This window comes from Neobacillus muris (assembly GCF_943193175.1).
GTDB lineage: Bacteria > Bacillota > Bacilli > Bacillales > Cytobacillaceae > Neobacillus > Neobacillus muris.
The window spans coordinates 1-47,931 of sequence record NZ_CALPDF010000038.1 but is presented as its reverse complement, the minus strand read 5'-3'; the positions used below and the strand labels follow the sequence as shown (position 1 = coordinate 47,931).

Sequence of the window (47,931 nt, the reverse complement as noted above, 5' to 3'; positions counted from 1 at the left end):
AGGTAACTTTGTCAATTTATTTTCATTGTTTTTCGACGGCAATAGCCTTCTTATTATTTCTATTTCCTTTAAGAAAACTTATTATGTTCTAGCCTCCCCCAATTTTAAGGAGAGGCATTTGGCTAAAAACCTCACTTACTTATGGTACGGTTCTCCCCGATTAATCCGAAACGCACGATAAATCTGCTCTACTAAAATCAACCGCATCAACTGGTGCGGGAAAGTCATCCTTGAAAATGAAAGCTGTTCATTGGACCGTTTTACAACCTCATCACTTAACCCCAACGATCCGCCAATCACAAAAGCAAGCTTGCTCTTTCCATAAGTCGCCAGTTTATCCAACGTATCCGCTAATTCCTCGGAGGATGGCATTTTCCCCTGGATCGCCAGTGCTATCACATATGTATCCTGGCTAATTTTTGCCAGTATTCGTTCACCTTCTTTTTGCTTAACCTGCAGCATTTCCAATTCACTTAATTCCTCGGGTGCTTTTTCGTCAGCCACCTCAACAACCTCTACCTTGGCATAAGCCGATAATCTCTTCAAATACTCCTCAATACCCTGCTTCAAATATTTCTCTTTTAATTTTCCAACCGTAATAATCGAGATATTCACAATCCACAGCCCTTTACAACTTAATTACAAACAGTTTACAAACAAGATATCCACAGAAGTTATCCACATATTCACATTTTTTATCCACATTTTGTATGGAATCATTTGTTCGCCACCATATATACAGCTTGTTTTTGGCAGAATTCACAGTTTGTTGATAAGTTATCCACATCTATTTTTGTTAAAACTGGGAATGTTTCATACTCATTCACAACTACATCCAATGCAAGCTCCACATGCTCTTCACAGCAATTAATCATTTTAACCACCCTTACTTTTGTTTTAACCAATTATAGTTTTTACGTTTCTTTGATTGCCATTCAACACATTTCGAACGCGCACCTATTATCATACCATAAACAAAAAGCAGGAAAGTGGTTGTTTCACCTTCCTGCCATCCTCCTATTGCATATCCTCCGAAGCAAGCTTCACGGTTGCCTCCTGCTTATCTCCATTTCGGTAGAAGGTCACCTTCATTTGCTCGCCGACCTTCTTCTCCTGGTATAAATGCTTTCGCAGCTCAATTACATCGTTAATCTTGCTGCCATCCAGCTCCACGATCACATCCAATTCCTTTAACCCAGCCACATCTGCCGGTGACCCTGGTACAACTTGGCGGATTGCTGCCCCATAATTAATGTCATGAGGCAATTTCAAAGCCTGTTCCTGATAATAAGCTGGAATTTCATCCACCGACCTTAAGTCCACTCCCAGATACGGGCGTTTGACTGAACCATAGCTCTCCAGGTCATTAATAATTGGCTTCGCAGAATTAATCGGAATCGATAAGCCAATCCCTTCTACTGCCTCCTGGGAAATTTTCATCGAGTTAATCCCGACTACCTGGCCCGCCATATTAATTAACGCACCACCGCTGTTTCCTGGATTAATCGCTGCGTCCGTCTGCAGGACATCCGACTGCCAGTCAATCACCCCATCTTGGTTAATATCAACTGGGATCGTCCGCTTGAGACCGGAAATAATTCCTTGCGTCACCGAGCCTGAGAAGGTTGGACCGAGCGGATTCCCAATTGCCATCACTGGCTCCCCCATTTTGAGACTGTCTGAATTGCCGAATTCGGCCACCTTTTTCACATGTGTATCCTCAATAGATAGTACCGCCAAGTCCGTCCACATATCACTGCCAAGAAGCTTGGCCGGCACTTTGGTTCCATCTGTTAAGCTGACCTCCAGTTTGGAGGCTCCTTCAATAACGTGATGGTTGGTCACAACGAAGGCTTTCCCGCCCTCTTTTTTATAAATCACACCCGAGCCAGTCCCAGCCTCCTGCTCGGTCCCCGTGTCGTCCGACCAAAAGCCTGATGACTGGATATTGGTAATCCCGACAACCGCTTCGGCTGCCTTTTCCACAGCGGCCGTTGTATCGGTTTCAACATCGTAGGAAATCTGCCGCGTTTCCATGTTGGTATTGTCCTGACCTTGATCACGATCTTCTGTTTCCGCGCCATTTTGGCTGGTTTCTAGTTTATAAGGCAAAATGCCACGGTCGGATAAGGCAGGAAGTGAAATCATGACCAGCAGCGCCCCAAGAATGGCTCCAACTAAGCTGGCGATAAAGATCCCGCTTCGGCCGCCCCTTCGTTCTCGATATCGGTTCTGTGAATGATCATCATAATAGCCCATATTCACCATTCCTCTCTTTCGAAATGATTCATAACCTATAGTTTGGCCTTCTATTACCATTATACTCCGGAGAAAAGGTTTTTTAAAAATTTTGCTGTTTGTTCCACATAACAAACAGCATTTTCTTGCGATTCTTAGCGCAAAAAAAACCGTGAGGCTTGTCCTCACGGTTTTAAACTGCTGTTACTATGGTTGGAATCTTTGGATCTGTATCATACAGGTCAAACTGTTCGCCGACAATGAAGCCCTTCGTTTGCAATGTCTGGGCAACGGACATTCTGGCTAAGTCTTTCATATTATTATCCAAACTTAAATGCGCAAGATAGACACGCTTTGTCCGATCCCCGACAACATCCCCAATGGCCAGTGCGGCGTCTTCATTGGAAACATGTCCAACATCACTTAAAATTCTTCGCTTTATATTCCATGGATAGCGGCCCATCCGCAGCATCTGCACATCATGATTCGACTCAAAAATATACGTGTCGGCATTAGAGATAATCCCTTTCATCCGATCGCTTACATACCCTGTGTCCGTAATCAGAACCAGTTTTTTTCCGGATTGGTGGAAAACATAAAACATTGGCTCTGCAGCATCATGGGAAACGCCGAACGATTCAATATCGACGGAACCGAAACTTTTGACCGACTCCATATCAAAAATAAACTTTTGCTCTGCAGGGATGACCCCAACATTGCTTTCCATTGCCCGCCAGGTTTTTTCATTGGCATAGACCGGAAGCTTGTACTTGCGGGCGAGAATGCCGATTCCTTTTATATGGTCACTGTGTTCATGCGTAACAAAGATGGCAGACAGCTTACTGATATCACGGTCAATCTGCTGAAACAGGGCTTCCATCTGCTTTCCGCTAAAACCGGCATCCACAAGAAAGGAATGTTCGTCTGATTCCACATAGAGGGCGTTCCCCGTACTCCCGCTTGCTAGAATACTATATCGTAATGACATTCATACTCACTCCACAATCGTATTTTCATCGCTGTTAAAATCTATAATCTTACCCTCAAATGCATTGACATACAGACTTTCTTTATTATTGACGACAATGCGCCAAGTTGGTGCTAACACCTGAGAGGCGGCTAATTGGATTAGTGTAGAATAACCGATCTCCACCTTCGTTATTTCGCTTTTTGGTTTGAGGTCGCCCTTTTGATGCAGTGTTTCAAGCGCTTTTAGAGCTGAAAGAATTTCTTCTTCTTTTGCTGACATTTTCTGAATATCCCCTAGATATGTCTGCTCATAGGACACAATTTGATGTTCTGAATTAAGATCCAGGGTAATCATCCCGTTAATGTTATGATATAAGGGAGCATTGTCATACAGCTGATAGCAGGTAATGGTATTTGTTTTCTCATCCGTTTCCCAATACAAATAATCTTTCCCGTTAAGCACATTCTCCCTTAAAAAGTCATGAACTTCCGAAGGTGCCATTTTCTCGCTTAATTGAAATGGCTTATCCAGCAACGCCTGCAAGGTGGTGCCTGTCTCATTTAAGGATGCTGTTTGATTTTTTAATTTGGCAAGATCACTTTTTGCAAATTCCTTTGGTTTGGCACTAAGATATTGTGCCTTAATTTGGACGGTTGGCAGCTCCTTATAGGTGATCTGATCGTCTTTTAATTTTTGTTCCACGGTTGCTGGAGTGATAACTTCATAATTATTGGCATCTCGGCTTTTCATAAACTGAAACAGCAGGTAAACGTCCAAGATCAAGAAAGTAATGATAAATATGGTCTTAATTCTACTCCAATCCATACGCGGGACCTCCCAGCTGTTCCATCGTTATTTGGCCCCAGGTATTATTGTAGCGGTAAAACCACGCTGGCTCTAATAGGATTAAACGGTTTTCTTCATCTTCCCGTTCCATTGTATAGCCTAATACCAACTGTTCCAAAAGCTCTGGCTTGAAGTTGTTTTTATTTTGCAAATAGGTTAAAATCTCATGCCCGGACGGTTGTGTGACCATTTGCATTTCTGTTGTTAACGGCAGTTCAAGGGAAATATTTGGCCGGGTATAACTTGTAATTTCATTCCTGCCCCAAACCTCGGTAATTTCCGATAGGCCGCGTCCATTAAACACCGGGTATCCATCTGTCGTATACAGCCTGAAGGTCACCGAACGGTTAAACTCATCTTTAGATACGTACCGATAGGGGTCCGTCCACCCGCCGTGCCCATTGACAAAATCTATGCTCCGTTTGACCAAGTCATAGGGTGTTTCTACATACTTCTCCTCGGTAGTCGGGTTTACATAGGTAAGCATATTGGTAATAAGGTTAATACTCAGCTTGCTAGAGTTATCGGTATACTCTTCCCACGGAGCTACCGTGCTTTTTTGCACATAATCCGGATTGCTGAAAAGAGCTTCCTTTAACTCTTCGGAATCCAGTGTCACTGGCAAATACTTATAGGTATTCATCTTTGTTTCGTTCTCCGGCAGGTAAATGGTTCGGTTTTCTGAAGCATCGAAGGCAAAATAACGCGGAAGACTGGCTGAATTTTTGTAGAAATCCTTGTTAAAATCCTTTAGATTGGCGGGTGAAATATGACTGATATAGACCTGATTGGTTTCTGAGGAAACAAAATAAACATCCCCGTTATCCGTTTCGGAATTCTCCGCACTAATAATAATCCGGTCAAAGGTAAACACAGGTACCTTTTTTTCCTCAAGCTTTAACACATTGCGGTAAATCTCAATCGGCACATCATCAGGGAAAACGATTTCTGCCTTCCCTGTTCCAGTCGTAATTTCCTTCAAATTGCCTTCTTCTTTGACGGCATAGTTTTTTACATCAAAAAAGGACCAGCTGCTTAATTCCTTTATAATTTTATCAAGCTCTTCTGCACTATTGGTGCCGTAGAGACCGCCATCCGTATGGTATATCACCATATCAGGCTTAACAATCGTTTGTACCTCTTGTTTTTCACTTAATGTGACTTCTTTGACAGCGGCGTTGTCGCTGTTTTCCAGTTTTTCGAAATTGGGATGGTAGGTCCAAAGATTCCATGTCAAAAAAATACTAATGGAAACCAAAATAGCTAACATTACGGATTTACTATTTTCATAACTCATGACCATTCATCCTCTTCAGTCCACTCATAGGGCAGCAAAAAGGAAATCGTTGTTCCTTTCCCTTCTTGGCTTTTTGCCCATATATTTCCGCCATGCGCTTTGATAATTTCTTTGGCGATGGCAAGTCCTAAGCCGGTTCCCCCCATTTTACGGGTTCTTGCTTTATCCACCCGATAGAACCGGTCAAAGATTTTTCCAATGCTCTCTTTTGGTATCCCCATCCCTTGGTCAGAGACACTGACCGTAATTTGATCTTTGCCCTCTTTAATCGAGAACGTGACTTGTCCGCCATCCGGTGAATACTTTAACGCATTGGAGATAATATTGTATAAAACCTGGGTCATTTTATCTGCATCCACTTCAACCCATATGGCATGGTCCGGCAATAGCCGTTTAAAGCTGACATTTTGCTCCTTCGCCATTTCAAATCGATCAATGATTCGATTATAAAAATCTACAAAGTTAACCCATTCCATTTTCAAACGATAATCAGTACTGTCCATTTTCGACAATGTCAATAGGTCATTTACCAGACGGATCATTCGTTCTGTTTCCGTTCTGGTTACTTCCAAGAAATTCGGGGCAAGTTCTTGATCCTGCCAAGCCCCATCCGCTAAGGCCTCAAGATAGCTCCTCATCGTTGTTAAGGGCGTCCTTAATTCATGTGAAACGTTGGCGACAAACTCCCTGCGCTCAGCATCGATCTTTTCCTGCTCGGTAATATCGTGAAGAACACAGATTAGCCCGTTTACAAATCCTGTTTCTTTTTGGATCACTGAAAAACTGGCCCTTAGGATATACGCTTCCGATTTCGTACTGTAATCTAAAATTAACGACTCCGTTTCTTCCAATAAATCCTCAAAGGTATTGGTATCCTCCAAGTCCAGCAACGAGATAATCGATTGCGACATGACTGTTTCACGTGAAACATCCAACATCTCGGCTGCCGGCTCATTAATCAGCATGACCCGTCCCTTTCTGTCAGTGGCAATCACGCCATCGGTCATATTCGCCAGGACGGAAGATAATTTCCTCCGTTCCCCTTCGGTCATTGCCTGGGCTTCCTGCAATTTTTTCGTTAAATTGTTGAAGGTCAACGCCAGCGTCCCAATTTCATCATTTCCGTATACTTTAACCTTACGGGAGAAATTCCCTTTTGCCATCGCTAGAGCCTGTTTTCTCATATCGGAGATTGGCTTCGTAATAGTCTGGGCAAGCAGTGCCCCCAATACAGCTGTAATCGATAAGGCGATTGCCGTTCCTGTAGCAAAAATCTTATTGATGGTGTTCATTTGCTGAAACACGCTCTCAATTTTTGCATGCAGATAGATGGCCCCAATCACTTTACTGCCCGACTTTATGGGAGTGGCAAGAACCCATGTACGTTCTCCCGTTTTTGGGTTGATTTGAATGGTGCTTTGATCCTCTTCCAATACCATCGCTTGTTTAATCCGCAAGACAGTCGTTCTTTGTCCGACCATGTCCTGATTTCCTGGAAGCGAAGTGCCTAGGATTTTTAACGACCTGCTTTCAATCACCTGCACTTCAGAAATATCACCGGTATCAAAGTCTCTTAATAATTTGTTAATGTCTTCTTCCAACGGACTATCTTCAGGGGTCCTTTGCTTTTCCATTTCTTCACGGATATTGAAGCTCAAAAGATCTACCCGCTGCTTAATGGAGGTCTGGAAGTTGGTTCTTAACGTGTCCTCCAGCTGCCTGACAAAGTAAACCCCGATAATCTGCATGGCCACTAAAATAAGGAGGACATAGATGAGAACAAATTTTACTTTTATGGAACGGAAGAACCCAACTTTGTTCATTAAAATTACTCCTGTTCAGGATTGCGTAAATAATAGCCTACGCCCCGGCGTGTCACAATCCAAGCCGGATGGCTCGGGCTGTCCTCAATTTTTTCTCTAAGGCGCCTTACAGTCACGTCAACCGTTCTTACATCACCGTAATAATCATAGCCCCAAACGGTTTGCAATAAATGTTCTCGTGTCATTACCTGTCCGATATGTTTCGCCAAATAATGCAGCAGTTCAAATTCCCGATGGGTCAGTTCAATCGTCTCACCACGTTTAGACACAATATAGGCATCTGGATGAATGACAAGGGAGCCAATCACCAGTTCATTTGTTTCATTTTCTTCTTCACTTTGTACCGCAATCTGCTGATGCCGGCGCAGGTTAGCTTTGACACGAGCAATTAATTCCCTAGTACTGAAAGGCTTTGTTACATAATCATCCGCACCCAGCTCAAGGCCAAGGACTTTATCAATTTCCGAGTCTTTTGCTGTGAGCATAATGATGGGCATTTCATATTTTTTGCGGACTTCACGGCACACTTCCATCCCATCCCGCATCGGAAGCATAATATCTAAAAGAATTAAATCAGGCTGAACTTCATCTATAAGTTGAAGCGCCTCATTTCCATCATAAGCACAATAAACGTCATAACCTTCTTTTTTTAGGTTAAACTGTAAAATATCTGCAATCGGTTTTTCATCATCGACAACAAGAATTTTCTTTTCCATAACATTGCTCCTTTTCGCTTTTATTCTATTTTGCTCAAGTAAGGCACCATCAGCGGGATAACTTGCTGTCCTATATACGGAGTTGAAATAGTCATAACTATACTATTTTACTTTACCACTGTTTTTGCCTATTTTCATCTATTAGAAGTAATTGACAGTCGGATATTCAAAAAAAAAAAATCTCTAGGTAGACTAGAGATTAGTTATTTTAGATAGGACATTGGGTTTACCAAGCCGCCATTTTTATATACTTCAAAGTGGAGATGGACGCCGGTTGCATCGCCTGTTGCTCCCATCACACCGATGGCTGTCCCCTTTGAAACCGTCTGGCCTTGCTTTACATTAATCGATGCCATATGGGCATATAAAGTGCGCATTCCATTTTGATGGTCAATAATGACTTTATTGCCATAGCCGCCATTATCCCATCCAGCAGAAACAACTACCCCGTTATCTGCCGCTTTGATGGTTCTGTTGCTAGGCCTTGCGATATCAATTCCTTTATGTTTTTTGCCCCAGCGATAGCCCATTCGGCTGGAAACATACCCGCCTACTGTCGGCCAAGCCAAGCTGCCATCACCGCGGGAAGGAATGACCTTTGTCCCTTTTACCACAATTTTGTCAACTGGCTGCTGAAGGATTTGCTCACTTGTTTGTTCTTTTTTGACCGTTGCTCCATTTTGCTCAGAGATGGAATAGGTAACAGATCTAGCACCATTTTGTCCTTCTTGCTTTACCTTCGTTTCGCCTTTGTCCATCGAAGCATCTTCTTCGGTTTGCTGGGCAAATGGAATTTCTTCTCTTTGGTTTACCTCTTTATCGACGACTACTTCTACATATGGCTGTAATGCAGTAATATTCATTTCTTGGCCAATTTGTAAAAGCGAGTCTTGAGTCAGCCCTGGATTTAATGCTAATAGTTCTCCGGCCGTTAACCCATTCTGATGGGCGATGGTTTCAATGGCATCACCTGGCTGGACCGCATATTTCTTTTCCTCCAGGGTTCCCTTCTGAAGATAGGTAAGTGCCGCATCAGGGGTCATGATACTTTCAGGTGCTATTTTTCTGTCTTCAACTGAAACATTTTTTGACAAGCGAACGTCTAATAGACGAGTTTGATTTTCACCGAGCGGCGGCAATGGGTCAGCAGAGGCTTTTCTAGCTTCTAGTTCGCTTAATTGGTCTGCCGATACATATTGCAGCTTCAGGTTTTGGATGACCTCTTCAGCCGTCTCTTTATTGTCTAGGTAGACAACAGGCTGGCCATCGATCACAATGGCAGCGGCTTCTGCTTGGATTTGGAATGAACTGTTCAGATTTTGGATGGCTTCTGAATTATTCACAGCAGAAGAATGAAATACTTGTTCAGGGATGTATTGGATTTGTGAATCCAGATCAAAGTTTGCATGTTGAAAGGTTTGTTTTGCTGTATCCACCTTTTCGGCTACCAGCTTATCTAGTACTTCTTTATCAGTCACATTCCCTATGTAGGTACCATTGGCATAGACATGATAGATGGTTGTTAATTTAGCGGAAGTGGCAAATGCAACCGGTCCATTACTAAAGGCGATAACGGATGCAGCCATTGCAGAAACGATCGTTGATTTAACTATTAAGTGCTTTTTTGATTTTATTTTATTATTGAAAGAAAACATTCTTTCCCTCCTAAACCACGGTAAAACCCTATGAATCTAATAAAATGATTAAATCAGAGTTATCCAGAATTTTAGCTGTTATAAATTTACCATAATTTATTTGTAAAAGTTTAAGAATCTTTATAATGTAACAAAAATGTATAATAGCTGACATTTTTCTACTTTTGCTTGAAATAGAATAGTAATATTTTCCTGTTTTTTCGCGGTTTTTTTTCAGGAAAACCCTTTCATACCAAGGATTCGACTAGTTATTTTGACGTGAATAGGTTTTTTTACAAAATAGGACAAAACATACGGTGAAATGGAAAAAAATAGTTACATTGTTACAATAGTATTACAATGAATCCATAGGCGCATAAAAAAACAGAAGCCTGCATCATTGCAAGCTTCTGTTTTTAATGGCTCAGGACGGAATCGAACCGCCGACACAAGGATTTTCAGTCCTTTGCTCTACCGACTGAGCTACTGAGCCAAATATATATTTTTAGTGTCCTAAACTTTGTTAAGCTTAAGTCCTTCGTCCCCATCTCAGAAAGCTTATTCAAGCAGCAGCTCGATGGGTACGCTGATGCTATTTCTCAGAAGCTTATTCGATCGTGCTCTACCGACTGAGCTACTGAGCCATATCCTATATTAGTATGTATAAGTGGCGGTCTGGACGGGACTCGAACCCGCGACCTCCTGCGTGACAGGCAGGCATTCTAACCAGCTGAACTACCAGACCATATAAATTGATTGCCAGAAAGGAAACCGTCCTCGCCAGTCACTTGCTGACAATCAAATGCCGATGACCCCTACGGGATTCGAACCCGTGTTACCGCCGTGAAAGGGCGGTGTCTTAACCGCTTGACCAAGGGGCCATTATGAAATTTAAAATGGTGAGCCATGAAGGACTCGAACCTTCGACCCTCTGATTAAAAGTCAGATGCTCTACCGACTGAGCTAATGGCTCGTACTTATATATTTCATCGCATCTCAGCGACGTTTTTTATAATACCATGGGTACTATCCATTGTGCAATACTTTTTTTGAAAAAGTTTTAAAAACCATCATGCCCTCCCAAAAGAGGGCATGAATATAATTAGATTTGTCTCCATGGACTGCGGACGACATTGGTTTGATTGCGGTCCGGTCCAACAGAGAATGTTGTTAATGGAACACCCGTCAGCTGGGTTACGCGTTCCACATAATGGCGGGCATTGACAGGGAGCTCGTCTAAAGACTTGCAGCCAGTAATATCCTCATTCCATCCTGGCAGCTCCTCATAAATCGGCTCGCACTGGGACAGCACCTTTAAGCTGGCTGGATATTCCGTAATAATCTCATCCTTATAACGGTAAGCCGTACAAATTTTCAAAGTCTCAATTCCAGTCAGCACATCGATCGAATTGAGAGAAAGATCAGTCAAACCGCTGACACGGCGGGCATGGCGGACAACGACGCTGTCAAACCAGCCGACACGGCGCGGACGGCCTGTTGTAGTGCCATATTCGCGGCCTACTTCACGAATCTGATGTCCAATTTCATCGTGCAATTCTGTTGGGAACGGCCCGTCGCCAACGCGGGAAGTGTATGCCTTACAAACACCCACAACATGAGTAATTTTGGACGGCCCTACACCTGAACCGATCGTTACTCCCCCCGCTACAGGATTGGAAGATGTAACAAACGGGTAGGTACCTTGGTCAATATCAAGCATGACCCCTTGAGCTCCTTCAAAAAGCACCCGCTTTCCGTCATCCAATGCCTCATTTAATACAACGGAAGTGTCACAGACATATTGTGCAATCTGCTGTCCGTATTCATAATACTCATCTAAAATATCTTCTTTTTTGAAGCCTTCTGTTTCATAAATCCGTTCGAATAAACGATTCTTTTCAGCCAGGTTTTGCTCCAATTTTTCCTCGAACACTTCAAGGTCCAATAGGTCCGCAATCCGGATGCCGACACGGGCCGCCTTATCCATATAAGCGGGACCAATACCTTTTTTAGTGGTTCCGATTTTATTAGCGCCTTTGCGCGCTTCCTCAACCTCATCCAATTTTAAATGATAAGGGAGGATGACATGGGCGCGATTGCTAATACGGAGATTATCCGTTGAAATGCCTCTCTCATGCAGATATGCAAGTTCTTCCACCAATGCCTTTGGATCGACAACCATGCCATTTCCAATGACACTTATTTTTTCCTTATTGAAAATCCCCGAAGGAATCAAATGCAATTTGTAGGTTTCCCCGTTAAACTTAATCGTGTGGCCTGCATTGTTTCCCCCTTGATAACGGGCAATAACCTCTGCATTTTCAGAAAGAAAGTCCGTTATTTTCCCTTTTCCTTCGTCTCCCCATTGCGTACCGACAACCACAACTGATGACATAAAGGCACCTCCAAGTGTTTTACTTCCGATTAAATAATAATTAACACCACTTTAGTTTACCAATATCAGTATAAAAAATCAATTAAACACGAACATTTTATATAAATATATTTATCTACGTTCGTATAAATAGCAATCTATCACTATAGAAAAAGAGCCAGCCTATGCTGACTCTTTCTCTTAATCTATTAAGCCCCTGGAGGTGAATCATACCTTGTTTCCAGGTTCACGAATTTATTATATTCTTTTACAAATGCCAGCGATACGGTACCAACCGGACCATTACGCTGCTTGGCAATGATGATTTCAATAATATTCTTGTTCTCTGATTCTTTATCATAATAATCATCACGGTATAAAAAGGCAACAATATCAGCATCCTGCTCGATACTTCCTGATTCACGGATGTCTGACATCATCGGACGCTTATCCTGGCGCTGCTCGACACCACGAGACAGCTGTGATAATGCAATAACAGGCACTTTAAGTTCTCGGGCTAGCTGCTTTAGGGAACGGGAAATTTCCGATACTTCCTGCTGGCGGTTTTCCCCAGAACGGCCGCTGCCCAAAATCAACTGCAAATAGTCAATTAAAATCATTCCCAATCCGTGCTCTTGCGCTAAACGGCGGCATTTGGAACGAATATCACTGATTCTTACACCAGGTGTGTCATCAATATAGATCCCCGTGTTTGATAAAGTTCCCATTGCCATCGTCAGCTTGCCCCAGTCTTCGTCTGTCAGCGACCCTGTACGGAGCCTCTGGGCATCAATATTTCCTTCAGCACATAAAAGACGCATAACAAGCTGTTCTGCCCCCATCTCAAGACTGAAGATCGCCACATTTTCGCCTGTTTTTTTGGCAACATTTTGGGCAATATTCAAGGCGAATGCCGTTTTACCTACAGAAGGACGGGCACCTACAATGATTAAGTCATTGCGCTGGAATCCTGCTGTCATCCGGTCAAGCTCAACAAATCCTGTCTCAAGTCCGGTAATCTCCCCAACCCGTTTATGCATTTCCTCAATATTATCATAGGTACGGACAAGAACATCTTTTATGTCATGGAAGGCGCCGGCATTTTTTCGCTGGGCGACTTCCAGAATGCTTTTTTCCGCTTCACTTAACAGCGCATCTACTTCATCCTCACGCGTATATCCATCTGTAGCAATATTGGTGGCCGTACGGATCAGCCTGCGCAACAGCGACTTTTCTTCAACGATTCTGGCATAATACTCCAGGTTGGCAGCCGTCGGGACGGATGCTGCCAGTTCACTCAAATAACTGACACCTCCGACATCCTCCAGCAATTTCGCCGCTGCAAGCTCCTCTGTTACCGTTACAAGGTCTATTGCCTTCCCTTGGTCATTTAGTTTTAGCATCATGTGAAAGATCTTTTGGTGTGACGCCCGATAAAAATCTTCTGGAATCAATACCTCTGAAGCAAGTGTTAAAGAAGATGGCTCTAAAAAGATTGCTCCAAGCACAGCCTGTTCTGCCTCAATATTTTGGGGAGGCATGCGGTCTGCAAACAAATCACTCATCTATCAAAACCTCCTATTGAAGGAAAAATCTTTGGCTGTATCAAATCATATGCAAAGAATAGCGCGGCTGCACTACATGAATTTTTTATATGAAAACCTAATTTTATAATATAACCTGAAAAGGTGCTCGTCCAAAAAATGCATCAAAGAAAAAAGTGACCAGTTTCAACCGATCACATTTCCATATTGCTTCTATTCCATTTTATCATGATTGCCTTAAATTTGAACTGGCAATTTTTTTGTAATTCATGCAGCTGGAAAAACTATTTTACTTCTTTTACTGAAACCGTTAGTGTGGCCGTCACCTCATGGTGCAGCTTCACTGGAATCTTCGTATGTCCAAGCGTGCGAATGGCGTCATCCAGCTCCATTTTCCGCTTATCAATTTTAATACCGTGTTTTTTCTGTAATTCTTCCGCAACCTGCTTTGTTGTAATGGAACCAAACAAGCGGCCGCCTTCTCCTGCTTTCGCCGTCAATTCAACTGTAATTTTGTCCAAGACTTCCTTCAGTTTTTTTGCCTCAGCAAGTTCCTCTGCAGCAGCCTTTTCCTCTTTTTTCTTTTGAGCATCTAAGCTGCTGATATTGGCATTATTTGCTTCTACCGCCAATCCTTGTTTAATTAAAAAATTGTGGGCATAGCCATCCGCCACATTTTTAATTTCACCTTTTTTTCCTTTTCCTTTAACATCTTTTAGAAATATTACTTTCATTCTTGTTTGCTCCCTTCAAAATAATCATCAATGGCCTGTTTTAATCGTGATTCTGCTTCGTCAATGGTTATGCCAGTCAGCTGTGTGGCTGCATTCGTCAAATGGCCGCCGCCATCAAGGCTCTCCATAATAATTTGCACATTCACGCTTCCCAAGGACCTTGCACTGATACCGACCATATCCTCATTGCGCTTTGAGATAACAAACGACGCTGCTATTTTATCCATTGTCAGCAAAGTATCTGCTGCCTGTGCAATCGTCACCTGGTCATAAAACTCGGATTCATTGCCTCTGGCAATGGCAATTCCATCGCGGTAAAACTTGACCGATTCAATCAGCTTCGAACGCTTAATATACATATTAACATCCTGCTTTAAAAATTTCTGAACAAGAATCGTATCTGCGCCATGTGCCTTCAGGTAGGAGGCCGCATCAAATGTCCTGGAACCAGTTCGCAGCGTAAAACTTTTTGTGTCCACAATAATCCCCGCTAATAGGGCTGTTGCTTCAATCACTTCAATTTTACCCCGTTTTGGCTGATATTCAAGAAATTCGGTCACCAATTCAGATGTGGAGGAGGCATACGGCTCCATATAAACAAGCAGAGGGTTTGCGATAAAATCTTCCCCACGGCGGTGATGGTCAATGACGACAACATTGTCGATTTTCTTTAACAGCCGTTCATCCATCACAAGCGATGGTTTATGCGTATCCACTATGACAAGCAAAGTTTTATCCCCGGCTATTTCCAGTGCCGCTTCAGAATTAATGAACCTTGAATACAGCTTCTCTTGGCTGCGAATCTCATCCATCATCCTTGAAACGCCGGTATCCATTTCATTGGGATTCACCACCATATAGGCTTCCTTCTGGTTCATCTGGGCTACTTTATAGATTCCAATACTTGAACCAATGGAGTCCATATCAGGGTTCTTATGGCCCATGATTATTACCTTATCACTTGCTATAATTAAGTCTCTTAATGCGTGGGAAATCACCCTTGCCCTAACCCTTGTGCGTTTTTCAACCGGATTGGTTTTCCCGCCGTAAAATTTCACCTTGCCGCTTGGATGTTTAATGGCCACCTGATCCCCGCCCCTGCCCAAGGCTAAATCCAGGCTCGACTGGGCCAGCAATCCCAATTCAGGAAGCGATGAACCCCCTGACCCTATTCCGATACTTAAGGTAAAGGAGATGTTTTGCTGTAAAGTCTGTTCTCTCACTTCATCTAAAATGGTAAATTTGTTTTTTTCAAGGATGTTAAGAATTCGTTCATTAAAAACGGCGATAAATCGTTCAGATGAAATTCTTTTTAGAAACATTTCATTTTCATTGGCCCACTTATTTAGTATCGATGTCACCAAGTTATTGATGCTTCCTCGCATTTGGTCATCCATGCCCTGAGTTAAATCATCATAATTATCTAAAAAAATAATTGCAATAACAGTGCGGTCTTCATGATATTTTCTCTCAATTTCTGCCTGTTCCGTCACATCGAAAAAGTAAAGGAGCTTCTCTTCGCGTTTGTGGACTACACGGAATTTTCTGCTATTTAAGGTGATGATATGAGTCTCTGCTTCCTGTTTAAGCAGCTGAACCAAATTATCCGCAAGATCATAGAGGGACTTGCCCACCAATGTATCTTCCTCAAAATACGCAGACATATACGGATTGGTCCATTCAATATCATAATCATCATTAATGAGCATGATCCCAATCGGCATTTCAAGCAGCGCTTCTTCGCCCACTTTTTTTACCCGATATGAAAGGGTAGAGATATACTCCTCCACTTCTTCTCGTTGCCGCTGCTCAATGACAAACATAAAGTAAAGCGGAAAAAACATTAATAACAGACCAGCGAGACTTAAGACCCAATTATATAAGGATAGGACGATGATGAGTACGATTGTAACGCCTATTAACCCAAAGAATGGGTAACGAATGGATCGTTTTTCTAAAAATGCAGGCAAAATTTCTCAGCTCCTAAATCCAGTAGTCGTTAAAATTTATAAAATGTTTCTATATCTTATTCCAATCACCTATTAAGCAGTATATGTATACCGAAATGGACTTCCTGCAGACTATTTTTTCCTTAGCTTTTTCCGCCTATCAAACCCTAAATCAATTATACCTAATATCCCTATAATATAAAGAAAAATCGGAATAAAGAAGGAAGCAATAAGCAAAATCACTCCAATAGACTTGGATAATCCTTTTACATCTAAAAAGTAGAACAAAAAGGTGCACCCTTGAAACCACATTAAGGCTTGCAAAATAAAAGACAAATTAAATAATGCAGCATACAGATAAGTGCCTTGTTCGGGGTGCAGCAAGAGACTAGCCGTCAGAGTAATGAGCAAATACCATAATGTACTTTTTGGCAGACTAAGTTCTCTAAAAGGCTTCCATTTCTGAATTTCAATTCCAAACCTTTTTACAATTGGAAGCGATACTGATTGTGTGATGAAAGTCGTAACCACTGACCATATGACAATCATAGAAGGGAATAATGTTTTTACTAAAGATAACGCTTTTTTGATTTGTTCTATTGTTTGTTCTGCCTGTGCCTCCTGCCCCAAGCTCTTTAGCATATCCGCTGACTTGGTTAAGGAATCTTGCATGACATCATTTATTTCCTTAAAAATATCGATATTGAAAAGCGCAACACTGATTGCGTAAGATGCGATCATATTGACTAAAAATACAATGGTTCCTGCCAGTAAAATAATGATCCGGTCTTTTTTTCTTTGAATAAGATATCCAGTGACAACACCAGTTGTTCCATAGGCAAATGCAAGCGGCAGTGATGTCAGCGACCCTAGGATCAAGGAAATCAAAATGGAGGCAGCCAGAAACACAAGAGACATTTTCCATTCATTCTTGGCAGCAAACAGGATGAACGGAACTGCTAGAAAAAAGTTTGCCACCATTCCTAACAGCGGTACATAGATCGTAATTAATAATAGCACTGCAAAGATGGCCAAGAGCATGGCCCCTTCAGTCAGTATACGGGCATTCTTCACTTTTTCACCTCTAAACGTAATCGATACCTATCTCTTTATTTTATCTAGATAACCAAATGTATTCAACTAACAAAAGCAGACAGTTCAACAGCATGTAATAAAAAAGGCAGCCGGGTGAACACCCAAACTGCCTTTTTCTATTGATTACTCGCCTGCAACAAATGGCAATAATGCCATTTGACGTGCACGTTTGATCGCAACAGTTAATTTACGCTGATATTTAGCGCTTGTGCCTGTCACACGACGTGGTAAAATTTTACCGCGTTCTGAGATGAATTTTTTTAGCAAATCAACATCTTTATAGTCGATATGAGTGATGCCATTTGCAGTGAAATAGCAAACTTTGCGGCGTTTTGCGCGTCCGCCTTTACGTCCACCTGCCATGGAATTTCCCTCCTTTTATGTTTATAACCGAACCCTAAAGGCTTGCATTAGAATGGGAGATCATCGTCGGAAATGTCAATTTGACCGCTTCCGCCAAATGGATCATCATTCACTTTTGTATAGCCTTGGTTGTTATTAGGCCGTTGATTCTGATTGCCGAATGGTGCACCCTGCGGTTCTCTAGGAGGCGCGCCAAAGTGATCATTGTCGTTCCTGTTAGCAGAAGAGGCATTTTTCGGTTCCAAAAATTGGACACTTTCTGCTAACACTTCTGTTACATAAACACGACGTCCATCTTGTGCTTCATAGTTACGGGTTTGAATCCGTCCATCCACACCTGCCAAACTTCCCTTTTTCAAGAAGTTAGCAACATTTTCAGCTGGTTTGCGCCAAACCACACAGTTAATAAAGTCAGTTTCGCGTTCACCCTGCTGGTTTGAAAATGGCCGGTTTACTGCTAACGAAAAAGTAGCAACTGCAACTCCGCTTGGCGTATAACGCAATTCAGGATCCTTTGTTAAACGGCCAACTAGCACGACACGATTCATCATCAGAATCAACTCCTTTTTCCAGAATATGTTTCACGTGAAACATATTCAAAAATTAAATTTATCGTTAAATTATGCTTCTTCTTTAATTACGATATGGCGAATGATATCTTCGCTGATTTTGGCAAGACGGCCAAACTCTTGTACTGCTGCAGCAGGAGAAGTAGTTTTTACGATTTGGTAATATCCGTCACGGAAATCATTGATTTCGTATGCAAGACGGCGTTTGCCCCAATCTTTGCTTTCAGCAGTCTCCGCGCCATTTTCAAGAAGAATTTTGTTAAAGCGCTCTACAAGTGCTTTTTTAGCCTCATCTTCAATATTTGGACGGATGATGTACATGATTTCGTACTTATTCATCACAGTCACCTCCTTTTGGTCTAGACGGCCCACCACATTAGTGGGCAAGGAGCAATTATTCATTACTCACAAGTTGAAAGTATAACACAAAAAAACAGGAAAAGCAATGTCGCTTTCCTGTTTTTCAACTATTGAAAAAAAGTATAGAATTTTTGGCTGTGAGAATGGCCCTTCTTCAGGCCGCTTCCGTTTTTCTTATACATTAAATCGGAAGTGCATGACGTCTCCGTCTTTCACTTCGTAATCCTTGCCTTCCAAGCGGACCTTACCAGCTTCTTTTGCTGCCTGATAGCTTCCTGCCGCCACTAAATCATCAAATGATACAGTTTCTGCCCGGATAAATCCCCGTTCAAAATCGGAGTGGATAATGCCGGCACATTGTGGTGCTTTCATTCCTTTTTTGAAGGTCCAAGCCCGAACTTCCTGCACGCCTGCAGTGAAGTAAGTAGCAAGGCCCAGCAGGCTGTAAGCAGCCCGAATTAATTGATCGAGTCCAGATTCTTCGATCCCAAGCTCTTGAAGGAACATTTCCCTTTCTTCCCCTTCAAGCTCGGCAATTTCCTCTTCAATCTTGGCACAAATCACAATCACCTGTGCATTTTCTTTTGCCGCATACTCGCGGACCTGCTGTACATATTCATTCTCGGACGGATTTGCTACTTCCTCTTCACTGACATTTGCAACATAAAGAACTGGTTTAATGGTTAACAAATGCAAGTGTTTAGCAATTTTTAACTGGTCCTCTGTAAATTCAACGGACCGGGCAGGCTTTTCTGCTTCGAATGCTTCACGCAGTAATGAAAGCACTTCAAACTCTGCCATTGATTCTTTATCCTTTTGCTTCGCCAGTTTTTCGACACGGCCAATTCGCTTTTCCACCGTTTCCATATCGGCAAGGATTAACTCTAAATTGATGGTTTCAATATCAGAAATGGGGTCTACTTTTCCGGATACATGGGTAATATTTTCATCTGCAAAGCAGCGGACTACTTGGCAAATTGCATCTACTTCACGGATATGCGACAGGAATTTGTTTCCTAATCCTTCCCCTTTACTTGCACCCTTTACAATCCCGGCAATATCGGTGAATTCAAATGCTGTTGGGACGGTCTTTTTTGGTTGGACCAGCTCGGTTAATTTTTGCAAGCGTGCATCTGGCACCTCTACAATCCCTACATTGGGATCAATCGTACAGAAAGGATAATTCGCTGATTCCGCTCCTGCCTGGGTAATTGCATTAAATAATGTAGATTTGCCAACGTTCGGCAGACCCACAATACCAGCTGTTAATGCCATTGTCGTTCACTCCTTTTGGAAAAGTATCTATTTTAACAGATAAGTTGCCGATAAATTAAATAGACAAGCCTTTCACAATTATAGGCATTTAACAATGAAAAAACAAGATTGTTCAACATGAAACGGCTGTCAGACATATCGAATAATTTTTCCCAAAAAAATGTATATTGGTCATTTTTTTACATTATCAACCTATTATTTTAACAAAATTCTACAATCTTACCCAATCTTTCTATTAATTATGGTAAAATTTATGACAAAACTATTACTTTTGTCATATTTAAGGAAAAACCATACATATTTGTTGATTGCATCACTTATTGGAGGAGAGTAATGAGAAGGTCTAATAATCTGCAAATGGGCAGAAAATTTGAATTCCCCCATGAATCCAAAGGGGTTATAAAAAAAGCGATTATACCTACATTTTGTTTTGCTGTATTATCAACGGTTGCGTTTGAGGAAGCCGTTTTTGCAGAATCAGCCACTTCACCTGCAGGAGTCCGCAGTCAAGTATCCGCTGCGGTTAAGTATGTAAATGTAGCAAGCGGAACCTTAAATTTACGTAAAACAGCCTCAAGCAATTCGCCGATTCTTACATCCCTTAAAAACGGAACAGCTTTAACCGTCTATTCGGAAGTAAATGGCTGGGCACTCGTTCAGGTTAACGGCATGGAGGGATATGTCAGTACTGCCTTTATTTCTGAGAGCAGCAAAACGACTGCTGCTTCTCCTGTAACTAAATACGTCAATACGGACAGCGGTTCCTTAAACTTGCGGGAAAGTCCGGCAGCAAGCGGGAAAGTCCTCGACAAACTAACAAAAGGAACCGCCGTTACTGTCTACTCGGAAGCGAATGGCTGGGCAAAGGTACAGGTGAACGGGAAAGAAGGATATGTCAGCAGTGACTTTTTATCCTCAACAAATCCTAGTTCCGCACCTGCTCAGTCCCCGGCGCCAACTGTCGTAAAGGACAAGTATGTCAATGTCAGCAGCGGTTCCTTAAATATGCGCAACGGCAGTTCAACCAATGCCTCCGTGATTGTTAAGCTTGCAAAAGGAACGCCTGTAAAGGTTTATTCGGAGGCAAATGGCTGGGCAAAGATTGAAGCGTACGGAAAAACTGGTTATGTAAGTTCTGAATTTTTATCGGATACACCGCCAAGTTCCAGTAACACGCCACCTGCACAGTCCCCTGTTCCGCAATTGACTACAAAATATGTTAATGTCAATTCCGGATCGAGTTTGAATGTGCGGGCATCCGCCTCAACTAGTTCATCGGTGCTCGGAAAACTTGGCTCTCAATCCGAAGTGCAAGTCATTTCTGAAACCAATGGCTGGGCGAAAATTCAGTTTAATGGGAAAGAGGGCTATGTAAGCTCCAGTTTCCTCACGACGGTCAAACCCAATACCGCTGTCCAGCCGGAACAGCCGGCAGCTACTACGAAGGTAGTCAATGTCAATATCGGCTCTTCTTTAAATATGCGCAATAGCCCGGCAGCCAATGCCTCCATTTTAGTAAAATTGGCCAGAGGATTGGAAGTCAAGGTCCTCTCTGAAGCGAACGGATGGGCAAAGGTCGAAGCGTATGGGAAAACTGGTTATGTGAGTTCTGAATTTTTATCGGATACACTGTCAAGTTCTGGGAACTCTTCATCAGCTCCGGCGCCGGATCCGGCACCACAATTGACTATAAAATATGTCAATGTCAATTCCGGGTCGAGTTTGAATGTGCGGGCATCCGCCTCAACTGGTTCATCAATCATCGGGAAGCTTGACTTTCAATCCGAAGTGCAAGTCATTTCCGAAACCAATGGCTGGGCAAAAATCCAGTTTAATGGGAAAGAAGGTTATGTAAGCTCCAGTTTTCTCACAGCTGTCAAATCCGGCGCCCCTGCCCAGCAGCCGGAGCAGCCTGCAGCTGTCGCCAAGTATGTCAATGTCAACGTCGGCTCCTCTTTAAATATGCGTAAAAGTCCAGCAGCCAATGCCTCCATTTTGGTGAAACTGGCCAGAGGATTGGAAGTCAAAGTTCTCTCTGAAGCAAACGGATGGACAAAAATTGAGGCATATGGACAGATGGGATATGTAAGCTCTGAATTTTTATCGGCGGACAAAAATCTAGGAGCATCAGGAGGCCCTGCAAACGAATCCGGCACAGGGGCGGCTCCAAATCCAAACACAGATTCCGATGCCAATCCTCCTGCCGAAGCTCAGCCTGGCCCTGGACAAACTCCAGAAGATTCTCCTGCTTCTGGGACTAATACGGATTCTGATCCAAGCCCAGAGCAGTCTCAGCCAGCAGCCGAAACGAAATACGTGGATGTTATTTTTGGGTCCAGCCTAAATATGCGCGCCAATCCATCTACCAATGCAGCTATTATTACCAAGCTGGCACGGGGAACCATTGTCACAGTCCAATCCGTGGAAAACAATTGGGCTATGGTTACCGCAAATGGAAAAACGGGCTATGTCAGTGTCTTATACCTGTCTGATGCAGCACCATTTAACCCAAATGCAACGGGCGGCAACATTGAAAAAACCGTGGAAAATTATAATATCAGCCTAAGCGATATGGTAAAGCTTCAGATGGCTGTAAACCCACAAACCGATAAGGATTATTATACCTTTATCCGTTCTGATGCTCTGACGTTAACAGGCCCTTCAACCGGTATCGTGAATGGATCAGGCTGGAACCTCAGGGGAGGGGCCGGCACAGATTATTGGGTTGTTGGGCAGGTCAAAAATCACGATACGCTTCAAATATTGGCCGTTGTGACTGATGATAAAGGGATGGAATGGTACCAGGTGGCCTATAATAAGTCCTGGGTCAATGCCAGCCCGGAAGATGTTGCATATTATTTGGATCCGAATAATTTCCAAGACAGTGCTGTTGATTCTATGCAATTCCTTAAACTATCGATGACCGCTAATTTGAATGCCAATGAAGTCAATGAACGGGTTCTGGCTGGCAAAGGCATTTTACAAAGCCAAGCTGCCACATTTATAACGGCCGGAATGACCTATGGGGTTAATGAAATGTATTTAATTTCTCATGCCTTATTAGAGACTGCTAACGGGTCATCCCAGCTGGCCAATGGTGTCTTATATAACGGAAGATTGGTATACAATATGTATGGTATCGGCGCTTATGATAACAGTGCTGTTAACAGCGGTGCCCAGTTTGCTTACAATGCAGGATGGTTTACACCGGAAGACGCGATTATTGGCGGGGCACAATTTATCGCCAATGGCTATATTAATGCAGGCCAGGATACCTTATATAAAATGCGATGGAATCCTGATTCCGCCGCACAAAAAGGTTATGCCTCCCATCAATATGCAACCGATATTGGCTGGGCTGCCAAGCAAGTGAAGCAAATTTATAATTTATATAGTTTAATAGATTCCTATAAACTCATACTGGAAATTCCACAGTATAAATAAAAGAAATGGGGCTCCCATAAGAGGAAGCCCCATTTCTTTTATTCAATTTTTTCCAAATTAACCAAACAATCATACAAAGTACTGCCAAGTCCATTATCAGATTCTGTACTGGAAGTTAGCTGATTGACGGAACCGCCAAATTTCTTCCAAATGCCTTCATCGATATTTACCGTGTTGGGATGGGCTGCTGGAAGAATTGAAATATAGCCTTTTACTTCGCCCCTGTTGTTCCACACCCTGACAAAATCGCCGTTTTTTAATTCCCGGTCATCAGCAATGTTAGCAGCAATTTCCACCTTCACTTTGACAGTATCGCCTAGCAAATGATAGTTTTGCGAATGATTGGAACGCATAGGATGAATCGTCAGCAAACTGTATGGATAGTTCTGCGCAAGAGCAGGATTTCGCCATTTTGATTCCTTAGGGACAGCTAATGATAGCTTTCCATTTCCCATTTTTTCCTCACCCAAAGAGGAGGTAAATTCAAATTTTCCTGTCCTCGTATTGAATTTTCGATCCTGCCACGGAATTTTATTCACCGGCAATTCCAGTGTATGCTGCTCTTTTAATGCCTCCAACGAATATCCCTTTTCCGCTAAGGGCACGAGCGTCATGTTTAACCATTCTTCTCTAGTAAACTCAAAATCTGCCCCAAAGCCAAGCCTGTCCGCCAATTGCGTCCAAATCCACAAATCTGGCTTTGCCTCACCAGGAGAAGGGACAAGCTGCGGACCATAGTTCACATAGTGGTGATACATTGAGGAGTAATAGATATCCTCTTCTTCAAAAGCAGTGGCTGCCGGCAATACATAATCAGCCAGCATCGCTGTATCTGTCATAAATTGGTCGACTGCCACCAATGTGCCGGCCGAAGAAAATGCTTTTTCTGCCACATTCGTATCGGGCAGCTGTGTAAGCGGGTTTCCGCAGGTTACAAAAATCATTTTAATTTCCGGATCCTTGGCTGCCAAAATTTCTTCTGCCTGCTTCATGATGGAAAATTGGCGAAAGCTTTGCTTGCGGCCGGCCAATGTTAGTTCATCAAACGCAAAGCTTTGGCCAACCTGAAGATTGGCATAATTTGCTCCACCGCCGTCTATCCCAATATTGCCGCTTACGGCGCACAATGCATCAATCAGCCGGATGGTGTTGCCGCCATTTTCGTAGCGCTGCATTCCTAGCCCCATATAGGTCGAGGCTGGCCGATCACCATAAATATAGGCTAATTTTGTGATAACTTCTTCAGGGACCTCCGTCATTTCACTAATTTGTTCAAGGGAATTGCTGTTAACAAGTTGAAGCAAATCAGCAAAGCCGTGGGTATATTGTTCAATAAATTCCTTGTCTTCGAGCTCCAGGCGGAGTATTTCCTTTATGATGCCGGCTGCCAGTATGCCGTCCATTCCCGGTTTGATGGAAATATGCTGATCAGCCAGTTTGGCTGTGGCATTATAAAGCGGGTCAATCACATATAAATGAGAACCGTGCTTCTTTGCCTCCAAAAGCTTTTCATAGAAATGCATGTTCGTTCTGGCAACATTTCTCCCCCAGATGATAATATTCCTGCTGTTCAGCACATCATTAGGGGCATGGCTCCAGGCATTGCCAAAGTCCCATTTTTGCGCTTCTATTCCCGATCCCCAGCACAGTGAGCCGTATAGTTCGGTTACCCCGCCATAGCAATTGAAAAACCGCTGATCAAGGTTTTTTAGAATCCCATTATTGGCATAATCATGGCTATGCAAGACGGCTGTTGAGCCATACGTTTCTTTAATGCGCAGCATCTCAGCAGCGATCTCATCAAGTGCTTGTTCCCAAGAGATTTCCTGGAACTGGCCATTTACTTTTTTTAATGGATGCATCAGCCGTTCGGGCGAATTGGTTCTCGCCTCAAGCATCCGGCCGCGGGCACAAATTTTCCCCTTTGTAATGGGATGGTCCGGGTCCCCTTCCACCTTCGTCACCCGTCCGTTTTCGATCGTTACTTGAAAACCGCAGCTATCCCAGCAATTCAGCGGACATGCTGCCTTACGGACTATTGCCAACTCGCCACCCCCCAAAGTATAGTTTATCTTATAAGAATACTATCATTTTTATAAAAAAAGAAGCATGAGCTATTCTTCATGCTTCACCAATATCTTCTTCATTTTGCGTCCAAACTCTTTTCTTGGAATGAGAACACTATGCCCGCAGCCTTCACACTTAATGCGGATGTCCATTCCCATTCGAATGATTTTCCAGCGATTGGCACCACACGGATGCTGCTTCTTCATCTCGACTACATCATTGATTCCAAACTGCTTTTCCTCCATTCGCCATATCCCCCTTTATACACCAGTATCTTTTAATTGTTCGTCTCTTGACAGCATAACCATTCGTGGATAAGGAATTTCAATGCCATGCTCATCTAAATATAGTTTCACATCTCGTCTGAGCTTCCTTGCGACAGGGAAATGCATCATTGGCTTAGTTTCCGCCACAATCCGAAAGACAACCTCTGAGGGGCCAAGATGTTGAATCCCTAACAGATCTGGGCGCTTGACCAGCTCTTCGTATTTATCCGGCAGAGTATCCAATAATTCACTGATCACTTTTTCCGCCTTTTCTATGTCCTCTTCATAAGCAATTCCCACATCGACGACTGCTATACTATTATGAAGGGAAAAATTGGTAACTTCTGTAATGCTGCCATTCGGCACAATATGAACCTCACCTGTCCAGTTTTTGATCTTGGTGGTGCGAAGCCCGATCGCTTCGACGTCTCCTTCAAATTGTCCGATTCGGATATGGTCCCCTACGGAAAACTGATCCTCAAAAATAATAAAGAACCCCGAAATAATATCTTTGACTAGACTTTGTGCCCCAAAACCCACTGCCAAGCCGACAATCCCTGCACCAGCCAGCAAGGCTTTTACATCAATGTCCATAACAGAGAGGATCATCATGATGGCAATGAAATAAATGACATAAACAACGACATTATCCAATAATCGAGCCAGTGTTTCTTCCCGCCGGATATTTGTGCCAAGTGGAGATAAATTTCTAAGTTTAAAAATGTTGCGTATCGCCACTTTCATAATCCGGATCAAGATATTGGCAGCCGCTAATATGATCAAGATTTTTAGCAGGCCTTCTCCCAAGTTTAGCCAAGTATCTTCATTCTGCAGTTTATCAACAATTCTTTGCATACTTTTTTCAGTAAAACTCATTTAAGCACCCTTCCTTCATTCCAACTGACCTAAACCTAATTTTAAGCATTGTCCAGCCTGGTGCCCAAGCACTTTGCTTTTCCCCTTTATTTTAGCAATTTTTCTTGGAGGAGAATAGCGTCCAGCTATTACTTTTTCTTCCATGACAATGTATAGAATTCTATTATTTTCCGTATACTGTTAAGGCATATGACCGGATTTAAACGTTAGGGAGTGGACTTAATGAATCTCAAACCCAAATTATTCGATCGCAGGGGCAAGGCCCAGTTCATGCATGATGATTTCCATGCATCCGAAAACCTTGCTGCAGAATTATTAGAGCATTTGCCAACCGTTACTGGCCGTCCCATTGTTTTCATCTGCATTGGCACGGACCGCTCCACAGGGGATTCATTAGGGCCGCTTATTGGAACATTACTAGAGGAAAAGAATCTTAAAGATTTTTCCATCTATGGGACTTTGGATGAGCCGATTCATGCTGTAAATTTAGCAGAAAAATTAGCAGAGATTCAAACAAAACACATTGATCCCTTTATTATTGGTGTTGACGCCTGCCTAGGGCGAATCAAAAATGTCGGAATGATTCAGGTCGGAATGGGTCCCGTTAAGCCTGGAGCTGGAGTAAATAAGGAATTGCCTGCTGTAGGTGAATTACATATTACAGGAATTGTCAATGTCAGCGGATTTATGGAATTTTTTGTGCTGCAAAACACCAGGCTAAATCTTGTCATGCGTATGGCTAAAACCATTGCCAATGGCATTTTCCAGGCAAGCCAGTTGTATCAGCAGCATACTTGGACAGATTTGAAATGGGCAGAAGAAGAGAAGCCCATGTAACTGACATTTTAATAGGCTGAAAAAAAGCTAGTGGCAATTCTTTACGTTGAATTGCCACCTTCAATTGGGGGCGGAAATCAACAGGTCTATTAATCTAGGAGCCTTTTAATGAAATGCCTTTTCTCAATTAAAAAGCTGTGTGGTAAAAATATACAATTGTTACACTGATCGCAACCACTATGATTCCCGGCAGAAGGTTAGCAACCTTTATTTTCGTCAGGCCAATCATATTTAGTCCTATCGCAAAAATCATAATTCCGCCGGCAGCCGTCATTTCTATGATAAACTGATCCATCAGCGCCTTTGGAACTAATCTGTCTATTTGTGTGGCAAATAAAGAAATCAGGCCTTCATAAAGCACAACTGGAATAGCGGAGAAAATGACGCCAATCCCTAAAGTCGTGGTTAAAATTAAGGCGGTAAACCCGTCAATCACAGATTTTGTGTAAAGAACATCATGATCTCCACGAATTCCACTATCAAGTGCCCCAATAATCGCCATGGCCCCAATGACAAATATGAGCGTGGCCGTAACAAAACCTTCGGAAATACTGCCTTTGTCATTTGAACCGACTTTTTTCTCCAGCAATAGACCTAACTGATTTAATTTTTCCTCCAACTGGATCCATTCACCAATGACAGCACCAGCCACTAAACTAATGATCACAATGAGGAAGTTTTCCGATTTCAACCCCATTTGCAGTCCTAAAACCATGACCGACAATCCAATTCCATACATGACAGTCGTTTTCATGCCTTCCGGAATCCGATTCAGCAGCTTGCCAAGCATGGTTCCAATAATTATTAATAAGCCATTTACCAGTGTTCCCAATAAAAACATGAACTAATTTTCTCCCTTTCTCATAAAAAAATAAACCACCGATAAGATGGCCTATTAGGATTCCTCTTGTCCCAGCAGTTCTAAAATTCGCTCCAAGTCGTCCTTGGAGAAGAATTCTATTTCAATTTTGCCTTTATTTTTATTTTGCTTAATATGGACAGTGGTTCCAAATCGTTCTCCTAAGAAATGTTCCCGTTCCAATAAAAAGACATCCTTTTTCTTTTCCGGTTTCTTTGTTTCACGTGGAACATTTTCATTCAATTCTTGAATTAACTTTTCCAACTGGCGGACATTTAACGATTCCTTTATGACCTTTTCGACCAGGCTTGGCAGCAAAGATTTCTGCCTTAACCCCAATAAGGCACGCCCATGGCCCATGGTTATTTTCTCTTCGGCAATTAACTCCTGGATCTTCGGCGGCAGTGAGAGGAGCCGGATATGATTGGCGATGTGAGGCCGGCTTTTTCCTAACCGTTTTGCCACCTCTTCCTGAGTCAGCTTCAGCTTCTCCATTAAGGTCTGGTAGGCTTGTCCTTCTTCAATTGGATTTAAATCTTCCCTCTGCAGGTTCTCAAGAACCGCCAGTTCCATCATCTGCTGCTCAGAAAGTTCCCGGACTACAGCGGGTACGGTTTCCAGCTTAGCCTCTTTTGCAGCACGATAACGGCGTTCCCCTACGACAATTTCATAGCCCTTAATACTTTTTCTTACAACGAGAGGCTGCAGGATTCCATGCTCCAGGATGGAAGCTTTCAATTCGTCAATGGCCTCTTGTTGAAAGGTTTTTCGGGGCTGATAGGGATTAGGGCGGAGATCCTGTACCTTAATCTCCTGAACGGTTTCCTCTTTACCAGGTTCCATGCTAAAGAAGGCATTCAAACCTTTTCCTAAACCTTTAGCCATTCGCGACCACTTCCTTTGCTAAATCTAAATATACTTCAGCGCCGCGGGATTTTGCATCATAGGTAATGATCGGTTCCCCATGGCTTGGAGCCTCACTTAGACGAACATTTCTTGGAATAATGGTTTTATAGACTTTATCCTGGAAGTACTTTTTCACTTCCTCAATGACTTGAATGCCTAAATTCGTCCGGGCATCCAGCATCGTTAATAAAACACCTTCAATTTTCAAATCTTGATTAAGGTGTTTTTGCACTAGCCTTACCGTGTTTAATAGCTGGCTTAAGCCTTCCAGGGCATAGTATTCACACTGAACAGGAATGATGACCGAGTCCGAGGCAGTTAAGGCATTCAGCGTCAATAGTCCTAATGACGGCGGACAATCAATAATAATATAATCAAACTGATTTTTGACTTCTTCAAGTGCCCGTTTCAGACGCACTTCCCTTGAAATAGTTGGAACCAGCTCAATTTCTGCCCCTGCCAGCTGGATGGTAGCCGGGATGGCCGATAAATTTTCAATCGCTGTTGGCCGAATAACATCCTTTGCTTCCACATCATCTACTAATACATCATATATACATTGGTCAACTTCTGCCTTTTCAATTCCGACGCCGCTAGTGGCGTTGCCTTGCGGATCCACGTCGACTAATAAGACTTTCTTGCCTATATAAGCTAAGCAGGCGCCTAGGTTGACAGACGTAGTCGTTTTGCCGACTCCGCCTTTTTGGTTCGCGATAGAAAGGATCTTACCCACGATGTCACCTACCCTTACAATTCTCCAAAAATTTTAAACTTCTAATTTAGCAATTTAAAAAAATGACGAGTTTTTTTGTCACTTTTAAACCAACAGCACTAAAAAATAAAATACCATTCCTTTATTTTATCATGAAATGATAGGCTTGGAATTTTTTTTCTAAAAAATATTGACCATGTTACTTGAATAGTTGTCATTAATTGGTATTTCCCAAGCAATAGTTGAACTGAAAAAAAGCCAAAAGAAAGAGGATGGCATAGAAGTCCATCCTCTTAGGCTGATCCTTTATTTTTTCTTGGGAATTCGAATCGTAAATTGGTAAAAATCGTCGAATTCTTGCTCCTCTGAATCCAAATTAATTCCGCTATCCGAGACCATGGATAATGATTGGCGGATGGTATTGACCGCAATCCTCATGTCCTTGCTGAAAGCCTTTCGCTTCGGTTTGGGCTTGGCGTTTTTTTCTTCTAAAAGCTTAACCACCCGCTCCTCCGTCTGTTTCACATTCAAGTTTTTTTCAATGACTTCTCCCAGCAGGGCCACTTGTTTTTCCGGATCCTTTAACGGGATTAGTGCACGTGCATGTCGCTCCGTAATCGACTTATTCAATAAGGCATCCTGCACTGGCTGAGGCAATTTAAGCAGCCTCAGTTTATTGGCTACGGTGGACTGCCCTTTCCCCAGCCTTTGGGCTAACGCTTCCTGGGTCAGGTTGTGCAATTCCAGAAGCTTTCCATAGGCTATGGCTTCCTCAATTGGGGATAATTCTTCCCGCTGCAGGTTTTCAATTAACGCAATGGATGCTGTCTGAGTATCAGATAAATTTTTTATAATCGCAGGCGCTTCTGTCCAGCCAAGCCTTTTCATGGCCCGCCAACGGCGTTCCCCGGCAATTATTTCGTATTGATTCCTATCAAATTGTCTGACGACAATGGGCTGAATAATTCCGTGTATGTGAATCGTTCTAGATAACTCTTCTATTTTTTCTTCATCAAAAACGGTTCTAGGCTGAAATCGGTTAGGAACAATTTGCTCAATCGGAATCTTTTGGATTTCCTCGTTCTTTTCGAGATTTAACTCTTCTTCCAGCTCTTCCGTTTGTTGTTCTTTATCGCCAAGACCAAAAAAGCGTGTAAACGAATTTTTCATCCCCGAACACCACCTTTACGAAACTCCCTAATACATATTCTCTATAAATAAATGTTCTTCCTGCCTAGGATATCATTTTTCTCGTCCAAAAGCACCCTTTTTCAGAAAACGGGCAGCAGGTGTGTAACCCGCATTTCCTTACTCAATCGGAGTTTTATTGGGTGTTCCAGGCTTACGCGGATATTTTTTAGGAGTAGGTTTATCCTTATGGATTAAAATGACTGTTCGTTCGAAATTCTCAATTGGCAGCGTAAAGGTAAACTTCTTTTCCAGTTTTCCCCCAAGCGTAGCGATTGCCTTCTTGCCTGCCGCCAATTCTTCTTCGGCATTTACGGCTTTTAAGGCTACAAAGTGCCCGCCCTGTTTGACCAGCGGCAAACATAATTCACTAAGAACAGACATTCTGGCAACCGCTCTGGCGGTCACCACGTCAAAGCTTTCCCGATATTTGGGATTGCTCCCAAAGGTTTCTGCACGATCATGAACAAAATGGACATTTTCTAAGTTCAATTTGTCAGCTAAATGGTTTAAAAAATGGATCCGTTTATTCAATGAATCCACAATCGTTATTTGGAGATGAGGAAAAACGATTTTTAATGGAATACTTGGGAATCCGGCACCTGCACCGACATCACAAACATGAATGGGCTTTGTAAAATCGAAATAAAATGCCGCCGAAATGGAGTCATAAAAATGTTTTAAATAGACTTCCCCTTTTTCGGTAATCGCGGTTAAATTGATTTTCTCGTTCCATTCCACCAGTGTCTCATAATATTTTTCAAACTGGTCAAGCTGCTGTTCGGTAAGGACGATTCCTTTTTCTTGAAGACTTGCGGCAAATTGGTCGCTATTCATTCCTATTCCTCACTAACCTATCTTGCAAAAGCGCCCAGCAGCACGATGGGCCGCTTTTGCTTGTTATTTATTTTAAAACTATCTATCAAGGCAGTTAATTTCTGCTCTAATCAACTTGGTTTCCTTAAGAAACCTGCATCTAAAAAATTATAACTTAGGCTTATTTAGTCATTAACTACTTTTGCAATCTTGCCTTGTTCTAAATACACGAGCAGGATGGAGATGTCTGCTGGGTTTACGCCGGATATTCTTGATGCTTGCGCAAGGGTCAATGGCTGAATTTTTTTCAGCTTTTGTTTTGCTTCATTGGCAAGCCCTGAAATGGCATCATAATCGATGTTTTCCGGTATCCGCTTATCTTCCATTTTCTTCAGCCGGTCGACCTGCTGTAATGATTTTTCAATATAGCCCTCGTATTTAATTTGTATTTCTACTTGTTCCTTGATTTCCTCAGCTAAAGAAACCTCTGCATGGGTAATTGACTCCAGCATTTCATAGGTCATTTCCGGTCTTTTTAATAAATCGGAGGCACGAATGCCATCCTTTAATTCACTGCCGCCAATGCTTTTAATCAGATCTTGAAGCTTTTGATCAGACGGCTTTAAAATCGTATCTTGCAGTCTTTGTTTCTCCGCTTCAATGGCTGCCTTTTTCTCCAAAAATTTTGCGTAACGCTCTTCACGGATTAGCCCAATTTTGCGGCCAATCTCTGTCAGGCGAAGATCGGCATTATCATGGCGAAGAAGTAGACGGTATTCGGCACGGGAGGTAAGCAAACGGTAAGGTTCGTTTGTCCCTTTTGTCACTAAGTCGTCAATCAATACTCCAATGTAAGCCTCCGATCGGCTTAACACTAATTCTTCGCGGCCAAGTGCCCTTAAGCCGGCATTAATGCCCGCCATAACGCCCTGGCCGGCTGCTTCCTCATATCCGGAAGTGCCATTAATTTGGCCTGCGGTATAAAGGTTTTTTACCACTTTGGTCTCTAAAGTTGGCCAGAGCTGGGTCGGTTTGATGGCATCATATTCGATGGCATAACCCGCCCGCATCATTTGAGCCTGTTCCAATCCTGGCACTGTTTTAAGAATTTCTTTTTGTACATCTTCCGGCAGGCTGGTTGATAAACCTTGGACGTACACTTCTCTTGTATTTCGGCCTTCAGGCTCCAAGAAAATTTGATGGCGCGGTTTATCATTAAACCGGACCACTTTATCCTCAATCGACGGGCAATAACGCGGACCAGTTCCTTTAATCATTCCGGAATACATCGGTGAGCGATGCAGGTTTTGATCAATAATTTGATGTGTCCGCTCATTGGTATAGGTTAACCAGCATGGCAGCTGATCGGTGATAAATTTCGTTGTTTCATATGAAAAAGCTCTTGGCTCTTCATCCCCCGGCTGAATTTCCGTCTTGCTGTAATCGATCGTATTGCTATTCACCCGAGGCGGCGTCCCTGTTTTAAAGCGGACTAATTCAAAGCCGAGCTGCTCGAGATGTTCCGACAGTCGAATCGACGGCTGCTGATTATTAGGACCGCTTGAATATTTTAATTCCCCAATAATGATTTCGCCGCGCAGGAAGGTTCCAGTTGTGATGACAACCGTCTTGGCATGGTAGACCGCACCGGTTTTGGTTACGACACCAGTGCAAACCCCGTCCTCGACAATCAGCTGTTCTACCATCCCTTGAAGCAATGTCAAGTTCGGTTCTTCCTCTAGTGTTTTCTTCATTTCATGCTGATAAGCAAATTTATCTGCCTGTGCCCTTAACGCGCGCACCGCAGGGCCTTTCCCAGTATTGAGCATCCGCATTTGGATATACGTTTTATCAATATTTTTGCCCATTTCTCCGCCAAGTGCATCAATTTCCCGGACCACTATGCCTTTTGCCGGACCGCCTACAGAGGGGTTACATGGCATAAAGGCTACCATATCCAAATTGATTGTAATCATTAATGTTTTTGCGCCAAGCCTTGCCGCCGCGAGGCCAGCCTCACAGCCCGCATGGCCAGCACCAACAACAATAACGTCAAAGTTTCCAGCTTCGTATTGCATGTTTTACGTTCCTCCTTTTCCGCATGATTGCGGAAAAAACTATTCCTTTTCTATTTCCCTAGACAAAACTGCGAGAATAACTGATTAATAAGGCTTTCATGAACCGTGTCCCCAATGATTTCACCGAGCAGTTCCCATGTTCTCGTCAAGTCAATTTGAATAATATCTATCGGTGTTCCCATTTCTACGCCTTCCAAAACATCCTCAATGGCCTGTAGGCTTTGATGCAACAAGGCGATGTGGCGGCTGTTAGAAACATACGTGACATCCTTGGCTTCGATTTGTCCGCCAAAGAAAATAGCGGCAATCGCTTCCTCTAATTGGTCCACCCCTTGGTCTTCCAAAAGCGAAGTGGTGACCATCCTGCGCCCTTGCGCTAACTGCCTGACTTTCTCCATATCAATTTTTGGAGGAAGATCGGTTTTATTCACGATGATAATGACATCCATTCCTTCAACGGCTTCAAAAAGGTTTTCATCCTCTTTGGTCAATTCATCGGAGTAGTTCAATACGAGCAAGATTAAATCGGCTTCCTTTAGCACCTGCCGCGAGCGCTCTACGCCGATCCGTTCCACGATATCCTCTGTTTCCCTGATCCCGGCAGTATCTAACAGCCTTAACGGCACCCCGCGGACATTGACATACTCTTCAATAACATCACGGGTTGTACCAGGAATGTCCGTTACAATCGCCTTATTTTCCTGAACAAGACTATTTAATAAAGAAGACTTCCCAACATTCGGCCGCCCCACAATAACCGTGGACAGGCCCTCTCTAAGGATTTTCCCCTGCTGTGAGGTCTGCAGCAGCTTATTAAGCTCCTCCTTGACATATTGGGCCTTCTGTTTCATTAATTTATGGGTCATCTCTTCGACATCATCATACTCAGGATAGTCAATATTGACTTCCACCTGTGCCAGGACCTCTAATATTTCCTGACGCAGCCTGTGAATCAGCCTCGATAAACGCCCTTCCATTTGGCCAAGTGCCATATTCATGGCCTTGTCTGTTTTGGCACGAATTAAATCCATCACGGCCTCCGCTTGTGATAAGTCAATTCTCCCGTTCAAGAACGCGCGCTTTGTAAATTCCCCAGGTTCAGCAAGCCGCGCGCCTGAGTTTAACACCAGCTGGAGGACCCGATTCACCGACACTATGCCGCCATGGCAATTGATTTCTACTACATCTTCCTTTGTAAACGTCTTTGGCCCTTTCATGATTGAAACCATGACCTCTTCGACTATTTGTCCGGTCTTTGGGTCTCTCATGTGACCATAATGAATAGTATGCGTGGCCATATTGATGAGCCTTTTTCCGCCAACACCGCTAAACAGTTTGTCCGCAATCGGTATCGAATCCGCCCCGCTCAATCTGACAATTGCAATGGCTCCCTCCCCCATCGGAGTCGAAATTGCAGCAATCGTATCCATCTCCATCTTCTTCACCTCACTAAAGACAATTATCTATATACAAATCAGAAATTTTTTATGCAAAGTATTACAATATCATAAAAAAGCCAGCTTTTGGAGCAAACTGACTTATCCACAACAAAAATAAAGATCAGATACTATTCTAACTTATCCACATGTGAATAACAAGAAAAGCAGGGGCAATTCAATGGTGGCTTTTTGCAGAGGGAGACACCGAAGGACACGAGAGTTCAGGAATTGGAACTGTATATCCCTCAAATTTTAAACAATTAAAAAGACACCCTATCAATAGATAGAATGCCTTTTCTCGACATGCTATATTTCTATAATTTTTTTAATGGCGAAATGACCACAAAACGATGGGGTTCTGTTCCATCTGAAAGTGTTTTTACCCGATTGTTTTCAGATAAGGCGGTATGGATGATTTTTCGCTCATAGGAAGGCATCGGTTCCAGCGCCACATCTTTTCCTGACTTCACCGCCTTTTGTGCAAGGCGGTTTGCCAGTTGAACCAAGGTTTCACTTCTTCTGTTCCGGTAATCCTCCGCATCTAGAATAACGGTAAAAAACTGTTCCGAATGGCGATTGATGACTAATTGGGTCAGGTATTGGAGCGAATTTAACGTTTGGCCCCGTTTGCCGATCAACAAAGCGATTTTTTCGCCCGAAAGCATAAAATAAACCTGTTTTCCTTCCCTTTTTACCTCAATCTCAACGGGAGCATCCATTGACTTTCCTACTTCATGGATAAACTTCCTCGCTTCATCAATCGGGTCAATCTTTATTGTGACTTTCACAACAGCCGGGCGTGACCCAAAAATGCCAAAAATCCCTTTTTTGCCTTCATCAATAATATCGACTTCTGCGCGGTCTTTGGTTGTATGTAGTTGAGCTAAAGCTGATTCTACTGCCTCTTCGACGGTTTGTCCTGTAGCAGTTACCTGTTTCACTTTTTTGCTCCTCCCGCTTTACCGGTGGCTGGCGCCTTCAACTCCGGTCCTTTTATGAAATATGTTTGCACAATAGTAAAGATATTTCCAACAACCCAGTACAGGGACAGCGCTGCCGGGAAATTAAACGCAAAAATCACAATCATAATCGGCATCATCCAGAGCATCATAGCCATTTGCGGGTTTTGATTATTGCCGGCCATCATCATTTTTTGCTGAATAAAGGTCGTGATGCCTGCTACAATCGGCAAAATGTAATAAGGATCCTTATCACCTAAATCAAACCATAGGAAATTATCCTGAGCAATCTCCCTGGTTCTGCTAATGGCATGATAGAAGCCAATGAGAATCGGCATTTGTATGATTAATGGGAAACACCCTGCCATCGGATTGACGCCGTGCTTTTGAAACAAGGCCATAGTTTCCTGCTGCAGCAATTGCTGCGTTTTTTGGTCTTTTGAACTGTATTTCTTTTTGAGCGCTTCCATTTCCGGCTGAATGGCCTGCATAGCTTTAGAGCTTTTGGTTTGTTTGATCATCAGCGGCAAAATGATCAGCCGAACGATAATCGTTACAACAATAATGGACAGTCCAAAGCTGCCTCCTAGCCAATCGGCCATGTGGACAATCAGCCATGATAACGGATAGACAATGTATTCATTCCAAAAACCTGTACTTTCTGCAGTAATTGGCTTATTGATCTGGCTGCATCCAGTCATCAGCAAGAATACCGAAACGATCCCGAATAATAGTAATATTCGTTTTTTCAACCAAGTTTTCCTCCTCTATTTCATGTAGTATCAAGCAGATTTCAGACATATGTATATTTCAATTGCTATTTTACCATTTTCATTACAAGCTTGTCTTCAACCTCTTGATGATGTTGGCAAAATTTCCTTATTCGTTACTTATTAGCCCGCTTTAGCACCTTTCCAACTTTTAATACATGCGTTAAACTGCTTTTCACCTCAAAAAAGTCCATATCTGCTGCAGGTTTTCGGGCAATAATCACATAATCATTGCCAAAAATGATTTGATCGTTTAATTCTAAAATGGCCTGTCTTATATTTCGTTTAATCCTGTTCCTTGTTACCGCGTTGCCAAGCTTTTTGCTGACTGATAAACCAATGCGGAAATAATCCTGGTTTTCTTTTGGCAGCGAGTACACTACGAATTGCCGATTAGCAAATGACCGACCCTTTTGGAATACCGCCTGAAAGTCATTATTTTTCTTGATCCTAAATTCTTTTTTCAAAAGTTACCACCTTCAGTCTGGTCACGGTTTTATATGTAAGGCTATGGGCTTTCCGCTCCAATTAACAAGCGTACAAAATCAACCATAACCCTTATGTTAAAAAGATCTTCTTGCTTAACAGTTTAGTCAAAGCGCCCAGTTAGATAAACATGACTAGGCGCTTTTGCATTCTTATTAGAAAAAAGACCACTGAGACGTTTCAGTGGTCTAAGCTGATAATACTTTTCTTCCTTTACGGCGACGGCGGGCAAGAACCTTGCGTCCGTTTGCAGAACTCATGCGGCTGCGGAAACCGTGAACTTTGCTGTGCTTGCGCTTATTTGGTTGATATGTTCTTTTCATTATATGACACCTCCCTGAGGAATTGCTGCTTATATGGTTATAGACAGTCTTATATATTATAAAGAGACCAACTAGAAATTGTCAACCACTGTCCCTATATTGTTCATTTTCCAATTTTTCCTCCACTGAACTTCTTGATCTTCAAAAAAATTCCCGGGTGCTTCCGCTTTTCTGGTATTGTCCAGCTCCAGCACCCAGCGCCTAGTGTCCATCGCTCTTCTCCCTGCGATAAGTCAACATCGGTTCGCTATGCTCACCGTGTTTCCTTTATCTCAGTTAAAGCGCTCCTGGCCATACGGCGCTCCCCGGGTGCTTCCGCTTTTCTGGCTGTGGATAAAATAATCGACATTTTTTTCGTTATCCACACAAGATATTGACAGGTTTTTCACAAACCATCAACCTGTGGACAATTTTTATTCACAGCTGGATCACTTGTGGATAAACTTTCAAAAACCATTGCATACCATTGTATTATTTGATATTATATTTGTGTTTTCACTCTGAATATCTTGAACTCATATCTTTTTTATCCACAGAATGTGGATAACATGTGGACAGTTTATTCAGTGGTTCTGTAAAAAGTTGTCCACAAGAGGTGGATATTGTCGAAACTCCACATTTTTTCCTTATTATATGTTTTTCCACAATCACTGTTTCGTAAAATGATAAATTCATAGCTTTTATTATATGCAGAATGCACTTATTTCATTAATTTTTTATAAAAAATGCGCAGCAGGGATAAAAGCTTTTCATATCGGAAATCGTTTTAGGGAGTATCAACTAAACCACTGTCATTTCATGCTATTTTTTTAAAAGGAGGGATACTTGTTGGAAAACATTGCGGATCTTTGGCATGCAGCCCTAGCCAATATTGAGAAGAAAATCAGCAAACCCAGCTTTGATACCTGGCTCAAGTCCACAAAAGCTCATTCCCTTCAAGGAGATCTGCTTATCATAACAGCTCCGAATGAGTTTGCCCGGGATTGGCTGGAAGAGCGTTATTCTCAATTAATTTCTGGAATCCTCTATGAAATTACGGGAGAGGAACTTTCCGTAAAGTTTATTATTCCGCAAAATCCAAAAGAGGAAGAATTTGAAATTCCGGCACCGGCGAAAAAGATAAAAAAAGACGATGATCATACTGATTTTCCACCCAGTGTCTTAATCCCTAAATATACTTTTGATACATTTGTCATTGGTTCCGGCAACCGCTTTGCCCATGCAGCCTCGCTGGCTGTTGCAGAAGCGCCGGCAAAGGCCTATAATCCGCTATTTATTTATGGAGGCGTCGGTTTAGGGAAAACTCACTTAATGCATGCCATCGGGCACTATGTACTGGAACATAATCCGTCTGCAAAAGTGGTTTATTTATCATCAGAAAAATTTACAAATGAATTTATTAATTCGATTCGGGATAATAAAGCCGAGAATTTCCGCAATAAATATCGAAACGTGGATGTTCTTCTGATAGATGATATTCAGTTTTTGGCCGGAAAAGAATCAACTCAAGAGGAATTTTTCCATACATTCAACAGCCTGCATGAGGAAAGCAAGCAAATTGTCATTTCCAGTGATCGGCCGCCGCGGGAGATTCCAACACTAGAGGACCGTCTCCGTTCTCGGTTTGAATGGGGGCTTATTACCGATATCACTCCTCCTGATCTGGAGACGAGGATTGCTATCTTAAGGAAAAAAGCGAAAGCAGACGGATTGGATATTCCAAATGAAGTCATGCTCTATATCGCCAACCAAATTGACTCGAACATTCGTGAGCTAGAGGGTGCATTGATCCGCGTTGTTGCTTATTCTTCCTTAATTAACAAAGATATTAATGCTGATCTTGCGGCAGAGGCATTAAAGGATATTATTCCAAGTTCAAAGCCAAAAGTGATCACCATCCATGAAATCCAAAGGGTTGTCGGCGAACATTTCAATATAAAGCTGGAGGATTTCAAAGCTAAAAAAAGGACAAAGTCCATTGCTTTTCCAAGGCAGATTGCCATGTATTTGTCGCGCGAGCTGACCGATTATTCGCTTCCTAAAATCGGTGAAGAATTTGGCGGCAGGGACCATACTACTGTGATCCATGCCCATGAAAAAATTTCTAAGCTGCTCCAATCAGATTCACAGCTGCAAAAGCAGATGAAAGAACTGAATGAATTGTTGAAAGTTTAGTATTTATGTGAATAACTCAACCACATCCATACACAGTCTGTCCACATGTGGATAGGCTGTGTTTCCGTGTTACAATAATAGTTATCCACATATCAACAAGGCCTACTAGTACTTCTACTGATTTTTTTTAAAAAAAATAATAATATATGCCATTAGCAATAAAAAAATTCTTAAATCGGAGGATATAAAAAAATGAAATTTATCATCCAACGGGACCGCCTGGTACAAAGTGTTCAAGATGTCATGAAAGCCGTCACTACACGCACTACCATTCCTATTCTGACCGGCATTAAAATTACTGCCGCTGCAGACGGAGTTACGTTGACCGGAAGTGATTCAGACATATCCATTGAATCCTTTATTCCAAATGAAGAATCTGGCGATGAGATAGTTGAAATCAAACAGCCAGGGGCCATTGTCTTACAGGCTAAGTTCTTTAGTGAAATCGTTAAAAAACTGCCAACCGATTCCGTCGAGATTGAAGTGCTGAACCACCTGCAAACGGTCATCCGATCCGGCAAATCTGAATTTAACTTAATTGGGCTGGATGCAGAGGAGTACCCTCACCTGCCGCAAATTGAGGAAAACAATAAATTTCATATTGCTGCCGACTTATTAAAAGCGATGGTCCGCCAAACACATTTTGCCGTGTCCACCTCAGAAACACGCCCCATCTTGACAGGTGTAAACTGGAAGATTGAAAATGGCGAGTTAACCTGTATTGCAACAGACAGCCACCGTTTGGCATTAAGGAAAGCAAAAATTGAAACGGAAAATGATGAAACCTACAATGTAGTCATCCCTGGAAAAAGCTTGAATGAGTTAAGTAAAATTATTGATGATTCCAATGATCTAATTGATATTGTCATCACCGAGAATCAAATCCTGTTCAAAGCCAAACATTTATTATTTTTCTCTAGATTGCTGGAAGGAAACTATCCGGATACTTCCCGATTAATTCCTGCAGACAGCAAAACAGACATTACGGTCAATACAAAGGAATTTCTCCAGGCTATAGATCGGGCATCCTTGCTGGCACGTGAAGGGAGAAACAATGTGGTCAAGCTGTCGACCATTGATGGCGGCATTATTGAAATTTCCTCCAATACACCAGAGATCGGAAAGGTTGTCGAAGAAATTCAAAGTGAATCCATTGAGGGAGAGGACTTAAAAATTTCCTTCAGCGCGAAATATATGATGGACGCTTTAAAAGCTCTTGAGGGCCAAGATATTCACATTAACTTTACTGGAGCCATGCGCCCATTTGTGATTCGCCCGCTTCACGATGAAACCATCCTGCAGCTGATTTTGCCGGTAAGAACCTACTAAAATCAGATAAGCCACCAATTATGGTGGCTTTATTTTTAGCAATCCTTTGAATCCATCAGAGTTTTTTAGTAAAATAAAGTATTGAGACCATTTTAGGAATGAGGGTGAAGATTTGCCTGAACAAATAAAGCTCGATACGGAATTTATTACTCTAGGGCAATTTTTAAAGCTTGCAGATGTCATTTCAACAGGCGGTATGGCGAAATGGTTTTTAAGTGAACATGATGTATTTATCAATGGCGAACAGGACCAAAGACGAGGCAGAAAACTTCGTGCCGGCGACAAAATTCAAATTCCCGGCTTTGGAGAGTTCATGCTTACCCAGTAACTAAAGGATGACGTTTACATGCATATTGAAAGTTTAGCTTTAAAAAATTACCGGAATTATGAGGAACTGTCCATTGGATTTGAAAATAAAGTAAATGTCATCTTAGGTGAAAATGCCCAAGGCAAAACAAACGTCATGGAATCCATTTATGTATTGGCCATGGCCAAATCACATCGAACCTCAAATGATAAAGATCTTATTCGCTGGGATCAGGATTATGCTAAAATAGAAGGCAGGGTTCAAAAACAGCATAGTTCCTTGCCGCTGCAATTAGTCATATCCAAAAAGGGAAAAAAAGCAAAATTAAATCATATTGAGCAGCAAAAACTAAGCCAATATGTCGGCAATATGAATGTCGTGATGTTTGCTCCTGAGGATCTCAATTTAGTAAAAGGAAGTCCACAGATCCGCAGGCGCTTTATTGATATGGAAATTGGACAGATATCGCCAATTTACTTACATGATATGAGCCAATATCAAAAAATACTCCAGCAGCGAAATCATTTCCTGAAGATGATGCAACTGAAAAAGCAGACCGATGAGACGATGCTCGAAATTTTGACCGAACAATTTATCCAGATGGCGGTAAAGATCGTTCGGAAACGTTTTGAGTTTCTTCACATGCTTGAAAATTGGGCAAAACCGATCCATCAAGGAATTTCAAGAGGATTGGAAACACTTCAAATCAGCTATAAACCGTCGGTGGAGGTATTAGAAGACCAAGATTTGTCGAAAATGATAGCAAGCTTTGAGGAAAAATTTTCTAAGGTTAAATCAAGGGAAATGGATAGAGGAACCACCTTGTTCGGACCGCATCGGGACGATTTGCTGTTTTTTGTAAACGATCGGGATGTTCAAACATTTGGCTCTCAGGGCCAACAGCGTACAACAGCTCTTTCCGTTAAACTGGCAGAAATTGAACTGATTTATTCAGAAATGGGAGAATATCCGATTTTACTGCTAGATGATGTTTTATCAGAATTGGATGATTATCGCCAATCCCATTTGCTCAATACCATTCAAGGAAAGGTCCAGACCTTTGTGACAACAACAAGTGTGGATGGCATTGACCATCAAACATTAAAGGAAGCTGCCACCTATGAAGTGGCCGCTGGCGTGATTAAGAAAGTTCATTGAGGTGGGAACGAACATGTATCTTCATATCGGGGAAGATCTCAATATAAGAGCAAAAGATATTATTGCTATTTTGGATAAAGGAGCACAAAATTCCGAACTGGTAGGAGAATTTTTAAACCATCACCAAAAGCAGGCGATCAATCTTTCGAAGAATCCTTATAAATCGATTGTCATTACGTCTGACAATGTCTATCTGTCCCCCATCGCTTCCGGTACGTTGAAAAAGCGTTCCAGCCAAATTTATATACATGAATTTTAAGTCTTATTATTTTGTAACATGAATGAAAAATAGAGTAATTTCGGCAGAAAGCGCAGGTGATTCAAGTGACAATGGATCAAAAAGCAGTTCAGGAGCAGGAGTATGATGCAAGCCAGATACAAGTGCTTGAAGGCCTAGAGGCAGTTCGGAAACGTCCAGGCATGTATATTGGTTCAACAAGCAGCAGAGGTCTGCATCACCTCGTATGGGAAATTGTAGATAACAGTATTGATGAGGCGCTCGCTGGCTACTGTACTGAAATCAATGTCACGATTGAGGAAGACAACAGTATTACCGTAAAGGATAACGGGCGGGGGATCCCTGTTGGTATTCAAGAAAAAATGGGGCGGCCGGCTGTTGAGGTTATTATGACTGTGCTCCACGCCGGAGGAAAGTTTGGCGGCGGGGGATATAAGGTCTCCGGTGGACTTCACGGGGTAGGCGCGTCTGTTGTGAACGCCCTTTCCACTTATTTAGAAGTGTTCGTCCATCGTGATGGGAAAATCCATTATCAAAAATACGAGCGGGGTGTACCAACTGCGGATTTAAAAGTCATTGGAACGACCGACACAACGGGAACGATTACTCACTTTAAACCAGATGGTGAGATCTTTACCGAGACGTTAGTTTACGAGTATGACATTTTAGCGAACCGGATCCGCGAGCTTGCTTTCCTAAACCGCGGTCTTAAAATCACCATTGAAGACAAGCGGGAGGAAAACAAACGCAATGAGTACCATTATGAGGGCGGAATTAAGTCCTATGTCGAACATTTAAACCGCACAAAAGAAGTGATTCACGAAGAACCAATTGATGTCGGCGGTGAACGGGACGGAATCAGTGTAGAGGTTGCCCTGCAGTACAATGAGGGGTATACCGAGAGCATCTACTCCTTCGCGAATAATATTCATACCTATGAAGGCGGCACACATGAATCAGGGTTTAAAACAGCCCTGACCCGGGTAATTAACGATTATGCCCGTAAAAACGGGTTGATTAAAGAAAATGATGCCAATCTGTCCGGTGAGGATGTGCGTGAAGGATTGACAGCTATTATCTCGGTCAAACACCCTGATCCGCAATTTGAAGGGCAAACGAAAACCAAGCTTGGCAACTCTGAAGTCAGGGCGATTACCGATACGATTTTTTCAGGGGCTTTTGATAAATTTTTATTAGAAAACCCAACAGTGGCCAGAAAGATTGTCGAAAAAGGGTTAATGGCTTCAAGGGCAAGATTGGCAGCTAAAAAGGCCAGAGAGCTGACCCGCCGGAAAAGCGCGCTGGAAGTATCCAGTTTACCAGGGAAATTAGCTGATTGTTCTTCAAAGGATCCTTCTGAAAGTGAATTGTATATTGTAGAGGGTGATTCCGCAGGCGGATCGGCCAAACAAGGGCGGGATCGCCATTTCCAAGCGATTTTGCCGCTTCGGGGCAAGATTTTGAACGTAGAAAAAGCAAGACTTGACCGGATTCTTTCCAATAACGAGGTCAGAGCAATGATTACCGCAATTGGAACGGGAATCGGCGAGGATTTTGATATTGCAAAAGCCCGTTACCATAAAATCGTGATTATGACGGATGCGGATGTCGATGGCGCTCATATTCGAACCCTTCTGCTTACTTTCTTTTACCGCTATATGCGGAAAATATTAGAAGCGGGTTATGTCTATATTGCACAGCCGCCTTTATATAAAGTCCAGCAGGGCAAACGGATTGAGTATGCTTATAACGATAAGGAACTGGACCGGATTTTTGCGGAGCTGCCAAGCCAGCCTAAGCCAAATATCCAGCGTTATAAAGGACTTGGGGAAATGAACCCTGAACAATTATGGGAGACAACGATGGACCCGGCACAAAGAACCATGCTTCAGGTAAGTCTCGAGGATGCGATAGAGGCCGATGAAACCTTTGAAATGCTCATGGGTGAAAAAGTGGAACCGCGCCGTAACTTCATTGAAGAGAATGCGCAATATGTTAAAAATCTAGATATATAATGCATCTAAGAAGGATTAAGGGTAGCGGGTTGACCACTATCCTCCTTTTCTTTTTTTGTTATAGGGAATCCCAATAGGAGGTACCAAATATGGCTGAAACACCAAATTCTCAAATTAAAGAAATCAATATTAGTCAGGAAATGAAGACTTCCTTTCTTGACTATGCAATGAGTGTTATCGTTTCTCGTGCCCTTCCCGATGTGCGGGATGGATTAAAACCGGTTCACCGCCGTATTCTTTATGCTATGCATGATCTTGGAATTCATGCGGACAAACCTTATAAAAAGTCAGCCCGTATCGTCGGGGATGTTATCGGTAAGTATCACCCGCATGGTGATTCGGCGGTCTATGAAACCATGGTCCGGATGGCCCAGGATTTCAATCAGCGCTACATGCTTGTAGACGGACATGGAAACTTCGGTTCTGTGGACGGCGATTCTGCAGCTGCCATGCGTTATACAGAATCGAGAATGTCCAAAATATCAATGGAATTATTAAGAGATATTAATAAAGACACCATTGATTATCAAGACAACTACGATGGTGAGGAACGGGAGCCAGTTGTATTGCCGGCCCGCTTCCCTAACCTTTTGGTAAACGGTACAACAGGGATTGCCGTAGGAATGGCAACCAATATTCCCCCGCATCAGCTCGGTGAAGTGATTGACGGTGTTTTGGCGTTAAGCCATAATCCGGATATCACTACTCAAGAGTTAATGGATATCATTCCAGGTCCAGACTTCCCTACTGGAGGGATCATTCTTGGCCGCAGCGGTATCCGCAAAGCCTATGAGACAGGCCGCGGGTCCATTACCTTAAGAGCCAAAGTGGAAATTGAGCAAAAAGCCAACGGCAAGGAAACAATTATTGTCCATGAAATTCCTTACCAAGTAAATAAAGCGAAACTAATTGAAAAAATTGCGGAATTGGCCCGTGATAAAAAGATTGAGGGAATAACAGACCTTAGAGACGAATCAGACCGAAGAGGGATGCGGATTGTCATCGAGGTCCGCAAAGATGCCAATGCCAATGTTATTTTGAATAATTTATATAAACAAACCGCTCTTCAAACCAGCTTCGGCATTAATATGCTGGCACTAGTTAATGGCCATCCAAAGGTTTTAAGCCTAAAGCAGTGCGTCGCCTATTACCTGGATCATCAAAAAGTTGTGATCCGCAGGAGAACCGAGTTTGAACTTCGTAAAGCAGAGGCCCGCGCCCACATTTTAGAGGGCTTAAGGATTGCTTTAGACAACTTGGATGCGGTCATCAATCTCATTCGCAGTTCCCAAACAACGGATATTGCCCGCGAAGGCTTGATGACACAATTTAACCTTTCTGAGAAGCAGGCCCAAGCCATACTAGATATGCGTCTGCAACGCTTAACCGGTTTGGAAAGGGAAAAAATTGAAGAAGAATTTCAAAGCCTTGTAAAGCTGATCGCTGAGTTAAAGGCGATTTTAGCTGATGAAGAAAAGGTGCTGGAAATTATCCGTGAGGAATTGCTTGAAATTAAAGATCGCTTCAATGATACTCGCCGCACTGAAATTGCGGCAGGCGGAATTGAAAACATTGAGGATGAAGATTTAATTCCACGAGAAAATGTGGTCATTACCTTGACCCATAACGGCTACATTAAACGTCTGCCTGTTTCCACTTATCGTGCCCAAAGACGAGGCGGAAGAGGTATCCAAGGAATGGGTACACATGAAGATGATTTTGTCGAACACTTATTGACGACATCTACTCATGACACGATTCTGTTCTTTACAAATAAAGGGAAGGTTTACCGTTCTAAAGGATATGAAATTCCTGAATTCAGCCGTACAGCCAAAGGGATTCCTATCGTCAACCTGTTGGAGATTGACAAAGGAGAATGGGTAAATGCGATTATTCCTGTTTCAGAATTTGTTGATGATTGGTTCTTATTCTTCACGACAAAAGAGGGAATTTCCAAGCGTTCGCCATTATCTTCGTTTGCCAATATCCGCAATAATGGTTTAATTGCGATAAGTCTTCGCGAAGGGGATGAGCTAATCTCTGTCCGCCTTACAGACGGAAGTAAGGATATGATTATTGGCACGAAAAAAGGCATGCTAATCCGCTTCCCTGAAACGGATGTAAGGTCCATGGGACGAACCGCAACGGGTGTAAAAGGAATTACTCTGGATTCAGATGATGAAGTGGTCGGGATGGAAGTTCTAGAAGAGGATCATGATGTATTAATTGTTACGAAAAACGGCTATGGAAAACGCACTCCAGCAGCGGAATACCGAATTCAAGGCAGAGGCGGCAAAGGGATTAAAACCTGCCACATTACCGAGAAAAACGGAAACCTCGTTTCGATGAGGGCTGTAACGGGCGAAGAAGACCTAATGCTTATTACAACAGGCGGTGTGCTGATCCGGATTGATGTTGCAGGCATTTCTCAATTAGGACGGAACACACAGGGGGTTAAGCTCATTAGTCTAAAAGAAAGTGAAAATGAGTACGTGGCCACCGTTGCTCAGGTAGAAAAAGAGGATCCAAGTGAGAACGAGGAAGACATCGATGTTGAAAACGCCGAACTAGAAACTCAACAAGCTGATTCCACAGAAGATAGTGAAGAATAATTATGAAAAGGGACATCTTAATAGGTGTTCCTTTTTGTTTCCTGTTTGCATCATGATAAAAGTAAAAAAACAATAAAAAGTATGTTGACTTTTATTTTGTCAGGTGGTATATTAATAAAGTCGCTTGTGGGCGACGATGAAAAATTGGTCTTTGAAAACTAAACAAACAAAAACGTCAACAATAAAATATTCGTTTCTTTTTGAAATGAAGCCAACGTTATTTTTTATGAGCTATATCAACTTTCTTGGAGAGTTTGATCCTGGCTCAGGACGAACGCTGGCGG

The 47,931-nt window shown here is 42.5% G+C and carries 43 protein-coding genes and 4 tRNA genes; 9 read left to right on the top strand and 38 right to left on the bottom strand.

The genetic code is table 11. The annotated features are described in order from the left end of the window. Positions 1-135: 135 nt before the first annotated feature. The 22 genes from rlmH to ychF all read right to left on the bottom strand — a co-directional run bounded on the left by rlmH (position 136) and on the right by ychF (position 19,787). Entirely contained in the window at positions 136-615 is a 480-nt protein-coding gene (gene rlmH, locus NFS43_RS19405) for a 23S rRNA (pseudouridine(1915)-N(3))-methyltransferase RlmH (protein WP_251554436.1), read from the bottom strand. 101 nt (positions 616-716) lie between these two features. Further along, the gene (locus NFS43_RS19400) at positions 717-875 is read right to left on the bottom strand and encodes a CxxH/CxxC protein (RefSeq protein ID WP_251554435.1); all 159 of its coding nucleotides are present in this window, start codon (positions 873-875) and stop codon (positions 717-719) included. Positions 876-1,017: 142 nt separating this feature from the next. After that, a complete protein-coding gene (locus tag NFS43_RS19395) occupies positions 1,018-2,259 on the bottom strand; it encodes a S1C family serine protease (RefSeq protein WP_277613978.1) in 1,242 nt (413 codons plus the stop codon). Positions 2,260-2,431: 172 nt separating this feature from the next. After that, positions 2,432-3,226: an MBL fold metallo-hydrolase gene (locus tag NFS43_RS19390; protein ID WP_251554434.1), complete on the bottom strand. Its 795-nt coding sequence runs from the start codon at positions 3,224-3,226 to the stop codon at positions 2,432-2,434. 6 nt (positions 3,227-3,232) lie between these two features. Then, positions 3,233-4,033, bottom strand: a complete 801-nt coding sequence (locus NFS43_RS19385) for a two-component system regulatory protein YycI (protein ID WP_251554433.1) — start codon at positions 4,031-4,033, stop codon at positions 3,233-3,235. Next, a complete protein-coding gene (locus NFS43_RS19380; protein WP_251554432.1) occupies positions 4,020-5,351 on the bottom strand; it encodes a YycH family regulatory protein in 1,332 nt (443 codons plus the stop codon). Before NFS43_RS19380 ends, NFS43_RS19385 begins: the two co-directional genes overlap by 14 nt. Next, positions 5,348-7,174: a cell wall metabolism sensor histidine kinase WalK gene (gene walK / locus NFS43_RS19375; RefSeq protein ID WP_251554431.1), complete on the bottom strand. Its 1,827-nt coding sequence runs from the start codon at positions 7,172-7,174 to the stop codon at positions 5,348-5,350. Before walK ends, NFS43_RS19380 begins: the two co-directional genes overlap by 4 nt. A gap of 5 nt (positions 7,175-7,179) precedes the next feature. Beyond that, entirely contained in the window at positions 7,180-7,890 is a 711-nt protein-coding gene (yycF, locus tag NFS43_RS19370; RefSeq protein ID WP_251554430.1) for a response regulator YycF, read from the bottom strand. Positions 7,891-8,093: 203 nt separating this feature from the next. Then, entirely contained in the window at positions 8,094-9,545 is a 1,452-nt protein-coding gene (locus tag NFS43_RS19365) for a peptidoglycan DD-metalloendopeptidase family protein (RefSeq protein ID WP_251554429.1), read from the bottom strand. Positions 9,546-9,944: 399 nt separating this feature from the next. Further along, a tRNA-Phe gene (locus tag NFS43_RS19360) sits at positions 9,945-10,017 on the bottom strand. Between the two features lie 175 nt (positions 10,018-10,192). Then, positions 10,193-10,269, bottom strand: a tRNA-Asp gene (locus NFS43_RS19355). A 64-nt stretch (positions 10,270-10,333) separates the two neighbouring features. Then, positions 10,334-10,405, bottom strand: a tRNA-Glu gene (locus NFS43_RS19350). A gap of 16 nt (positions 10,406-10,421) precedes the next feature. Beyond that, positions 10,422-10,497: transfer RNA gene (locus NFS43_RS19345), tRNA-Lys, on the bottom strand. A 129-nt stretch (positions 10,498-10,626) separates the two neighbouring features. Further along, positions 10,627-11,919, bottom strand: a complete 1,293-nt coding sequence (locus NFS43_RS19340; protein ID WP_251554428.1) for an adenylosuccinate synthase — start codon at positions 11,917-11,919, stop codon at positions 10,627-10,629. A gap of 188 nt (positions 11,920-12,107) precedes the next feature. Beyond that, positions 12,108-13,463 carry a replicative DNA helicase gene (dnaB, locus tag NFS43_RS19335; protein WP_251554427.1) on the bottom strand — a complete coding sequence of 452 codons (1,356 nt, stop codon included), beginning with the start codon at positions 13,461-13,463 and terminating at the stop codon, positions 12,108-12,110. Positions 13,464-13,726: 263 nt separating this feature from the next. Beyond that, complete coding sequence (rplI, locus tag NFS43_RS19330; protein WP_251554426.1) at positions 13,727-14,176, bottom strand: 50S ribosomal protein L9; 450 nt, start codon at positions 14,174-14,176, stop codon at positions 13,727-13,729. Beyond that, positions 14,173-16,146, bottom strand: a complete 1,974-nt coding sequence (locus NFS43_RS19325) for a DHH family phosphoesterase (protein ID WP_251554425.1) — start codon at positions 16,144-16,146, stop codon at positions 14,173-14,175. The genes rplI and NFS43_RS19325 overlap by 4 nt, the downstream gene beginning before the upstream one ends. 111 nt (positions 16,147-16,257) lie before the next feature. Continuing rightward, positions 16,258-17,199 (bottom strand): YybS family protein, encoded by a 942-nt coding sequence (locus NFS43_RS19320; protein WP_251554423.1) that lies wholly within the window; start codon positions 17,197-17,199, stop codon positions 16,258-16,260. 144 nt (positions 17,200-17,343) lie between these two features. Further along, positions 17,344-17,583 carry a 30S ribosomal protein S18 gene (gene rpsR, locus NFS43_RS19315; protein ID WP_202654617.1) on the bottom strand — a complete coding sequence of 80 codons (240 nt, stop codon included), beginning with the start codon at positions 17,581-17,583 and terminating at the stop codon, positions 17,344-17,346. A gap of 47 nt (positions 17,584-17,630) precedes the next feature. Continuing rightward, positions 17,631-18,134 carry a single-stranded DNA-binding protein gene (gene ssb, locus NFS43_RS19310; protein ID WP_251554422.1) on the bottom strand — a complete coding sequence of 168 codons (504 nt, stop codon included), beginning with the start codon at positions 18,132-18,134 and terminating at the stop codon, positions 17,631-17,633. Positions 18,135-18,203: 69 nt separating this feature from the next. Next, positions 18,204-18,491: a 30S ribosomal protein S6 gene (gene rpsF / locus NFS43_RS19305; protein ID WP_251554421.1), complete on the bottom strand. Its 288-nt coding sequence runs from the start codon at positions 18,489-18,491 to the stop codon at positions 18,204-18,206. Between the two features lie 195 nt (positions 18,492-18,686). Continuing rightward, complete coding sequence (gene ychF, locus NFS43_RS19300; RefSeq protein ID WP_251554420.1) at positions 18,687-19,787, bottom strand: redox-regulated ATPase YchF; 1,101 nt, start codon at positions 19,785-19,787, stop codon at positions 18,687-18,689. Positions 19,788-20,120: 333 nt separating this feature from the next. Between ychF and NFS43_RS19295 the strand changes: the two genes are divergently transcribed. Beyond that, complete coding sequence (locus NFS43_RS19295) at positions 20,121-23,231, top strand: SH3 domain-containing protein (RefSeq protein WP_251554419.1); 3,111 nt, start codon at positions 20,121-20,123, stop codon at positions 23,229-23,231. 38 nt (positions 23,232-23,269) lie between these two features. Here NFS43_RS19295 and NFS43_RS19290 read toward each other — a convergent pair whose 3' ends face one another. The 4 genes from NFS43_RS19290 to NFS43_RS24460 all read right to left on the bottom strand — a co-directional run bounded on the left by NFS43_RS19290 (position 23,270) and on the right by NFS43_RS24460 (position 26,584). Then, the gene (locus NFS43_RS19290; RefSeq protein WP_251554418.1) at positions 23,270-25,276 is read right to left on the bottom strand and encodes a molybdopterin-dependent oxidoreductase; all 2,007 of its coding nucleotides are present in this window, start codon (positions 25,274-25,276) and stop codon (positions 23,270-23,272) included. Positions 25,277-25,345: 69 nt separating this feature from the next. Next, entirely contained in the window at positions 25,346-25,543 is a 198-nt protein-coding gene (locus NFS43_RS19285) for a DUF951 domain-containing protein (RefSeq protein WP_251554417.1), read from the bottom strand. Positions 25,544-25,558: 15 nt separating this feature from the next. Then, positions 25,559-26,440: a mechanosensitive ion channel family protein gene (locus tag NFS43_RS19280; RefSeq protein WP_251554415.1), complete on the bottom strand. Its 882-nt coding sequence runs from the start codon at positions 26,438-26,440 to the stop codon at positions 25,559-25,561. A gap of 15 nt (positions 26,441-26,455) precedes the next feature. Beyond that, positions 26,456-26,584 (bottom strand): hypothetical protein, encoded by a 129-nt coding sequence (locus NFS43_RS24460; RefSeq protein ID WP_277613977.1) that lies wholly within the window; start codon positions 26,582-26,584, stop codon positions 26,456-26,458. A gap of 78 nt (positions 26,585-26,662) precedes the next feature. On the opposite strand from NFS43_RS24460, the gene yyaC reads away from it, so the two are divergent. Then, positions 26,663-27,277 (top strand): spore protease YyaC, encoded by a 615-nt coding sequence (yyaC, locus tag NFS43_RS19275; protein ID WP_251554413.1) that lies wholly within the window; start codon positions 26,663-26,665, stop codon positions 27,275-27,277. Between the two features lie 127 nt (positions 27,278-27,404). On the opposite strand, the gene NFS43_RS19270 is transcribed toward yyaC, so the two are convergent. The 12 genes from NFS43_RS19270 to NFS43_RS19215 all read right to left on the bottom strand — a co-directional run bounded on the left by NFS43_RS19270 (position 27,405) and on the right by NFS43_RS19215 (position 38,025). Then, positions 27,405-28,118 carry a DUF554 domain-containing protein gene (locus tag NFS43_RS19270; RefSeq protein WP_251554412.1) on the bottom strand — a complete coding sequence of 238 codons (714 nt, stop codon included), beginning with the start codon at positions 28,116-28,118 and terminating at the stop codon, positions 27,405-27,407. 54 nt (positions 28,119-28,172) lie between these two features. Beyond that, positions 28,173-29,021, bottom strand: coding sequence for a ParB/RepB/Spo0J family partition protein (locus NFS43_RS19265; protein ID WP_251554411.1), 849 nt, complete (start codon positions 29,019-29,021; stop codon positions 28,173-28,175). Then, positions 29,014-29,775 carry a ParA family protein gene (locus NFS43_RS19260; protein WP_251554410.1) on the bottom strand — a complete coding sequence of 254 codons (762 nt, stop codon included), beginning with the start codon at positions 29,773-29,775 and terminating at the stop codon, positions 29,014-29,016. The genes NFS43_RS19265 and NFS43_RS19260 overlap by 8 nt, the downstream gene beginning before the upstream one ends. A gap of 285 nt (positions 29,776-30,060) precedes the next feature. Further along, positions 30,061-30,924, bottom strand: a complete 864-nt coding sequence (gene noc, locus NFS43_RS19255; protein ID WP_251554409.1) for a nucleoid occlusion protein — start codon at positions 30,922-30,924, stop codon at positions 30,061-30,063. Positions 30,925-31,062: 138 nt separating this feature from the next. After that, a complete protein-coding gene (rsmG, locus tag NFS43_RS19250) occupies positions 31,063-31,779 on the bottom strand; it encodes a 16S rRNA (guanine(527)-N(7))-methyltransferase RsmG (protein WP_251554408.1) in 717 nt (238 codons plus the stop codon). 164 nt (positions 31,780-31,943) lie between these two features. Continuing rightward, positions 31,944-33,836 (bottom strand): tRNA uridine-5-carboxymethylaminomethyl(34) synthesis enzyme MnmG, encoded by a 1,893-nt coding sequence (gene mnmG, locus NFS43_RS19245; protein WP_251554407.1) that lies wholly within the window; start codon positions 33,834-33,836, stop codon positions 31,944-31,946. Positions 33,837-33,886: 50 nt separating this feature from the next. Further along, positions 33,887-35,272, bottom strand: coding sequence for a tRNA uridine-5-carboxymethylaminomethyl(34) synthesis GTPase MnmE (gene mnmE / locus NFS43_RS19240; protein WP_251554406.1), 1,386 nt, complete (start codon positions 35,270-35,272; stop codon positions 33,887-33,889). Positions 35,273-35,589: 317 nt separating this feature from the next. Beyond that, positions 35,590-36,216, bottom strand: coding sequence for an RNA-binding cell elongation regulator Jag/EloR (gene jag, locus NFS43_RS19235; RefSeq protein ID WP_251554405.1), 627 nt, complete (start codon positions 36,214-36,216; stop codon positions 35,590-35,592). Then, complete coding sequence (gene spoIIIJ / locus NFS43_RS19230) at positions 36,213-36,986, bottom strand: YidC family membrane integrase SpoIIIJ (protein WP_251554404.1); 774 nt, start codon at positions 36,984-36,986, stop codon at positions 36,213-36,215. Before spoIIIJ ends, jag begins: the two co-directional genes overlap by 4 nt. 134 nt (positions 36,987-37,120) lie before the next feature. After that, on the bottom strand, positions 37,121-37,471 hold the full coding sequence (gene rnpA, locus NFS43_RS19225; RefSeq protein WP_251554403.1) for a ribonuclease P protein component: 351 nt from the start codon (positions 37,469-37,471) through the stop codon (positions 37,121-37,123). A 207-nt stretch (positions 37,472-37,678) separates the two neighbouring features. Continuing rightward, on the bottom strand, positions 37,679-37,813 hold the full coding sequence (rpmH, locus tag NFS43_RS19220) for a 50S ribosomal protein L34 (RefSeq protein ID WP_066059809.1): 135 nt from the start codon (positions 37,811-37,813) through the stop codon (positions 37,679-37,681). Between the two features lie 71 nt (positions 37,814-37,884). Next, positions 37,885-38,025 (bottom strand): hypothetical protein, encoded by a 141-nt coding sequence (locus NFS43_RS19215; RefSeq protein ID WP_251554402.1) that lies wholly within the window; start codon positions 38,023-38,025, stop codon positions 37,885-37,887. Positions 38,026-38,641: 616 nt separating this feature from the next. On the opposite strand from NFS43_RS19215, the gene dnaA reads away from it, so the two are divergent. From dnaA to gyrA, 7 genes are all read left to right on the top strand, one after another. Further along, entirely contained in the window at positions 38,642-39,988 is a 1,347-nt protein-coding gene (dnaA, locus tag NFS43_RS19210) for a chromosomal replication initiator protein DnaA (protein WP_251554401.1), read from the top strand. 192 nt (positions 39,989-40,180) lie between these two features. Further along, positions 40,181-41,317: a DNA polymerase III subunit beta gene (dnaN, locus tag NFS43_RS19205; protein WP_251554400.1), complete on the top strand. Its 1,137-nt coding sequence runs from the start codon at positions 40,181-40,183 to the stop codon at positions 41,315-41,317. A gap of 112 nt (positions 41,318-41,429) precedes the next feature. Then, positions 41,430-41,645 carry a S4 domain-containing protein YaaA gene (gene yaaA / locus NFS43_RS19200; RefSeq protein ID WP_251554399.1) on the top strand — a complete coding sequence of 72 codons (216 nt, stop codon included), beginning with the start codon at positions 41,430-41,432 and terminating at the stop codon, positions 41,643-41,645. Positions 41,646-41,663: 18 nt separating this feature from the next. Then, complete coding sequence (recF, locus tag NFS43_RS19195) at positions 41,664-42,782, top strand: DNA replication/repair protein RecF (protein ID WP_251554398.1); 1,119 nt, start codon at positions 41,664-41,666, stop codon at positions 42,780-42,782. 13 nt (positions 42,783-42,795) lie between these two features. Further along, positions 42,796-43,041: an extracellular matrix regulator RemB gene (gene remB / locus NFS43_RS19190; RefSeq protein ID WP_251554397.1), complete on the top strand. Its 246-nt coding sequence runs from the start codon at positions 42,796-42,798 to the stop codon at positions 43,039-43,041. A gap of 71 nt (positions 43,042-43,112) precedes the next feature. After that, complete coding sequence (gene gyrB / locus NFS43_RS19185; protein ID WP_251554396.1) at positions 43,113-45,035, top strand: DNA topoisomerase (ATP-hydrolyzing) subunit B; 1,923 nt, start codon at positions 43,113-43,115, stop codon at positions 45,033-45,035. 89 nt (positions 45,036-45,124) lie between these two features. Next, complete coding sequence (gene gyrA / locus NFS43_RS19180) at positions 45,125-47,647, top strand: DNA gyrase subunit A (protein ID WP_251554395.1); 2,523 nt, start codon at positions 45,125-45,127, stop codon at positions 47,645-47,647. Positions 47,648-47,931: the final 284 nt, after the last annotated feature.

Excerpts from the sequence above, each read along its gene's own strand:
- gyrB (WP_251554396.1), top strand. The coding sequence starts at position 43,113 with ATGGATCAAAAAGCAGTTCAGGAGCAGGAGTATGATGCAAGCCAGATA.
- NFS43_RS19395 (WP_277613978.1), bottom strand. The coding sequence starts at position 2,259 with ATGGGCTATTATGATGATCATTCACAGAACCGATATCGAGAACGAAGG.
- NFS43_RS19400 (WP_251554435.1), bottom strand. The coding sequence starts at position 875 with ATGATTAATTGCTGTGAAGAGCATGTGGAGCTTGCATTGGATGTAGTT.
- NFS43_RS19340 (WP_251554428.1), bottom strand. The coding sequence starts at position 11,919 with ATGTCATCAGTTGTGGTTGTCGGTACGCAATGGGGAGACGAAGGAAAA.
- recF (WP_251554398.1), top strand. The coding sequence starts at position 41,664 with ATGCATATTGAAAGTTTAGCTTTAAAAAATTACCGGAATTATGAGGAA.
- NFS43_RS19280 (WP_251554415.1), bottom strand. The coding sequence starts at position 26,440 with ATGAGTTTTACTGAAAAAAGTATGCAAAGAATTGTTGATAAACTGCAG.
- yycF (WP_251554430.1), bottom strand. The coding sequence starts at position 7,890 with ATGGAAAAGAAAATTCTTGTTGTCGATGATGAAAAACCGATTGCAGAT.
- rpsF (WP_251554421.1), bottom strand. The coding sequence starts at position 18,491 with ATGAATAAGTACGAAATCATGTACATCATCCGTCCAAATATTGAAGAT.
- NFS43_RS19215 (WP_251554402.1), bottom strand. The coding sequence starts at position 38,025 with ATGGACACTAGGCGCTGGGTGCTGGAGCTGGACAATACCAGAAAAGCG.
- ychF (WP_251554420.1), bottom strand. The coding sequence starts at position 19,787 with ATGGCATTAACAGCTGGTATTGTGGGTCTGCCGAACGTTGGCAAATCT.
- rpmH (WP_066059809.1), bottom strand. The coding sequence starts at position 37,813 with ATGAAAAGAACATATCAACCAAATAAGCGCAAGCACAGCAAAGTTCAC.
- rplI (WP_251554426.1), bottom strand. The coding sequence starts at position 14,176 with ATGAAAGTAATATTTCTAAAAGATGTTAAAGGAAAAGGAAAAAAAGGT.
- NFS43_RS19385 (WP_251554433.1), bottom strand. The coding sequence starts at position 4,033 with ATGGATTGGAGTAGAATTAAGACCATATTTATCATTACTTTCTTGATC.
- NFS43_RS19380 (WP_251554432.1), bottom strand. The coding sequence starts at position 5,351 with ATGAGTTATGAAAATAGTAAATCCGTAATGTTAGCTATTTTGGTTTCC.
- NFS43_RS19285 (WP_251554417.1), bottom strand. The coding sequence starts at position 25,543 with ATGGAGGAAAAGCAGTTTGGAATCAATGATGTAGTCGAGATGAAGAAG.
- remB (WP_251554397.1), top strand. The coding sequence starts at position 42,796 with ATGTATCTTCATATCGGGGAAGATCTCAATATAAGAGCAAAAGATATT.
- yyaC (WP_251554413.1), top strand. The coding sequence starts at position 26,663 with ATGAATCTCAAACCCAAATTATTCGATCGCAGGGGCAAGGCCCAGTTC.
- NFS43_RS19390 (WP_251554434.1), bottom strand. The coding sequence starts at position 3,226 with ATGTCATTACGATATAGTATTCTAGCAAGCGGGAGTACGGGGAACGCC.
- rsmG (WP_251554408.1), bottom strand. The coding sequence starts at position 31,779 with ATGAATAGCGACCAATTTGCCGCAAGTCTTCAAGAAAAAGGAATCGTC.
- NFS43_RS19365 (WP_251554429.1), bottom strand. The coding sequence starts at position 9,545 with ATGTTTTCTTTCAATAATAAAATAAAATCAAAAAAGCACTTAATAGTT.
- NFS43_RS19265 (WP_251554411.1), bottom strand. The coding sequence starts at position 29,021 with ATGGCTAAAGGTTTAGGAAAAGGTTTGAATGCCTTCTTTAGCATGGAA.
- rpsR (WP_202654617.1), bottom strand. The coding sequence starts at position 17,583 with ATGGCAGGTGGACGTAAAGGCGGACGCGCAAAACGCCGCAAAGTTTGC.
- walK (WP_251554431.1), bottom strand. The coding sequence starts at position 7,174 with ATGAACAAAGTTGGGTTCTTCCGTTCCATAAAAGTAAAATTTGTTCTC.
- noc (WP_251554409.1), bottom strand. The coding sequence starts at position 30,924 with ATGAAAAATTCGTTTACACGCTTTTTTGGTCTTGGCGATAAAGAACAA.
- gyrA (WP_251554395.1), top strand. The coding sequence starts at position 45,125 with ATGGCTGAAACACCAAATTCTCAAATTAAAGAAATCAATATTAGTCAG.
- mnmG (WP_251554407.1), bottom strand. The coding sequence starts at position 33,836 with ATGCAATACGAAGCTGGAAACTTTGACGTTATTGTTGTTGGTGCTGGC.
- mnmE (WP_251554406.1), bottom strand. The coding sequence starts at position 35,272 with ATGGAGATGGATACGATTGCTGCAATTTCGACTCCGATGGGGGAGGGA.
- NFS43_RS19270 (WP_251554412.1), bottom strand. The coding sequence starts at position 28,118 with ATGTTTTTATTGGGAACACTGGTAAATGGCTTATTAATAATTATTGGA.
- dnaN (WP_251554400.1), top strand. The coding sequence starts at position 40,181 with ATGAAATTTATCATCCAACGGGACCGCCTGGTACAAAGTGTTCAAGAT.
- NFS43_RS24460 (WP_277613977.1), bottom strand. The coding sequence starts at position 26,584 with ATGGAAGAAAAAGTAATAGCTGGACGCTATTCTCCTCCAAGAAAAATT.
- dnaB (WP_251554427.1), bottom strand. The coding sequence starts at position 13,463 with ATGAGTGATTTGTTTGCAGACCGCATGCCTCCCCAAAATATTGAGGCA.
- ssb (WP_251554422.1), bottom strand. The coding sequence starts at position 18,134 with ATGATGAATCGTGTCGTGCTAGTTGGCCGTTTAACAAAGGATCCTGAA.
- NFS43_RS19295 (WP_251554419.1), top strand. The coding sequence starts at position 20,121 with ATGAGAAGGTCTAATAATCTGCAAATGGGCAGAAAATTTGAATTCCCC.